Consider the following 56,184-nt stretch of genomic DNA (forward strand, 5'->3'; position numbering starts at 1 on the left):
CGGGTCTTGGCGCTGACGTATGTCTGGCTACGAGTGCTGAAAACGTTCGCAGCCTTCGTGTCTGGCGCCCAACCCGCAGGCATGGGGAGTGCGTGTTTATCAGGTTGACCTGTTTGAAGGCCTATGGTCTGCTCTTTCTAAAACTGAAGGGCAAGGCGATGGCATCACAGGATCCCCAAGTCTCCGACAAGTCTGAATCTTTGCCGGACGACGCTTTGCAAATCCACTTGCAGACTGTTCAGTTGTTTGCTCCTTTTCAATGGTTGCACGCAGGGTGGCGTGATATGCGACGTGCTTGGGGCGTTTCGCTGTTTTACGGTATGTGCTTTTGGGGGATGGCGTTGATGTTGGGCTGGGTATTTCAAGCCAGTCCCAAATACACCATGTCTATGGCCAGCGGTTGTTTGTTGCTAGGCCCGTTTTTGGCGATGGGTTTGTACGATACCAGCCGGCGCCTGGAACAAGGTCTCTCTCCTGATTTGGGCAAGTCCATCAGTTGCTGGGACCGCCAGCTGGGCAGCATGGGCATGCTGGTTTTTATTCTTATCGTGCTGGAGCTGCTGTGGGGGCGAGCTTCGTTGGTCGTGTTTGCTGTTTTCTTCAATACAGGCATGCCTTCCACTACAGGAGCATTTCAAGCGCTATTCCATCCTGAGAATTGGCAATTCTTGCTGGCCTATACCTTGGTTGGAGGTGTTTTTGCAGCGCTTGTATTTGGCGCGATGGTTGTTGCGCTACCTTTGATGCTGGATCGAGAGGTGGATGCCTTGACAGCAGCGATCACCAGTTTTCGCGTGGTATTTAACCAGCCAGGTGTGATGCTGCTGTGGGCTGCGGTGATCGTGGTATTGGTGATCGCGGCATTGTGGGCACCCTGGCAATTGCCCCTTGTGGTGATTGGCCCCTGGCTTGGGTGTGCGACCTGGCATGCATATCGCACATGTGTTCAGTCTGTGGGGCTGATGGATGCAGAATCGGTCGATGGGTGTTAGAGTGGCTGCATCAACGAACAATTACCATTGACATAAAGAAAGCAAACATTGGCCACTCCCAACTACGGATACGAAAAACGTCAACGCGAACTGGCAAAAAAGAACAAAAAGGCAGAGAAGCTGCGTGAAAAGGCTGCACGTAAAGTCAATCCTGAGCCCGCTGCCTCTGAAGATGTGCCAGCTGTACGCCCCGAGTTGCCGACGCCTCCCGTCTCCGAGTCCTGATGCCAAGCATCTAACCAGCCAAAGGCTGGTTTTTTTATGGTGTTAACAAAGTCTGCAGCACTGGCCACACATTCGCGAGCATGATGGGCTGCGCCTGAGCTGTGGGGTGAATGCGGTCGGCTTGAAAAAGTTCGGTTGGATTGGCGGTGTCGGCGACACCCTTCAAAAAAGCAGGCACGAATGCCGTGCTCATCTCCTTGGCAACTTGCACATAAAGCTGTTCAAAGTCCTGCGCATACTTTTTGCCATAGTTAGGAGGCATCTGCATACCTAGCAGCAAAACCTTGGCACCAGCGGCCTGAGAGGTTTTCACCATGCTACGGAGGTTGTCCAACGTGCCATTCAGAGGCAAGCCCCGCAGAGCGTCATTGCCGCCCAGTTCAATCACTACAACGCTGGGTTGATGTTGCTTGAGTAATGCGGGCAGTCGCACACGCCCGCCAGAAGATGTTTCGCCGCTGATACTGGCGTTGATGACCTTGCGCGGCTGATTGGTCGTATGAAGTTTTTGCTCCAGTAACGCCACCCAGCCGGTGCCACGGGTCAGGCCGTACTCAGCACTCAAGGAGTCACCCAGCACCAGAATGTCGCCAAAATCACTGGCTTGAGTGAATTCACTGAAGCCAAGCGCTGCCATGGACAGGATAAAGTGGCGGCGACCAACTTCTATGTGTGCGTTTTGCATGCTTGCTACAAGGCCTTTCATGTCTCAGAATGTTTTACCGTTGCCCGTGATTGAAGTGGAGCATCTCTCCAAAGCTGTGACCGACTCTACCGGCACACTGGAGATTCTGCGCGATATACATTTCAGTCTGCAGGCGAAGCAAACTGCTGCCATAGTGGGAGCATCGGGCTCGGGCAAAAGCACGTTGCTGTCCATGTTGGCGGGGCTGGATACGCCGAGCCAAGGCACCGTGCGCGTGCAAGGCCAGGATATTTTTGCATTGGGCGAAGATGCACGGGCTGCGTTGCGTGGGCAAAAAATTGGCTTTGTTTTCCAGAATTTTCAATTGCTGCCCAATCTCACGGCTTTGGAAAATACCATGCTTGCACTGGAGTTGGCAGGCGTGCGTACGGCCCGCCAACAAGCTACAGAAATACTGCAACGTGTGGGGTTGGGGCAGCGCTTGGGGCATTATCCCAAGCTGCTTTCAGGCGGTGAGCAGCAGCGCGTGGCACTGGCTCGGGCTTTTGTAGTGCAACCAGCCGTGCTGCTTGCCGATGAGCCGACTGGAAGCTTAGATCATGCAACAGGCGCCGCTGTGATGGACTTGATGCTTGAGCTCAATCGAGAGTTGGGAACCACATTGGTTTTGGTCACGCATGACCCCAGCATTGCGGCGCAATGTGAACGTACCTTGACCATTGAAGCGGGCCGTCTGATTGAAGCGGCGGGGCATTGCTAAATGCAGGACAATCGCCGCATTCGTGAATTTGGGGTCTGGCCCCGTTGACTTGGAATATTTATGACTGAAGCTACCGCACGCCCGGAATTGCCGGATCACCTGTCCATTGACCCCAGCAGCAAATTCTTCGTTCGCGAAGTGTTTGAGCACGATATCGGCATTCGCTTTAACGGCAAAGAGCGTGGTGACGTGGAAGAGTACTGTGTGAGCGAGGGATGGGTGAAGGTGCCTGCAGGCAAGACGCTGGATCGCAAAGGCCGCCCCCTGCTGATCAAGCTCAAAGGTACTGTTGAAGCGTACTACCGCTAAGCTCTGGAATTTGAAAAAGCAGCCCGAAGGCTGCTTTTTATTTGCAATTTGAAACACTGCGGCGGTTGCTTCTTGCTAAGAATTCCCCTTTTGCACAAATAAAGGATTCGAAATGAGGAGATGGTGTAAGTTGACGGCAGCTTTGACATTTGTGGCCGCAGGTGGTGTTCATGCGCAACTGGATGCGGAGAGTTCTTTGAAGCTTGTGGCAATGTCCGCGGGCATGAATGAGATGGCTGCTGCGTGCGGTCATATCACGCCTGCCGAACTGCAAAAAGCACAAGTCAATCAGCGGGAAGCAACCCTGCAAGGCGGAATCACTGCGGCGCAATATGAAGCAAGCTACACCAAAGCCAAGGAAGATTTTTTGAAACGTTGGGGCACACTCTCCAAAGCGCAGCAGTCAGAGAAATGCAACCAGGTCAAGGCATTGAGTGAGCAGGCTGCCAAGCAAGCAAAGCAGTTGGAACAGTTCAAAAAATAAGCAGTTTTTTCTGCTGAGATCAGTAAAAAGGCTCCTTCACGGAGCCTTTTTAGCGCGTAGGAATGTCAAGGCAGAGGGGTTAGACCTTGCGCTCCTCCTCCGCGATACACACTGCCGCTGTGAAAATCACGTCGGTTGAAGAGTTCAAGGCTGTTTCCGCAGAGTCTTGCAACACACTGATGATGTAGCCCACGGCGACAACTTGCATGGCAATGTCGTTGGGGATGGTAAATAGCGAGCAGGCGAGCGGAATCAACAGCAGTGAGCCGCCTGGTACGCCCGAAGCACCACAGGCGCAAACCGATGCCACCACACACAGCAAGATGGCAGTAGGGATGTCCACGGCAATACCCAATGTGTAGGCTGCAGACAGCGACAGCACACTGATGGTGATGGCTGCGCCTGCCATGTTGATAGTTGCCCCCAGGGGGATGGCTATGCTGTACGTATCTTCATCCAGGTTCAGGCGTTTGGCGATGGCCATATTGACTGGAATATTGGCAGCCGAGCTACGGGTGAAGAACGCTGTTACGCCACTTTCGCGCAAGCACATGAGCACCAGCGGGAAGGGGTTGCGGCGAATCTTCCACCACACAATGAGAGGGTTGACCACAAATGCAACGACCAGCATGGAGCCTATCAGGACAAACAGCACATGAGCATAGCCTGCGAGCGCTTTGGTGCCGGTGGACGCAACGGTAGCTGCCACCAGACCGAAAATGCCAACTGGTGCGAGGCGGATAACGCCCTGAATGATCAAGATGATGCCGCTGGACAGGTCGGCGATGGTCTGTCGCGTGTTCTCAGAGCCACGGCGCAGGGCAATGCCGATGCCTACAGCCCAGACCAAAATACCAATGTAATTGGCATGCAAAAGGGCATTGACTGGGTTGTCCACTGCATTTTTCAGCACCTGCATCAATACTTCACCAATACCGCTGGGTACCGCCATACCGGTGGCAGCATCCTTGAAGATCAGTGTGGATGGGAACAACATGCTGGCCATCACGCCCACAATGGCAGCACTGAGTGTGCCCACCACATAGAGCCACAATATGGGTTTGAGATGGCTGCTTTGTCCTGGACGCTGATTGCTGATTGCTGCAATCACCAAGACAAACACCAAAACTGGGGCAACTGCTTTCAAGGCAGAAATGAACAAGGTGCCCAGAAACTCAATCTTCATGGCCGCATCTGGCCAAATCAATGCCAATGCAATACCTAGAACGAGTCCAATGACAATTTGCGTCACAACGCTGGTACGTTGAGACCAGTTCAGCAGTGGTCGGAAAATCATGTGAAAGCTTGCGTCACGACGTTGAAAGATCGCGAGTGTATGTGTTTAGTAGTGTTTCTTCATACTGAGGCACACATAACTGTGTGGCATGAAGTGGTGCTGGCATAGGATTCATTAATCTAAGTCAATGCAAGGTATCTGCGCGCCTTGCGTTGCAGATGGCCTCTTGGCTGGATAATCCACACCCTATGTCGTCCCCTAAAGTTCTTTTCGGCTTTCATGCCGTCGGCGTGCGTTTGAAGACTGCGCCCAAGTCCATCATTGAGATTTATTACGAATCTACGCGTCGCGATGCGCGTATGCGCCAGTTCCTGGAGAAAGCCAGGGAGGCAGGAGCTCGTCTCATTGAGGCGGATGCCATGCGCATTGCCAAGCTGGCAGGCAGTCATGGCCACCAGGGTGTGGCCGCTCGCGTGGAGGAAGTCAAAGACACACGCACGCTGGACGAACTGCTTGATGATCTGGAAGAGTCTGGAGTCAAGAGTCCCTTGCTGCTGGTACTGGATGGTGTAACCGATCCGCATAATCTGGGCGCTTGTCTGCGCGTGGCTGATGGCGCAGGCGTGCATGCGGTGATTGCGCCCAAGGACCATGCTTCAGGTATCAATGCCACTGTGGCCAAGGTGGCCAGCGGGGCTGCTGAAACCGTGCCTTATTTCATGGTGACCAATCTGGCTCGTACGCTCAAAGAGCTGCAGGCACGCAATATCTGGGTGATTGGCACCAGCGGTGATGCTGATAAAAGCCTCTATCAGGTGGACCTGAAGGGACCGGTTGCGCTGGTGCTGGGTGCTGAAGGTGACGGCATGCGCCAACTGACGCGCAAGACCTGTGATGAGCTGATCAGCATCCCCATGCAAGGTGCTGTGGAGAGCCTGAATGTGTCGGTGGCCAGTGGTGTGTGCTTGTACGAAGCGCTGCGACAACGGCAGGCCACACCTTCCAACTGATAAGCATTGTTCGCCATGTCTGCCCTTACCCCAGATCGTTCCGGTATCCTTGACAGGGTGCGGCAGTGGGTGCAGGCGGCGCAGCAGGTGGTGGTGTTCAGTGGCGCTGGGGTGAGTGCAGAGTCTGGGGTACCCACATTCCGAGACACGCATACCGGCTACTGGGCACAGTTTGATCCACAGGAAATGGCGTCTGAGCAGGGCTTTCGCGCACATCCTCAAAGGGTGTGGCAATGGTATGCCTATCGCCGGGTACTGGTGGCCCAGGTGCAACCCAATGCGGCGCACCATGCATTGGTGACGTATGCACAGGCAAACCCCGGCAAGCTGAGTCTGATAACCCAGAATGTTGATGGCCTGCACCAGCGCGCAGGCAGCCTGGATGCGATTGGCTTGCATGGTGATTTGATGCGTAACCAGTGGCTGAATGCATGCTGTCCACATTGTGATACTGACGCTGCGTTGGCTGCAGGCGGTGAGCCGCCACAATGTGTGGCTTGCAACAACATGCTTCGGCCGGGTGTGGTGTGGTTTGGCGAGCATCTGCCTGAGCAGGCTCTGGAGCAGGCCGAAGCCGCAGCGAATGCCTGTGATGTGATGCTGGTAGTGGGTACATCCGGTGTGGTGTATCCGGCTGCAGGGCTGGTGTTTCAGGCCCATCAGTCAGGCGCGAAAATTGTTGTCATCAACCCTGAAGCTACGGAGTTGGACATGTTGGCGGATGCATTGTTGCGAGGGCCTGCTGCGCAGCTAGTGCCTGCCGTGCTTGCTGCCGCATAGCGGTTGGGGCTTTAAACCCAGCCCAAAACACCGAAGATGGCTCCTGCAGCAAGCATCCATAACAGGTGAATTCTGGTTTTCCAGACCAAAACCGCAGCCACAGCAGTCATCAGCCAAAGAGGCCAGGCATGGGTGGCGCCCGTGTCACGTGCTGCCAGGATCCAGCCTGTTGCCAGAACCATGCCTACAACCAAGGGCATCATTCCCCAGCGAAATGCGCGTACGCTGCGCAGAGCATGGTTACGGCGCATCCAGCGAGTGCTGCTCCATGTGAGCAGCGAGCTGGGCAGCAGCATGCCTCCCATGCAGGCAACACAGCATGCCAAAGCTGCCAGCCAGGCTGCAAAACCCGTATAAGGAGCCATGGCGTTCAAACCAATGTTCCAGCCCAGCAGGGCTACGTACATGATGTTGGGACCAGGTGCAGCCTGTGCGATGGCAATCGAATCCGAGAACTGGTGGGCAGACAGCCATCCTTGTTGTTCCACGCTGTGGCGATACATCTCCGGTGCCGTGGCCATCGCTCCGCCCACAGATAACAGGGAAAGCGACAGAAAATAGGACACCAGATGCAGCCAGCCAGCAGCATCCAGCGTTAGCGGTGTGAGTGCGGTGACCATCAGACCAGGCGCCTCCACGTCAGAAAGCACCCGATGCCACCGATCAGTGGAAGAACCCACCACAGTGGCCACTGCAAAAAGACAACCAAAGCAAAAGCTGTCATGCTCAACAGCCAGCCCAGCCACAATGGAAGGGGATGCTGGTGCAGTGATGCAGAAAGCTTCAGGCCCGTTCCGATGACCAGGCCAGCAGCTACAGCACCCATGCCACGCAGCGCACCTCCTACCGCAAGATGGTCTGCATACTGCAAATACAGGCTACCGACTGCAAGCACCAGCAGGGTAGGGGCGATCAGTATCCCGGCACTCGCTGCAACGGCACCGCGCCAGCCAAAGTGGCGTTCGCCAAACATGATGGACAGGTTGACCACGTTGGGTCCTGGGAGAATTTGAGCCACAGCCCAATCCTGAGCAAACTGCTCTTGGCTCAACCAGCCCCTGCGGTCAACCAGTTCACGTTGAACCACAGCCATAACGCCACCAAAGCCCTGGAGAGCCAGCCAAGCGAATGCCCAAAACAAAACGCTGGGGGATGAAGGTGGTGGCTGGGGGGTGTCGTTGTGCATGGCGCTGAGGAAGTGGCGGGTCAATCCTAGAGCAGGCAGCCGTCGTTTTGGACGATGGTGCACAACTCGCGCCAAATGAAATGTTGATTGCCTGTCGCTGCGTTATGTGGCGGTTCGCTCTGCCAGCCATTGTTTGAAGGCTTCATGCAAATGCGCAGGAATTGCCACCAGCTCATGCTCCAAGACGCGCGCCATTTCCTGTAAGGTGGACAGGCGAGGGTCGAGTCCATTGCTTTCGAGTCGCTGTACGGTCATGCGCGACAAGCCAGCTTGCGTTGCCAGATCAGCCTGGGTCATTTGCTTTGATTTGCGCACGGCAGTCAGTGCCGTTACCAATGGATAAGTAGGCTTTTCATTTGCCGTAGCAATGGATGGCGTGGTGTTCATGCCAGCAATGTAATCCGATTTAGGCACAATGCGTGATTCGGGTGCCAGAGCTTGATAACAAGCGTGTCTGTCTAGTCGCTCCAGAACTTGAGCCAGTCGATGCGACCTTGACCTCCTTCATTGATGCGAGCAACGAGCGGCGCGCTTTGTGCTTCGCTGATGCTCCACTGCATTTGTACGCTGGCTTGGTGCTGTACCTGGAGCAAAGCAGCGCCAGCAAGCTCCAACTCGCGACGCAACCACCCTTCCATGGCGTAGGGAAGACGGCACTGCAGTGTTGCCATGCGCTGCAACGTGATCTTCTCAGCCTTGAGCAAGGCTTGTGCTACGCAGTCGGTGTAAGCGCGAACCAGTCCTCCTGCGCCCAGTTTGACTCCGCCAAAGTAGCGCACCACAGTTGCAAGCACGCCTTCAAGCTCTTGATGGCGCAGCACCTCCAGCATGGGGCGGCCAGCGGTGCCACTGGGCTCCCCGTCGTCCACAGCGGCGGATTGACCTCCAGCCAAAAGCGCCCAGCAGACATGGGCTGCACCGGGATGTTCTTGCCACAAGGTGTCCACTACAGCTTGTGCGCTTGCACGGTCTTGCATTGGCTGAACGCAGCACAGGAATCGACTTTTTTTGATGACAAGTTCGTGATGGACAGGGCTGGCAATTGTTTGTGACATAGCCATGCAAGCTTAAAGCATGTCAGTGCTTCTTTGTGCCAAGGGGGGGCAGAGCCTTCGCGGGAGAGCCCCACAGAGACAGCCCGATGAAAAAACGTCCTACGCGGTGCAGGCAAGACCTTTTATACAGTAGCTGCAAGGAGAGCACCGCCATGTCAACATCGCCTGCATTCGATAACCAGTTTGAGCCCCACACGTTTGGTCGCTATCACAGCCGTCCGCCACCGCTGCCAACCAACATTCAGTTGGGGCAAGTGGTAGACGCTGGACAGATGGGGGAAGCCACAGCCAAAAATGTACAGATGCATGCGGGAGGTTTGCCGCACGACTTTGATCAGTTGGTGCGTAGCGTGGGGGAGTGGTAGTTTGTGGTTGTCAGCTGAATTGCAGCGTTACAGAGCTAGCTAATATTGATTAATAAAAAAGCCGCTGACAAGCGGCTTTTTTATTAAGTTCAGTAATTTCTGAACTTCTTACTGATTGTCAGTATTGCGTGTGCTGAAAATATCCCAGCATGCAATAAACAATGCAGCTATGGTGGGGCCAATCACAAAACCTGTAAGGCCAAAAATGGACATCCCGCCAAGGGTGGAAATCAAAACAATATAGTCCGGCAACTTGGTGTCTTTGCCAACCAGAATAGGCCGCAGCAAGTTGTCAACCAAGCCAATAACCAGAATGCCGTAGGCTGCCAGAATCAAACCCTGGGTGACATTTCCTGTGGCAATGAAGTAGATGGAGACTGGGCCCCAGATGAGGCTTGCACCGACCGCTGGCAACAGGGACAGAAAAGCCATCAGCACTCCCCAGAGCACAGCACCCTGTATGTCGAGAATGCCGAAGATCAGGCCGCCCAATGCGCCTTGCGCAAGCGCGACAACCAGATTGCCCTTGACTGTGGCGCGAATGACCGTAGCGAACTTCTCTTCCAGGCTTTGCTTGTGCGCCTTTTCCAATGGAATGGCATCACGCACAAAGGTGGCCAGGCGTGTGCCATCACGGAGCAGGAAAAACAACAGATAGAGCATGACGCCGAAACTGACCACAAACCCGAGGGTGTTTTGTCCCACCTCCACAGCTTTGGTGGCGATCAACTTGCCTGCATCAGCAGCTGCCGTGGAAAGTTTGCTTTGGATTTCCTGGGCTGAAGCCAGATTGACGCGCTCCAGGAAACTTCTGAGCCCTTCCGGCATGCCATCATTGATACGTTGAAAGTAGGTGCCAAAGTCCAATTGGCCGGTGGACATGCGGTTGTAGATCACCACTGCTTCATTCACTACGGAGGTTCCGATCAGTATCAGCGGCAAAATCACGCCTAACAAACACAGCACCAAAGTGATAAGAGCTGTCAGGTTGGGCTTGTTGGGCATGCGTTTGAGCAGTCGCTTGTTCAGCGGGTGAAACAAAATGGCCAGAGCCACACCCCAGAAGACGGCACCGATGAAGGGCCAAAGAATCCAGCCGAAGCCGATGCTCACAGCAATCAGCAGGAGCAAAAAAGTCTTATTTGTTGTTTGTTGTTCTGAGCGCATGGCTGAAGAAAAGATGCGTAAGTCGTCGTGAAGTGTAGTGATGTAGTGAATGTACGCGAGTTAATTGAATCCGCTTTAAAGAACTGGTGACAATGACTTGGAGACTTTACAGAGACTTTGCTCAGATTTAATAGAGGAAGTCATACCGCCTGCATTGTTGCAGTGCACGATTGAATTTCACAGTCTTACATAAGACCTTCTCTGCTGAATGCTGCATTCAATGGCACAATAGCAACAGCAACAACAGGCCCTTCCACAGCCACAGTCGCGTCCGCCAATCGGTACAGCCGTGTCGCGGGAGGTTTACCAACCAGCTAATGCTTTCCACAGGAAAGCTGAGGTCAGCGGAATATGAGCGATCAGCCCACTGTCTACCAAGCCTACCAAGGCAACACTTATCTCTTCGGCGGCAACGCTCCTTACGTCGAAGAAATGTATGAAAACTACCTGGCCAACCCCGGTAGCGTTCCAGATTCCTGGCGTGAATACTTTGACGCCCTGCAGCATGTTCCTGCTGTCGACGGTTCCGACGCCAAAGACGTCCCTCACTTGCCTGTGATCAATGCTTTTGCCGAACGTGCAAAGCAAGGTGGCACCAAGGTGGTGCAAGCTTCGGGTGCTGACTCTGAACTGGGTCGCAAGCGTACGGCTGTTCAGCAACTGATTGCTGCATATCGCAATGTGGGCCAGCGCTGGGCGGATCTGGATCCTCTGAAGCGCACTGAGCGCCCCGAAATTCCTGAACTCGATCCTGCTTTCTACGGCTTCACCGATGCCGACCAGGAAACCGTGTTCAATGTGGGCAATACCTTCTTTGGCAAGGAAACCATGCCCCTGCGCGAGTTGCTGAATGCGCTGCGCGAAACTTACTGCGGCACCATCGGTGTCGAGTACATGTATGCCACGGACCAAGTGCAAAAGCGCTGGTGGCAGCAACGCCTTGAGGCTATTCGCTCCAAGCCCGTGCTCAATGCGGACCAAAAGAAGCGCATTCTGGATCGCCTGACTGCTGCTGAAGGCCTGGAGCGTTACCTGCACACCAAGTACGTCGGTCAAAAGCGATTCTCGCTGGAAGGTGGTGAGTCCTTCATCGTTGCGATGGATGAACTGATCAACGCTGGCGGCAAGAAGGGCGTGCAGGAAGTTGTGATCGGTATGGCTCACCGTGGCCGTCTGAATGTGCTCGTGAACACTCTGGGCAAGATGCCCAAGGACTTGTTTGCCGAGTTCGACCACACTGCCCCTGAAGATCTGCCTGCTGGTGACGTGAAGTATCACCAAGGCTTCAGTTCGGATGTTTCCACCACTGGTGGCCCTGTGCACCTGTCGCTGGCGTTCAACCCCTCGCACCTGGAAATCGTCAACCCAGTGGTTGAAGGCTCGGTGCGTTCGCGCATGGACCGCCGCAACGACCCGGAAGGCAAGCAGGTACTTCCCGTGCTGGTGCACGGCGACGCTGCTTTTGCCGGTCAAGGGGTGAACCAGGAAACTCTGGCGCTGATGCAAACCCGTGGTTATTCCACTGGTGGTACGGTGCACATCATCATCAACAACCAGATTGGTTTCACCACATCTGACCCACGCGACAAGGGTTCGACCACATACTGCACCGACATTGTGAAGATGGTCGAGTCGCCTGTGCTGCACGTTAACGGCGATGATCCTGAAGCTGTCGCACTGTGCATGCAGCTGGCGCTGGACTACCGCATGGAGTTCCAGCAGGACGTGGTGGTGGACATTGTCTGCTTCCGCAAGCTGGGCCACAACGAGCAAGACACCCCTGCGCTGACTCAGCCCCTGATGTACAAGAAGATTGCGGCCCACCCTGGCACACGCAAGCTGTATGCAGACAAGCTGGCTGCCCAAGGTCTGGGCGATACATTGGGCGACGATATGGTCAAGGCCTACCGCGCTGCGATGGACGAGGGTCGTCACACCCAGGAAGTGGTGCTGACCAACTTCAAGAGTCAGTATGCTGTCGACTGGAGCCCCTTCCTGGGGAAGAAGTGGACCGATGCTGGAGACACTGCCATTCCTCTGGCCGAATGGAAGCGTCTGGCTGAAAAGATCACCACATTGCCTGAATCCGTCAATCCTCACTCGCTGGTGAAGAAGGTGGTGGACGACCGTGCAGCCATGGGCCGCGGCGAAATCAATGTGGACTGGGGCATGGGTGAACACATGGCTTTCGCATCGCTGGTGGCTTCTGGCTACCCCGTGCGTCTGTCCGGTGAAGACTGCGGCCGCGGTACCTTTACCCACCGTCATGCAGTGATCCACGATCAAAAGCGTGAGAAGTGGAACGAAGGCACTTACATTCCGCTGCAGAACGTGGCCGACAACCAAGCTCCGTTCGTCGTCATCGACTCCATCCTGTCCGAAGAGGCGGTGTTGGGCTTCGAATACGGTTATGCCTCGAACGATCCGAACACATTGGTGATCTGGGAAGCGCAGTTCGGCGACTTCGCCAACGGTGCCCAGGTGGTGATCGACCAGTTCATTGCCTCAGGCGAAGTGAAGTGGGGCCGTGTGAATGGCCTGACCATGATGCTGCCGCACGGCTACGAAGGCCAAGGCCCAGAGCACAGCTCTGCACGACTGGAGCGCTTCCTGCAATTGGCGGCTGACACCAATATGCAGATCGTTCAACCCACAACGGCCAGCCAGATCTTCCACGTGCTGCGTCGTCAGATGGTGCGCAATCTGCGCAAGCCGCTGGTGATCATGACGCCCAAGTCGCTGCTGCGTAACAAGGACGCCACCTCGCCACTGTCCGAATTCACCAAGGGTGCATTCCAGACCGTGATCGGTGAGCGCAACGAAGCCATCGTTGCCAAGGCGGACAAGGTCAAGCGCATCATTGCCTGCTCGGGCAAGGTCTACTACGATCTGGTCAAGAAGCGTACCGAGAAGGAAGCAGACGACGTGGCCATCATCCGTGTGGAACAGCTGTATCCCTTCCCACACAAGGCTTTCGAAGCCGAAGTGAAGAAGTACTCCAATGCCAAGGAACTGGTGTGGTGCCAGGACGAACCACAAAACCAAGGTGCGTGGTTCTTCATTCAGCACAACATCTACGAAAACATGCAAGAAGGTCAGAAGCTCGGTTATGCCGGTCGCGCAGCCTCGGCATCGCCAGCAGTGGGTTATGCCCACTTGCACGCTGAGCAGCAAAAGAACCTGGTGGAAGCCGCGTTCGCCAAGCTCAAAGGTTTTGTCCTGACCAAGTAAACCAGGCATATCCCCTGCCTTGGCAGGGGAGCCCCACACTTTTTGGAAAGAATTCAAATGGCAATCGTAGAAGTTAAAGTTCCCCAGCTGTCCGAGTCCATCGCTGAAGCGACCATGATGACTTGGAAGAAGAAGGCCGGCGAAGCCGTGGCCGCTGATGAAATCTTGATCGAAATCGAAACCGACAAGGTTGTGCTGGAAGTGCCTGCTCCTGCAGCCGGTGTGCTGGCTGAGATCGTGCAAGGTGACGGTGCAACGGTGACTACCGAGCAACTGATCGCGAAGATCGACACCGACGCAGTGGCTGGCGCTGCCGCCGCACCTGCTACCGCTGCTGCACCAGCCGCAGCTGCTCCTGCTGCAGCTCCCGCCGCTACTGCCAACAAGGGCGATGTGGCCATGCCTGCTGCAGCAAAGTTGCTGGCGGAAAACAACCTGTCCGCTTCCAGCGTGGCTGGTACAGGTAAAGATGGTCGCGTGACCAAGGGTGACGCGCTGTCGGCCATCAAGGCCGGCGCAACCATCCCCACGGGCGCTCCCAAGGCTGCATTGCCTCAAGTGGCTGCACCTGCTGCCAAGGAAGACCTGTCTGGCCGTCCAGAGCAACGCGTCCCTATGACCCGTCTGCGTGCTCGTGTTGCTGAGCGTCTGCTGCAATCGCAATCGACCAATGCCATTCTGACCACGTTCAACGAAGTGAACATGGCGCCTGTCATGGCATTGCGCAAGAAGTTCCAGGATGACTTCGTCAAGGAACACGGTGTGAAGCTGGGCTTCATGTCCTTCTTTGTGAAGGCTGCCGTGCATGCCCTGAAGAAGTATCCCGTGCTGAACGCATCGGTGGACGGCAACGACATCGTCTATCACGGTTACTTCGACATCGGTATTGCTGTGGGCTCGCCTCGCGGTCTGGTGGTGCCAATCCTGCGCAACGCTGACCAGATGAGCTTTGCCGACATCGAAAAGAAGATTGCTGAATTCGGCAAGAAGGCTGCAGACGGTAAGCTGGGCATTGAAGAGATGACCGGCGGTACTTTCTCCATCTCCAATGGCGGGACTTTCGGCTCGATGATGTCTACTCCCATCATCAACCCCCCACAGTCTGCAATTTTGGGCGTTCACGCCACCAAGGACCGTGCAGTGGTTGAGAACGGCCAGGTCGTGGTTCGCCCCATGAACTACTTCGCCATGTCGTATGACCACCGCATCATCGACGGTCGCGAAGCCGTCCTGGGTCTGGTGGCCATGAAGGAAGCGCTGGAAGATCCTTCCCGCCTGCTGTTCGACCTGTAATTCACCTCGGGTTCGAACCTCGACGAAAACCCACCCTCGGCCACGCCAGCGGTGGGTTTTTTCAAGCACCTATTGAAGAGATTATTGAGACATGAGCAAGCAATTTGACGTTATCGTGATCGGCGCAGGCCCTGGTGGTTACATCGCTGCTATCCGCGCTGCACAACTGGGTAAGAACGTGGCCTGTATCGATGCGTGGTCCACCAAGGCCGGTACTCCCGCACCCGGCGGCACCTGCACCAATGTGGGCTGCATTCCTTCCAAGGCGCTACTGCAATCGTCCGAACACTTTGAGCACGCCAAGCTGCACTTTGCCGACCATGGCATCAGCACCGGCGAAGTGGCCATCGATGTGCCCAAGATGATCGCCCGCAAGGACGCCATCGTGAAGCAGAACAACGACGGCATCCTGTACCTGTTCAAGAAGAACAAGGTCACTTTCTTCCACGGCACAGCGTCGTTCTCCAAGGCTGTCGAAGGTGGCTACGAGATCAAGGTGACAGGCAAGGCTGAAGAGACACTGGTTGCACCCCAAGTCGTGGTGGCAACAGGCTCCAACGCACGTCCTTTGCCTGGTCTGGACTTTGACGAAGTCAAGGTCTTGTCCAACGATGGCGCTTTGGACATCAACGCCGCTCCCAAGAAGCTGGCGCTGATTGGTGCAGGCGTGATCGGTCTGGAAATGGGTTCGGTATGGCGCCGTCTGGGCACGGAAGTGACCGTGCTGGAAGGCATGGACAAGTTCCTGCCCGCAGTGGACGAACAAATTGCCAAGGAAGCCAAGAAGGCGTTCGACAAGCAAGGCCTGAAGATTGAGCTGGGTGTGAAGATTGGCAATGTTGACATCAGCGGTGAGGGCGTGAAGGTGGAATACACCAACGCCAAGGGCGAAGCCCAAACGCTGGAAGTGGACAAGCTGATCGTTTCGATTGGCCGCACTGCCAACACCAAGGGCCTCAATCCTGAAGCCGTTGGACTGGCCCTGGACGAGCGTGGCTGCATTGTGGTGGACGACGACTGCAAAACCAACCTGCCTGGCGTGTGGGCGGTGGGCGACGTGGTGCGCGGCCCCATGCTGGCGCACAAGGCAGAAGAAGAGGCTGTGGCTGTGGCAGAACGTATCGCTGGTCAACATGGTCACGTGAACTTTGCGACACTGCCTTCCGTGATCTACACCAGCCCTGAAGTGGCATGGGTGGGCCGCACCGAGCAGCAGCTGAAGGCTGACGGCGTGAAGTACAAGGCGGGCTCGTTCCCCTTCCTGGCCAATGGCCGTGCCCGTGCATTGGGCGACACCACAGGTATGGTCAAGTTCATTGCCGATGCCGAAACCGACGAAATCCTGGGTGTTCACATGGTGGGGCCCATGGTTTCCGAGCTGATCTCCGAGGCCGTTGTGGCCATGGAGTTCAAGGCTTCGAGCGAAGATATCGCACGTATCTGCCACGCTCATCCTTCGCTGTCTGAGTCGACCAAGGAAGCTGCTTTGGCCGTTGATAAGCGCACGCTGAACTTCTAATTCAATTTAGAAGCGAAATAGCTGCCAAGCCCAGGTTTTACCTGCGCTTGGCGCTATTGTTTTAAAGAGCGCTGTTTTGCTGCGTGAAATCGCATCAATTGCAGAGCAAGAAAGCTGGATGAGCATGAGTCAGTCTGTCCGTGCGGCCTACGAGGCCGAACTCGCCGCTAAAGGTTTTACTGCCGATCCTGCACAACTGCGTGCCGTGGATGCGCTGCAGCGCTGTGCCGATGATTGGGCGGCGTACAAATCCAAACGATCCAACGCGATCAAGAAGATTTTTCAAAAACCCGATATCCCGCGTGGCGTCTATATGTACGGTGGCGTAGGGCGCGGCAAGAGTTTTTTGATGGACTGTTTTTTCAATGCAGTGCCCATCAAGCGCAAGGTGCGCCTGCATTTTCATGAATTCATGCGTGAGGTGCACCGTGAACTGCACCTGATGCAAGGAACCCAAAATCCGCTGGATGCCCTGGGTGCAAAAATAGCCAAGCGCTACAAGTTGATTTGTTTTGATGAATTCCACGTGGCAGACATTACGGATGCCATGATCTTGCACCGACTGCTGGTGTCGCTGTTTGATAACGGAGTGGGTTTTGTCACCACGTCCAACTTCACCCCAGATGGCTTGTACCCCGATGGGCTGCACCGCGACCGCATCTTGCCCGCCATCGACTTGCTCAATGCACGCATGGACGTGGTGAACGTGGACAATGGTACGGACTATCGCCGTCGCACTCTGGAGTTGGTCAAGCTCTATCACTGCCCTTTGGGTGCAGAAGCTGATGCGTCCATGCAGGCTGCGTTTGAGCAGTTAGCGGATGTAGCTGAAGAAAAACCAGTATTCAAGATTGAGTCTCGGGAGATTGCAGCCATTGGCCGTGCGGGCGGTGTGATCTGGTTTGATTTCCGGGAACTTTGTGGTGGCCCGCGCTCACAAAACGATTATTTGGAAATAGCTTCGCAGTTCCATACCGTATTGCTGTCCAATGTGCCTTATATGCCTGTGAATATGGCGTCGCCTGCACGGCGTTTTACCTGGCTGATTGATGTCATGTATGACCGTCGTGTCAAACTGGTCATGTCGGCAGCCGTGCCGCCCGAGCAACTCTATACCGAAGGCCCGTTGGCCCATGAGTTTCCTCGCACGGTGTCGCGTTTGAATGAAATGCAATCCCAGGAATTCCTTTCGCTTGAACGGCGGGTAGTGGATACCGGATTGACCTGAGGTCATCGCTATGAAAGTCTCTAGCTTGTTGGCACGTTCGTGCAGCGTTTTTGTATCTGGTCTGCTGTTGACGGGGGTGGCGCATGCGCAATCCGTCAATCCTGATGACAAAAACCATGCAGCACAACTCAAGGAGCGTGCAGCAGCGCGCGAGCAGGCACGTGCTGAAATCCGCAAAATTCGTGCAGAGATTGAGTCACGCAAAACTGGGGCAGAAAAAGACTGCTGGCAGAAATTCGCAGTAGAGAACTGTCTGGCTAAAGTGCGAAAAGCTGCACGTGAAGAAGACAATGTGCTACGCGAGCGTGAGTTGCGTATCAACAGTGAAGAGCGGCACGATAAGGCTGACGAGCGACTGCGCGCCATTGAGCAAAAGAAGCGAGAAAAGCAAGTGCCTTCTCCGGTTACGGTGACACCGCGTGACGGCTCTGGCGTGCTAAGCACGGAGTCGCGTGCCACTGAAGCACAAAAACGTGCCGCTGAGCAAGCTCGACGTGTTCGGGAGCACGAGGCGTCTGTGGCAGCCAAACAAGTGCGCCAGGCTAAGGAACGTGCTGAGGCGGTGCAAGCACAGAAAGAGAAAATAGAGGCTGCAGAGGCTCGGCGTGCCAGTAAAGCGGCAGAGTCCGAGCACCGAAAAGCTGCTCCGCTGCCCATTCCAGACATACTTCGGAAGCCCTAACCAACTGCGCTGCTAGCATGTCATAGGGCTATTGCTGCCATGTGCGGCCCCAAGCAGACGCGGCCATGGTGGCATACCCTGTGGCTTTTGCACGGTGCACAACCCCACCATTAGGCTATGAATTTGCATGATCAGGTTGCTGCAGCTTTCACTGAAGACGGCTGGCTTTCGCGTGCAGAACCGCATTTTCGGCCGCGCACTGGACAAACAGCCATGGCTATGGCGGTCGTTCAGGCCATTGAAGATGGCGGAGTGCTGGTTGTTGAAGCAGGAACGGGTGTCGGTAAAACATTTTCTTATTTGGTTCCTGCGCTCCTCAGTGGCGAGCGTGTCGTTATTTCCACGGCAACCAAGGCCTTGCAGGATCAGCTTTATCTGCGTGACTTGCCGCGCCTGATACAGGCTTCGGGCATCCCGCTGCGAGTGGCTCGTCTCAAAGGTCGTTCCAGCTATTTATGTCTGCATCGGCTGGCACAGGTCTATCAGAGCAAGCAGCCGCTGGATCCTCAGGTATTGCGAGCCGTGTCTCGTGTGCAGGACTGGTCGCATGGAACACGCAGCGGTGATTTGGGTGAGCTGCCAGGGCTGGCAGAAAACTCTGTAGTGGCCGCGCTCGTGACGTCGACCAAAGAAAACTGTTTGGGGAGTAGCTGCGCGCATTGGGAGCAGTGCCATGTCAACACGGCCAGAGCGCAAGCCTTGGAGGCCGACATCTGCGTGGTAAATCACCACCTGTTCTTTGCCGATATGGAAGTACGCGACTCAGGAGTTGCACAGCTGCTGCCTTCGGCGGGATTGGTGGTGATTGATGAGGCGCACCAACTCAACGAAACAGGTATTCAATTTGCGGGCTGGATTCTGGGCACAAGACAGCTTCAGGGCTTTATCAAAGATGTGTTGGCTGATGTCACACTGCATGCACGCGGCTTGGCTGATTGGTTGCAGTTATTGGGACAGCTAGAGCAAGCCATCAATGAATGGCGTGCTCAGGCAGGAAACTGTCCACCAGGAGTGCGCTTGCGCTGGTTGGGTAATGCGCCAGAAGGTATTGCCGAAACTGCGTGGCGACGTGGTTTGCACAATGTGGGACAGTCACTGCGTGCGCTGCTGCTCGCACTTGCCAAGGTGTCGGAAACTGCCAGTGCCTTGACGCCGGTGTACGAACGAGGCGCGAGACTGCTGTCCCAACTGGCTAGCTTCGCCCAGCCAGTGCCCGATGATGCGGTGCGCTGGCTGGAAGTATCACGTCAGCACTTGCGTTTGATGGAATCGCCACTGAGTATCGCGCGGCTCATGCGTGCGCACATGGGGGAGCAAGACGGCTCGGATGTAGAGACTTTACCTCGCAAAGCCTGGATTTTTACCTCAGCCACATTGGGTGACGATGATGATCTGCGATGGTTTACAGAAACTTGTGGCTTGCGCCAGGCGCAAGTTCTCAAGGTCGAGAGCCCATTTGACTACAAGCACCAAGCTGTGCTCTACGTTCCAGAGGAGTTTCCAGAGCCTTCACAGCAAGTGGCACACAGCACAGCGGTTGCCAAGCTGGCTGGAGATGGTGCAGCCGTTTTGGGTGGACGCACATTGGTGCTGACTACAACGCTCAAAGCACTGGAAGCTATTGGAACGCAACTGCAGCAGCGTTTTGGCATGTTTGAGCCAATTGATGTGCTGGTTCAGGGCCAAGGCCCCAAGCATGTGCTGATGGAGCGTTTTCGTGCAGACAAACTCAACGGCAGGGGATGTGTATTGGTGGCATCGTCCACCTTCTGGGAAGGGGTGGATATCCCTGGAGATGCGCTTCAACTCGTAGTGATTGACAAATTGCCATTTCCTCCACCTGATGATCCGTTGGTGGAGGCTCGGTCTCGGCAGCTGGAATCAGTAGGGCGCAGTCCTTTTTTTGACTATATGCTGCCCGAAGCTGCCATGGCCCTCAAACAAGGTGCAGGACGTCTCATTCGCAGGGAAACCGACAAAGGAATCCTTGTGGTGGCCGATACCCGGTTGCGCACCAAAGGATATGGAAAACGGCTGGTGCAGGCATTGCCTCCAATGCACAGAGTGGGTTTGGAGGCAGCGTGGCAAGCTGCTTTGTTGGCGCTGGCCGAAGGTGCGCTGCCTGTGAGTGCCACTGAGCCGGATGACTTAATTCATCCTGAGAAAACTTAGGTAACGTCAGGAAAACTTGGCTTTCCAATATTTTGTCCGTGCATGCGATGCTTTGGGGACTCAACGGCTGACGATACGAAGCAACCTCTTTTTCAAAAGTCGCTTCGTCAGTCCACTGCGGCTGCCATGAGCCATTTCAGATGCGATCAGGCATGTAAAACCAGTAGCTTTTTCTGGCCATCCACAGGGTTTCCTGTACAAACAATGTGACGATCTATCCTGTGTTCTTCACCAGACCTTTGCAGCAGACCTTGGCAAATCTAACTGTGTTTGATGACCGCAAACGGATGCTCCGCCCTGGCTCGGATGCGTGTGTTGTTCGTCTGTATCTCATAGGAAAGATGCACATTGAATTGTGGACTGTCTAAGGTTTTGCTGCGATTGGCTGGACGGACGTCTACGTACCAGCGCACATCTATTTGTGCATAGGACCGTTTATCTGTGCACTGTTACCCCGAGTCACCGTAGACATCGGCATCCAGACTATGCAGCAGGGCATTGGATTAAGTTACATCATGTACATTTGCCACGTCGTGATGAACGAATTTGCCAAGCCCTTGAAGCTCAGCGAATCGTTGGCCATACTCAGCATCCCGGACTCCTTATGGATCTTTTCTGGAATTAGCATGGACTTGGGGTTGAGCCACTGCGCAGGATGGAGCACTCGTCGGGCAGGTGGTTCAGCACACCTTTGAGCTTGACGAACTCGCGATACACGGAAAGGCTCTCTCATGGCTGAATCAGTCAGCCCAAACCATTGCTGAAGCTATTGAATGCATAGCATCATCTCGATGGCCAATCTAGGATGCCAAGTCTTGGCTTAGGTGTTGCACGGCGCACGATTTGCACGAGTGCAATTCATGAAGCCTCCCTGTCTATCTCTTCAAGAAATACACTTTTGTGCTCTTTGTGAGATGGCAGGCTCATACCCATGTCGATTTACTTTATGTGTGTTGTTTGCAGAGTCGTGCTGCAGGTAGTCGCATTCAGCAGGGGGCAAACCATCTCTAGGCAATGCTCTTTTTGATCTGCTCTATTTGCTATAGATCGAATGGCAACTGCCACACACTATGGGCAGATGACTGCAATTGCATAAGTGTCACTTTAAAGGGTTGAGTCTGAGGTTTTTTCCTAAAGTTGAGGAGAGCTTAAACGTATCAGTGTCAATTTGATTTAAGTCTTTATTTAAATAAATAAAATAAATCTGTTGGAACGTGGCAACGGCTTTGTGGAAATTTGTAATGTAGAGGATAGGATGGAAACTCTTACACCTTTCCAACATTGCTTATATCAAAATGAAAAATAAATCATTCTCACAGAGGAATAAAAAAGTAACTTTTAAAAAAGTTCTTTTCCATTTGTTGGGTTCTGCATATGTTTTTTGCTCGACGGCAAGCGCTGCGTATGAAGTCGAGATACCCATATCATCCGTTAATGTATCAACTTCCATTAATAAAGATTGGGGAAAGCATAATTTGATTGACGGCAATGTGAATACAGCATGGAGTAGTAACTATTTAAAGAATACTGGTGGTGAAGCGTGGGTTTCAGTGAATTTTCGCAGCCCATCTTATATTGATTATGTAAAACTTTACCCTCGCAAAGACACTTATAAAGACACTTATAAAAAAACTGATGGAAACGATGAAAGTGTACAATATAGTGTCTCTAAGGCGTCAGGATTTCCATTGAATTTCGAAATTCAATATTTAAGTGGTAATAATTGGATTACTTCAAAAAAAGTCTTGGATTTTCCAAATCCAGCTCCGAGTGGGTATGTTCATATACCTATCAATAGAATACATACATCTGCAATAAAAATAATTGCAAAAAAAGCTTCAATTGATAGCCTTGGTTTTGAGTTTTTTCAGTTGGCAGATGTAAAGTTGGGATATGATACCGAGTTTGTAGATCAAGCACAAAGAGGTATTTCAATATATGGCGATAGTACAACGTGGGGATTTGCATGGAAACCATTAAATTTTAATGGGCAACTTTATGCTGATCGTATCGACAGCCCGATGGCAAATCAGCTAGGGGCAATTGACTACTCCGTACCAGGAATTTGGGCTATGCATTTAGTTACGCCTCCTAGTCAGTCAATTAAAGTCCAAAAAATATATGATGATATACTCAGTGGATATTATGTAAATTGGAGCGTAAAATCTTTTAGCGAGCTTCTGGCTAAAGACCCATCATATACGGTAATATTACGTTTGGGTCTTAATGACGCCTTGAATTTTCAAACTAGAGCGCAATTTAAAGCGAACATGGCAAAGTTGGTGGATATTGCAGTTGGCTATCGCAAGCGTGTCGTTCTCACTGGGTTAAATAGGATTTTTGTTGTCAATGGAAAAATTACCCAAAAACAAGTCGAGCTAAGAGACGATTTTGATAAGGTTATCCGTGAAGTTGCTACTGAAAAAAATGTCGCCTTTATCGATGTTGGTTCTGTCAGTTTTAATGGTAATGTTGATATTTTTGATGATGCGCATGCGACTCCTGAATACAATCAAAGAATAACTGACTATATAAAAGAGAGAATTTATTCTCTTAATATTAAAAATTAATCATTCGTAAAATATTTGCTTTGCAATACGTGTACAAAGCCTAAGACTTTGTACACGATTATGAACTGAGTTGATGTAAGAAATATAAGATGCGTTAGAAAATTTGGTTTTCAAATTTTTGTGCCGTGCTTGCGTTGGATCGAAGACACTGCGGCTAGTGATACTAAGCAGCCTCTTTTCAAAAATCGCTTCAACAAGCCCTTGTGGCGGATTTTGGCCATTTGCAGATAATCGCGTACTTTTGTAAATCCAGTGCCTCTTTTGGGCCAGCCATAAGTATGCTGGCGCAACTACGTGATTCTCTGCGTTGTGCCTTACTTCCAGCACGTCTTCGGAGTTTAAACTGCTGACATAGTCGAAACGGCTGCTTCTCCTTAGGCTGATGCATCTCAGGTGTCTTGCCACTGCGTTCTTCATTCTTCATTGAAACCGGTGTGTTGAGCGGTGAGGCATTGACAGCTGTTCCTGTATTGAGCAAATGGACCTGGTAGTCTACTGATACTTGGCCGAGCGCAGCATGTCTGGCCCCAGATGGTCCTTCTGCAGCAAATGGCTTAGATTTGGTGTTTTGCCACAGCACATGATGGTAATCACGTCAGACAGACGAGACAGCACAACATAGAGCTCGAAGAATGTGCGATTTACGGGCACATCGTTCAAAGACTCTTCCATGGCTGAATCACTCAGTCCAATTACTGCTGCAGATAGTGAGTGCGTAGCATCGTCTCAATGCCAGTCGTAGGATTAAAGACTCGGCTTTTGTGTAGAACGGGCAACGATTTGTAAAGCATATCCCCTGGAACCCCCCTGTCGATATTTCGAGGAGTTCACGTTTGTGGTCTTCTGGGTGACAAAATCAAACCTAGTCTGATTTGCTTCATGTGGGATGATTGAAGTGTCCTGCTGCTGGCATCCACTTTCAGAAGGGGAGTAGTAAAAAACTTTTGGAAAGAGTATTTTAGAATTATGTATGCTTGCTTTCTTGGGAGATAATTCAAATTAATTCTTTTGAATTTTAAAAAATTTTATTTCTATTTGTATCTTTATAACTAATTTGCGTTATTAGAATGTATGATTCCGTTCAAAAGTAGATTTTAATCCTTTTATTTTCAATTGTTGAAGTGGTGATTTTTTATTAAATCTTTGTTTTTTTCTTGCAAGTGGAGAGTTTGTTGTATATAAATGCTGTTGTTTACCCCGAATTTTTTAATTGTTCTTCTTTAAGGGGGATCAGTGCGAAGAATATTTGCTTTTTTGACAAGATTGGAAAACGCTGCTGCGTGTAGCACACGTGAGCAAGCTTTTGAATTGGTGAAATCCCTTTGGATTGATGCCAATTTGATTTTTGAAACTCCCAATCACGACATGCGATCTTTTACAGAATTGGCATTGCATGAAAGCCATGGATGGCGTGACCTGGAATGTGATCCTTGCTATTTGCCCAATATTGCAGGTACAGATGTCTGGCTATATCTGCACCATGATGGGACGATCGTGATTCAGCGAATGGAAAGCCATTCCCAGCCAATCTTGCTGCATAAATTGGGACAGGGCGTGCTTGCCCGCTCAGATAGTGCTGTGTCAGATATCCATGCCAGTAGTGAGGAGTCCCCTGCAACGAATGCATCCGTTCAAGCTGGCACATTCTCGTTCGGGCAGCTTAAACGTAGAGCCTATAAATACTGGGAAGATGCTAAGCGCAAGCGCATATAAAAAAATAGGTCGTTCCGGTCATGCCGTTTGCGAGTCAGCCTGTTGCTTGCTTGAGCAAGTATGGCTCTCATGGGGAAAAACCTCTATGGTGAAATGTCTGCCAAAGTCGCAAAGGCAGAGGGCGCAGACTACAGAGTACATGCGCGTCGGTTCCTGAAAGCGGTGCTGATAGACGCATTGCAGGCATTGTAAAAACGGTTGCTGTAAGCAATTGATAAGCATTAATGGCTGTGAGGGACTACAAAAGCTGCATCATTGGTGGCAATAGATTAGGGAGACAAATTGTGGTGGATCAGGTTCAAAGTGTAGTGATTGGCGCTGGCGTTGTCGGGTTGGCGGTGGGGCGTGCGCTTGCTCAGTCAGGACGCGAGGTGATTGTGCTTGAGGCTGCAGATGCGATTGGTACAGGCACAAGTTCACGCAACAGCGAAGTCATTCATGCCGGTATCTATTACCCCGCAGGCTCTTTGAAAGCTCGCTTGTGCGTACAAGGCAAGGAGTTGCTTTATGCCTATTGCCAACAAAAAGGTGTTGAGCACCGACGTTGTGGCAAATTGATTGTGGCGACCAGTGCTGAACAAGTCGACCAGCTGGAGCAAATACAGCGCAAGGCGCAGTCCAACGGGGTATGCGATATGCAATGGCTCAGCCGTGAGCAGGCTAAAGCGCTCGAGCCCGCGCTGGAGTGTCATGCGGCGTTGCTTTCTCCGAGCACTGGAATTGTGGATAGCCACGGATTGATGCTGGCTTTGCAAGGTGACATGGAGAACGCTGGTGGTGCACTGGCATTGTTGTCTGCAGTAGCCTCGTCCCAAGTGCAAGAAGATGGCATCTTGATTCGCACCGAAGATGGCACTGAACTGTTGGTACAAGAAGTGGTCAATGCTGCAGGCTTGTTTGCTCCGCAGCTTGCATCACGCATGAAAGGGTTGCCTGCACAGCATGTGCCGCAAGCATATTTTGCGAAAGGCAACTACTTCACATTGAGCGGGCGAGCCCCGTTCAGTCACCTGATTTATCCCGTGCCTGAAGCTGCTGGCCTTGGGGTTCATTTGACACTGGATCTAGGTGGACAGGCGAAGTTTGGCCCTGATGTTGAGTGGGTGGATAGTCCTGAGCAGTTGCAGGTTGATCCGCAGCGCGGCGAAGGTTTTTACGCGGAGGTGCACAAGTACTGGCCCGATCTGAAGATAGGGAGTTTGGCTCCGGGCTATGCGGGTATTCGCCCCAAAATTTCCGGTCCCAAAGATGCGGCTGCTGACTTTGTGATTCAGGGTGCATCCATCCATGGGGTGCGAGGGCTGGTGAACTTGTTTGGTATCGAATCGCCGGGGTTGACAAGTTGCCTAGCCATTGCTGATGAGGTTTTGCTGCAATTGCAAGCCCAATCTTGATTTGTGCGGCATAGACTGACTTGTAGGCTGGCCGGCATTCGCTAAGATGACGCCAAACACAGCGATCATGCCTGTTGGCGATGACGCACGATTTTTCTATTGACCTCAAAGAAAGGCTTTCATCATGGCATTTTCTGACACCGTATCCACTGCACAAGCCGATCTGGAAAAGCTGGTGACCGACGTACGCGGCTTGCTGGCTAGCAAGGATCTGGATTCCATTCCTCAAATCAGTGTGCTGCGTCAAAAGCTGGACGACGGCGTCTACCAAGCCCGAGAGACCGCACTGAATGCCGCGCATGAAGCCGCACGTCAAGCCAAGGAAGCAGCTTATGTGGCGGATCGCTATGCGCATGATGAGCCATGGAGAGTGGCTGGTGCCGCGTTGGCCGTAGGTGCGTTGCTGGGCTTTTTGCTGGCTCGCCGCTAAGCAACTGGTTTTGTCTTCACCTTCAGCAACTCACCGTCACAAAGGAAAACTGCCGTGAATTGGATGTCTGCGTTTGGATTGGACAACTTGACTGCTCGCATGCGGGCCAATCTCAATGAAGGCGCGATCGCGGCAGAAGACCGCATGGAGTTGGCGCGCCTGGAGTGGAGTGCGCAGAAAAAACGTCTCCAAGCCATCTTGGTGCTGGGTATTGTGATGGGCGGCCTGACGATTGTGGCGTTGGTGCTGCTGTCTTTGGCAGTTCTGGTGCAGTTCTGGGACAGTCCACAGCGTCATGTCGTGGCCTGGGTGATTGCTGGAGTGTGGTTTTTGGCTTGGCTGGGAGCCTTGGGGGTACTGCTGTCTGCATTGCGCAAATCCAGCAACCCGTTTGCACTCACACGTGCGGAGCTGGCCCGCGATTGGGCGTTGATCAAGGAGAAGCTGTGAATACTTCCGCGACAAGCACTGGGGAGCAGTCGCATGCCGAGACGCCTTTGGTGATGACTGCCATGGCTGCCCTGGAAAAGGATGCGCGCTGGCTGGGCGCCAGTGATGAAGAGCGAGCCGTACTCAAGCGCATCGCTCAGCAACGTGATCGGCTGACGGCGGCCAAGCAGGCACAGCTGCAGGCCAAGGCGTTGCGTGCGCAGCCAGCGGCAGTGTCTGCAGATGCGCCTTTTGCTGAGCGACTGGCTACTTTTGTCAAACTGCATCCCGTAGCTTCGGCTGCTGTTGCAGGACTTGCTTTGATGATTGGACCTCGCAAACTGATGCGTTACGGTGGTTTGGCATTGCCTTTGCTGCAAAAAATGAGGCGTTAAGCACTCAGCCTCTATAAAAAAAGTCCGGCATGCCGGACTTTTTTGTTGGCGCAGATTCAATAGTGCACGGCTTCGCCAGAGCAGTTCCGCAGAAACATTAGCACAGTGCTTGAATGGCTTTGGCCGCATCCGTGACCAGTTCAGGGCCTGCATAGATCAAGCCACTGTAAATCTGCACCACATCTGCACCCGCCTTGATTTTGGCAACTGCATCTGCTGCACACATGATGCCGCCTACACCGATAATCGGGTATCCGTTGCCAAGGGCAGCGCGCAACTGGCGAATCACGCGGTTGCTGGCTTCAAAGGCGGGAGCGCCACTCAGGCCACCAGTTTCTTCAGCATGGGGCATACCCTGGACAGCATCTCGGCTGAGCGTGGTGTTGGTAGCAATAACACCATCCATTCCATGGCGCTGTAGGGTCGCTGCAATCACGTGGACCTGAGCTTCATCCAAATCGGGCGCAATTTTCACGAAGATTGGAACGCGGCGGTTTTGCTGCGCAGCCAGTTGTTCACGCTTATGGGCAATCGCTCCAAGCAACCCGTCCAAAGCTTCGTCACTTTGCAGAGCACGCAAATTCTTGGTGTTGGGGGAGCTGATGTTGACCGTCACATAGTCTGCGTGAGGGTACACGCCCTCCAGACAGATCAGATAGTCATTGGTGGCTTCTTCAATCGGGGTGACCGCATTTTTACCGATGTTCAAACCCAGCAACATCGGTTTGCCTTGCGCACGTACGGCGGATTTCTTGACGTTGGCTATGAAGGCGTCAAGTCCATCATTGTTAAAGCCCAGACGATTGATCAGGCCCCTGGCTTCAGGGATACGGAACATGCGTGGCTTAGGATTGCCTGGCTGACCCTTGGGGGTCACAGTGCCGACCTCCACAAAGCCAAAGCCCATGGCTGCCAGTGCATCGATACAGCGGGCATTCTTGTCCAGCCCCGCAGCCATGCCGACACGGTTGGGAAACTGCAACCCTGCCAGCGTGATGGGGTCTTTGACCAGCGGCGCAGACCAGGCCCATTGCAAGGGAGTGCCCTGGCCCTTGGCCAGAGTGTTCATGGTGAAGTCATGGGCCGCTTCAGGGGCCATACCAAACAAGAAGGGGCGAATGAGTGCGTAAGGGATAAGCGACATGGTGAATAATTCTAGGGATTAACCGGATTTTCCCCCATGACGACACCTCAAGCTTCCCTCACACAAGATGAATTGAAAACTTTGGTCGGTAAAGCCGCACTGCAATATGTGGTGCCTGGCGAAATCGTAGGGGTTGGAACGGGGTCCACCGTCAATAAATTCATTGATGCTCTGGCTTCCATGAAGGACCAGATCAAGGGGGCAGTGTCCAGTTCCTTGGCCAGTACGGAGCGCTTGAAGGCACTGGGCATCACTGTTTTCGATGCCAACGAAGTGAGCAGCCTGTCGGTGTATATCGACGGAGCCGATGAAATCGACGGCGAAGGTTTTATGGTCAAAGGCGGCGGTGCGGCCCTGACGCGCGAAAAGATTGTGGCTGCTTTGGCCAAGCAGTTTGTCTGCATTGCGGATGAGAGCAAGCTGGTTTCTACGCTAGGTGCCTTCCCTCTGCCCGTCGAAGTGATTCCTATGGCAGCTGGGCAGATCGCACGCAAGTTTGAAGCAATGGGTGGTACGGCCACCATTCGCTTGAAGGACGGCCAGCCATTGCTGACGGACAACGGCCAGCACATTCTGGATGTGCGTGGTTTGCAGATTGCCGACCCATTGGCATTTGAGTGTGAAGTAAATCAGTGGCCCGGTGTGGTCACCGTGGGTGTGTTTGCCCACCAGAAAGCTAATGTCTGCTTGCTGGGCTGCGCCGATGGCGTGCGCACCATAACATACTAATTTTTGACGGCGAGCACGCACATGCTCAACAAGCTCTGGTTGGGCTTTTTCCTGGTGGCGGCTGTCGCGGCACTGGCGCAATGGCTGGTGGGTGGGCAGCCACAGGTGTTTGCATCAATGGTGCAGGCATTGTTTGCCATGGCCAAACTCTCTGTGGAGGTCATGGTGCTGCTGTTTGGCACTCTGACGTTATGGCTGGGTTTTTTGCGTATTGCCGAAGAAGCAGGGGTGGTGCAATGGCTGGCCAAGGTGCTGGGTCCGCTGTTTGGCAAGCTGATGCCGGAGGTGCCGCGTGGCCATCCAGCGCTGGGTCTCATTACCCTGAACTTTGCTGCGAATGGGCTGGGGCTGGATAATGCTGCTACGCCCATGGGTCTCAAGGCCATGCGTGCCTTGCAGGAGCTGAATCCCAGGCCGGATACAGCCACCAATGCACAGATTCTGTTTCTGGTGCTCAATGCCTCATCGTTGACGCTGTTACCGGTCACCATTTTCATGTATCGCATGCAGCAGGGTGCGGCAGACCCCACGCTGGTGTTTCTGCCCATTTTGCTGGCCACGTCGGCATCCACCCTTGTAGGGGTGCTGTCGGTGGCTTTGGTGCAGCGCCTGCCCATCTTCAGCCCTGTGGTGCTGGCTTATTTGCTGCCCGTAGGTTTGGGCCTGGCAGCGTTCATGTCTTTGCTCACTACGCTCAGTGCTGCAGCGCTGGCTTCTCTGTCTTCCTTGCTGGGCAACTTCACCCTGTTTGCCTTGATCGTGCTGTTCGTGAGCCTGGGGGCCTACAAAAAAGTCCCGGTTTACGACAGCTTTGTCGCCGGTGCCAAAGAAGGTTTTGATGTGGCCAAGGGGTTGCTGCCGTATCTGGTGGCCATGCTTTGTGCCGTGGGAGTGTTTCGCGCTTCGGGTGCCCTGGACTATGTGCTGGATGCCATTCGCTGGTGTGTCAGCGTTCTGGGGATGGATGGTCGTTTTGTCGATGCATTGCCGACAGCGCTGGTCAAGCCCTTTTCGGGTAGCGCTGCGCGCGCCATGTTGATTGAAACCATGCAAAGCCAAGGTGTGGACAGTTTTGCGGCTTTGGCTGCGGCCACCATTCAAGGCAGCACTGAAACCACCTTTTATGTGCTGGCTGTCTATTTTGGCGCAGTAGGCATACAGAAAGCGCGGCATGCTGTTCCATGTGCTTTGGTTGCAGAGCTTGCCGGTGTGGTGGCTGCGATTGCAGTGACTTATTGGTTCTTTGGTTAGCAAGAGGACACATCAATTCGAGGCCAATGTCACCTGCCTGTCACGCTTTATTTACAAAATGTTGCGGACATGAGCAAGCTTTTACCGTGACATGGTCACATCGTTTTTCCCAGCGTTGATACAGAGGTGGTCATATCTACGGAGACTGTTGTGCAGCGGTAAACAAACACTCTTAGCGCAGTTGCTAGGAATCGGGATAGGGCTCACGTTGCTTGGAGCTGGATGGGGGCTGGCAGACATGCGTGTGGTGATTCCTTTGCCGTCTGCAGAGGCCTTGAGACATTTGCAGCCACCCACATGGGCAGATCTTGGTGCAAATAGTTGGTTCGTACAGCCCTCGACTGGAAGCGTGGACACAGCTGCCATGTTTCATACCGCCCTGTATTGCGCACGATTTGCCCATGCATCTGTAATTCCCAGACCAGCGTTCAGGGCCAATGCGACGCGAACCTTGCATACGTTGCAAAACCGCTACGTACAACGGGTATCGCTGCCTTTGGTGTTACTTGCTGGAATGGTGTTGCTGCTAGCCGGGTTGGTGTATCACGCCAGACAGCAATATCAGTGTTTGCGCCGTGCGTTAATCAAAAACCAGGATGACAAGCTCAAGCTGATTAGGCAATTGGAGCAGGAAAAGCAGAAAGCAATGAATCTGAGGGGCAGGGACCCTCTGACAGGCCTGTACAGTCGCAGCATGTTTTATGAGCTTGTGAACCACCGTTTGTCACAGGCACAACATGCCAGCAAGCATTACGCTTTGTTGTATCTGAATCTGGACCGCTTTAAAAGCGTGAATGACACTTTGGGATATATGGTCGCTGACGCATTGCTCCAGGCAGTGGCTCAGCGCTTGACGGGCATGCTCCGCCAGAGTGACACCATTGCGAGACTGGGGGCGGATGAGTACGCAGTGCTGCTGCACACCATGGAAAGCACAGCTTGTACGGATGGATGGGTGTCCAGATTGATGGATGGGCTGTCGGCACCTTACGAGGTGCATTGGCATTGCAGCACCACCGCTGCATATTTCAGCCAGCGTGGGCGTGGCGCTTTTTCCTAGCGATGGACATGATGCGAATACGCTGTGCAATCTTGCGCAAGATGCCATGGCTGCTGCCAAAAAGGCAGGGCGCAATCGTTGCATGTATTACGAACGCTTGTCCTTTCTGAATGGAAAAATGGAAGGCTGCCTGGCTCGGGAGCTTCCCACTGCGATTGCTCAGGAACAGCTGTTGTTGCACTTTCAACCGAAGATATGTCTGCAGGATCGCACCATTGTGGGGCTGGAGGCGTTGGTACGGTGGCAGCACCCACAGCAGGGGCTGATCTATCCAGGAGACTTTATCGCGCAGGCAGAAGCGCTTGGTCATATCCAAGTGCTGGGTGACTGGGTGGTGCAGGCATGCTGTCGGCAGATAGCCGCCTGGCGTTTGCAGGGCATTCGAATTGTGCCTATTGCCTTCAACGTATCGCCATTGCAATTGCGTGATGTGGATTTCCCTCGTCGTATCAGCACCTGGTTGCAGCATTACGGCATACAAGCGCAAGAGATTGAAGTGGAAATTACTGAAAGCTGTCTGGTCGATTCCTCAGGCGCTGCGCAGCAAGTGTTACGCCAACTACAAGAAATGGGGATACGTATTGCAATGGATGATTTTGGTACGGGCTACTCCAGCTTGAGTCAAATACGCGCGCTACCGATTCAAACCATCAAACTGGACAAATCGTTTGCCAAGGAACTGTGTAGCAACCAGAAGGCAGGAGTATTGGTCACATCCATCATCACGCTGGCGCACAACCTGAAGCTACAGGTTGTGGCAGAAGGGGTGGAGAAGATGGATCAATTCGTCTTTTTGAAAACGGCGGGCTGCGACGTAGTACAGGGTTATTTTTTGAGTCGCCCCTTACCTGCTCAGTGTGCAAGAGAGTCGCTGCTAAAGCGCACATTGGAGCCTGCTGGGTAAGGGGCTTTGGTTCTTAAGGCTGGGTGACGAGACGTAGCAACTGGCCATTTTTTTCATCGGTGAGCACGTAGAGCCAGCCATCTGGACTTTGGCGCACATCGCGCACCCGCTGGCCGAGCTTGGGTAGCAAGGGTTCAACAAGCTGCACCTTCTGGCCGTTCAGCGTGATGCGCTCCAGGCGCTTGGCTTTCAGAGCCCCCACCACCATCTGGCCTTGCCAGCCGGGATAGCGTCCGGAGGTGATGAATGCCATGCCCGAGACGCCAATTGACGGTGTCCAATGGTGCCAAGGCTGTTCCATGCCCTGTTTGTGCGTTAGACCTTCGCCAATTTTTCCACCGCCATAGTTTTCACCATATGTAATGACTGGCCAGCCGTAGTTCTTGCCAGGCTCAGGGCGGTTGATTTCATCACCGCCTTGAGGCCCGTGTTCATTCATCCAGAACGTGCCATCAGGAGCAAGTGCAGCACCTTGAGGGTTGCGGTGCCCCCAGCTCCAGATTTCAGGCCGCGCATCATGGTGGCCTACAAAGGGGTTATCTGCTGGCACACTGCCGTCTTTTTGAATGCGCACAATCTTTCCCAGGTGGCTGCGCAGGTTTTGTGCTTCTTCCTTGAAATGCGAGCGCTCTCCCAAGGTCAGCAACAGGCTGCCGTCAGCGCGCTCCACAATGCGGCAACCAAAATGCAACTGACTGGCTTTCTTGGGCTGCTGGCTGAAGATGATCTGCAGGTTTTCAAGCTTTGTCTGATCGCCAGACAGCTGAGCTTTGGCCAAAGCAGTGCCATTGCTGCCACTGAGAGCAGGCTCTGCATAGCAAAAATAGAGGGTACGGTTTTTTGCAAATTGACTGTCCAGTACCACATCCAGCAATCCACCCTGGCCGCCCACTGCAATATCCGGCAACCCCTGTACAGGTGGGCTTAACTTGCCATCGGCGCTCACCACACGCATGCGGCCTGGGCGCTCTGTCACCAAATACTTTCCATCTGGTAAAAAAGCCACAGCCCAGGGGTGCTGCAAGCCTTCGGCAACCATCTGGGGTTTGACTTCCAGCGCGTGGGCTTGCGCAAAGAGCAGGCTGGCAGCGAGCATGGAGTAGGCATTGATGTGTCTTTGCATGGCTGGGGCTCCTTGGTTAAGGTTTGCGGAAAAACAATCGGGCTGCAGATGGAAGAAAAAGTTGGCAATGATGGCTCTGTGGCCTATACAGCAGGTGTATAAAAACAACCTGATTTATTCTATGCCGCACATGTATGCGGCTTTTTTGTTCTTTTTGAAGAAAGGCCCCTTATGGGAGCGCAATGGAAAGCCAAGGGCAAAGCTCTGGTTGCGGACGCCAAAGGCAAGCTGTTTGGCAAGTTGGTCAAGGAAATTACTGTAGCGGCCCGACTGGGCGGTGGTGACCCTTCTAGCAATGCACGCCTGCGCATGGCGATCGAAGCAGCCCGCAAAGCTTCCATGTCCAAGGAAACACTGGACCGAGCTGTCAAAAAAGGCTCCGGTGTAGGGGCAGATGCCGTGAACTACACCAGCGTGATTTTTGAAGGCTATGCGCCACACCGCGTGCCGGTGATGGTCGAGTGCTTGACAGACAATCCCAATCGCACCGCTCCCAATATGCGCGTTTGCTTTCGCAAAGGCCAGATGAGCGCAGTAGCTTGGGATTTTGACCATGTGGGCATGATTGAAGGTGAAGCCGAAAACGGTGCCGACCCCGAGCTGGCAGCCATTGAAGCAGGTGCCCAGGATTTTGAAGCGGGTGACGAAGACGGCGTGACCCTGTTCATCACTGATCCTACGGATCTGGACACAGTGTCCAAAGCTTTGCCCGCACAGGGCATCAAGGTGCTGTCGGTGAAGTTGGGTTACAAGGCCAAGAATCCCGTAAGCATGTCCAGCCTGTCGACCGAGCAGCAGGAAGAAGTGCAGGACTTTCTGGCTGGCCTGGAAAACGATGATGACGTGCAGCATGTGTTTGCCGGTCTGGTGGACTGATTTTGGCAGCGCTTGCTCAGAAAAGGACTGCTTGAAGCAGTCCTTTTTTCATGTTCACTGTGCACAAGGTGGTCATGTGCACGTATGTGGCACCCTCGCTGAGGGGCTCTTTGGCAGATCCGCACCTCGCAATCTACGCGTGGCTAATGTGTGGTCAATCAGGCCTTGCGCGAACATTCGCAGTGCCTGCATAAACCTTTGTCTTTCTTGCTCAGCGTGCCACGTATGCCAATGGCATTCAGAGCGCACCGGTGGGTGCAATCAGCGGTTGCCTCAGCGCTGCAGCAAGGTGTATGGGATAGCCATGGTTTGCTCTATACATGACACTGTTGGTAACAGTTTGGGAGGATTTTGAGGCCAGTGCATGAGCGGTGTCTCATGACTTTGCATCTATGCTTTCGCGCTGTTTTGCGTGTGATGCAACTGGAGAATTTTTTGTACCGTGTACTTTCTTTGACATGTCTTTCTGCGGCGCTGCTGGGGTTTGGGAGTGGGGTGGCAGGGGCGGCTAATGAACAGCCTGGTGCGGCCACAGTCATCACGCAGTCTGTCCCTGACCAGGGTGCTCCGTCGCCATTCATGCGCCAGCGCAATGCAGTGGTTCAGGCAGCTCAAAACAGGCAATGGGAGCGCGCGATTGCGCATGCCAAGCAGTTGCTGGAGATGACCTTGCCAGATGGCAATCCGTATGAGCAGCTCGATGCCTCTGAGCTACTGAATATGCTGCAGCACCAGCAAGGTCTCTATGCGGAGAATGTGCAATTGGCAGACCGCATGTTGGCGGCAGCTATGCGCTTGGAATGGGGTCCCATTTCCGGCCAGGTGCAATCACTTGCACAGAGGGGGCTGATGGCGGCCATGATGCTTCAGGACAGCGCTGCGGTTGCGCGCTATCAGCAAATGCTGCTGAAAGAGGCTCCGCTCTTTCCCGCCCAATGGCAATGGGACGGCGCAGCCCAGCGATTGACATTCCATACAGCCCAATTGTCAGTGCCTACGGTACTGGGGCGTTGGGTGCTGATGGAAGTGGAAGCTGCCCAAGACCGCAACGACATCAGCCAGTTGCGCTATATGTACGCCAAGCCCAATGGTCAGCGTATGTTTGTCACCATGCGACTCAATTATGAAGACGCCTTCAGCGAGCTGCCGTTGGCGCAGCGTGAACAAAAGCTGGCCGAGCATTTGGATATTTACAGTGGTGGTGAAGAGAGCCAGAGTTCCAAGCTGAGTCAGCCAGAACTGGCTATTGCTGGCGCACAGCAGCAGCGCAAGGTGGTGCGTGTGAGTTCGGCCTCCAGGCCCGACACATTGCAAATGCACTGGGTGGCGCTGCGTGGAAACTGGTCATGGCACATGGAAATGGAGATGTTGCAGGCAGACCATGCGTCGGGCTCGCAAGCCATTGAGACCTTGTGGCAAAGCATGCAATGGCCGCAAGCGCCGGATTTACCCAATATTGATGGCCAGCCTGTATTGCCATGGCGAGAAAGTGAAATAACCGCTGCATGGCGTAGTAGCAAGGACTGGTCAAAGTCGGGACAACTGGCGCGTGCGGCCATGCCTGATGCACGCTTTCCATCTGAGGTGGCGCGACTGAACACCGTGGCCGGTATTGCCGCCTTCAAGGCAGGTCAGCATGCAGACGCAGAAAAGTATCTGCAAGCTGCCTTGCAAGCGTGGCCGTATGCCAAGGTGTTTGACAGCACATTGATCGACAACGCTCAACAATACGGCGCAGCCATGGCATTGCGCCGTGGTGATACGGCGGCAGCTGCGGCACTGCTGCGTCAATATCTGCGCAATGCAGGCGGGCTGGAAAATGTGTTGGCTTTGTCAGAAGACAAGCAGCAGGCCTGGATAGACAACCGACGTACTGGCATGGGGCTGCCTATGCAGGCAGCGGGCCTTTATATGCAAGAACCTGATGGTTGGCAGCGTATCCAATACCGGGATCTGCGCAGCGAGTACACGCTAGGGCTGACCAGTGGCATGCGTATTCCTGCAGATGATGACGAACAAGAGGCCTTGTTGCGTAAAGCTTTGGAGCAGCAGTTCAAGTTAAAGGCAGGCACATTGCGCAAACATCGCTTTGTGGCAAAACTGGCAAAGGCTGGTCAGCCACCACGACAAGGGCAGTACTGGGTGTTTGATGTCACTGCGCTGGAGCGAGCGGAAAACGGTGCACCCAAGAATGAAGGCGCTCCGGCGCGTCAGGCCTTGTTCTGGCTGGTAGACCAAGGCGAACAGCGCGCCATTTTGCGCGCCTCGGTAGCGAATAACCAGCAGGTGCAACAGGCATGGCAGCTGGCAGAAGCGCTGCGTTGGTAAAGCCAACCGTGCCTGAGCATCACAGCATCAAGAAAAAAGGCTTCCCGTGGGAAGCCTTTTTTGCAGCAGCGTTGCGCGTAATAGTCTTACTTGGTGCCGAAAATACGGTCACCCGCATCGCCCAGACCGGGCAGGATGTAGCCATGGCTGTCCAGCTCGCGGTCAATGGCGGCGGTGTAGATATCCACATCAGGGTGGGCGGCTTGCATCGTCTTGATGCCTTCGGGAGCAGCCAGCAAGCACATGAACTTGATGGATTTGGGGGAGCACTTGTCCTTGAGTTGTTGCACGGCAGCGGCAGCGGAGTTGCCGGTTGCCAGCATGGGGTCGACCACGATCACGTCACGCTCACCCATGTTTTCCGGCATCTTGAAGTAGTACTCCACGGGCTGCAGGGTTTCGGGGTCACGGTACAGGCCAATGTGCCCAATGCGTGCACCGGGAACCACGTTCAACATGCCGTCCAGAAAGCCATTGCCAGCACGCAGGATGGAGACCAATGCCAGCTTTTTGCCGTCAATGACCTTGCCCACCATCTTTTCCATGGGGGTTTCGATTTCCAGATCTTGCAGCGGGAAGTCGCGGGTGATTTCGTAGGCCATCAAAGTCGACAGCTCACCCAGCATGCGTCGAAAGCTGTTGGTGCTGGCTTCCTTGCGGCGCATCAAGGTTAGTTTGTGCTGGACCAGGGGATGGTCGATGAGGTGGACTGTGCTCATAGTCAGTGTCGGTAAGGGGTAAAAGTGCGCGCAGCACCGTGGGCTTGAGGAATATGGCTGTATTTTCTGCCTCAAACGCATGGTATGTCACAGCACATTGCAATGGTCTGCATTGTGCTTATTTCTCAGGCGGACCGTGGAAAGTCCTTCTCTTGTCTGTGCGCGCAAGGGTGTTTTCTTTGACCCTGCGCACATTCACACAGCTTTTAGCGCTAGCAATTGTCAGTCAGTGCCCATTTGCCCAAATCCCCGCTGTGGCAGCAAAGGGCTGAATGCACCAGCACGCTTTTGCTGCGTGGCCTGCACGGCTTCCATCACATGGCTGTTACTCCAGATGCCGGCTTGCAACCAGCCCATCTGGCGCAGGCTATCTTGCACGCTGTGATCACGGGCATAGTCCAGCGCCTGCTTGCTGCCCCAGATGGCAACAGGGGGTTTGGCGGCAATTTCCTGGGCGCATTGCATGGCCGCTGCCAGCATAGCCGGCTGGTTGTCGAACACAGCGTTGACAAAGCCGTGTGCCTGCGCAGCCTGAGCGCTCCAACGCCGCCCTGTATAGGCCAACTCTTTTACCAGCCCCATGGGTAGCAACTTGGGCAGGCGCTGCAAGCTGCCCAGGTCAGCCACCATGCCAATATTGATCTCCTGCACGCAGAAAAATGCATCCTCTGTGGCGTAGCGAATGCAGGCACAGCAAACCATGTCCAACGCGCCGCCCACACAGCCGCCCTGAATGGCTGCAATCACCGGAGTGCGCAGTTGTTCCATGCGTGTAAAGACTTGCTGCATGTCCCATAGAAATTCAGTCAAGGCAGCTCGGCCTTCAGGGCTATGGTCCTTGGGAGCGAAGTCAGGCTTGGCAAAAGTGTCCAGCGCCATGCCCGCGCTGAAGTGCATGCCTGTGCTGCTGATCACCAGCGCGCGTACATCGCCTGAGGTCTGAATGTGAGTCAGCGCTGCATCCAAATCACGCCAAAAGCCTGGGTGCATGGTGTTCAGGCTTTCCGGCTTGTTCAGTTGCAGGTGCGCAATGCGATCCTGCAGTTGCAAGTGCATGACCGATAGAGTGGGAAGAGGAGTGCTGGATGGCATATGGCCTGGCACTGTAAAGAGTGCACAGGCACATGCAAAGTCACGCATTCCCTGAGGAGAATGCGTGATTCAGCGTTTTTTGCTGCCGGTCAAACTCCCAAGCACGCCTCGGAGCAACTGGCGTCCCAGCTGGTTCGTCATGTTGCGGGCGGTGGACTTGACCAGACTTTGCACCAGTCCGTCTTTTTTTCCACCCCGTGGGCCGGTTGTGCCAAAAAGGAAGTCATTCAAGCCATCCATCAAACCTCCTTCAGTGGTGGCGCTGTTGGCTGAGCCGCCATGGGCGCCACCGGTGGCAGTGGGGGCCTGCGCGGCGCGAGCTTGAAGAACTTCGTAAGCAGAGTCACGATCCACGGCTTTGTCATACAAGCCAGCCACGATGGAATTGGCCAGGAGGCTGCGGCGCTGGGTGTCTTCAATTGGCCCGATCTGGCTGCCAGGCGGAATCACGTATACACGCTGGGTAATACCAGGGCGGCCTTTCTCATCGAGGAAGCTGATCAACGCCTCCCCCACCGCCAGCTCGGTGATTGCCGCTTCAATATCCACCTCAGGGTTGGGACGCATGGTTTGAGCGGTGGCTTTGACAGCCTTTTGGTCCTTGGGTGTGAATGCGCGCAGCGCATGCTGGACGCGGTTGCCAAGTTGCGCAAGCACGCTGTCAGGAATATCCATGGGATTCTGGGTGACGAAATACACGCCTACGCCCTTGGAGCGCACCAGTCGCACCACCAGTTCAATGCGCTCCACCAGTACCTTGGGTGCATCGTTGAACAGCAAGTGCGCTTCGTCAAAAAAGAAAGCCAGTTTCGGTTTTTCGGGGTCACCAATTTCCGGCAATTGCTCAAACAGCTCTGAAAGCATCCACAACAAGAAGGTGGAGTACAGGCGCGGTGACTGCATCAGTTTGTCGGCGGCCAAAATATTGACGACACCTCGACCCTGAGCATCGGTCTGCATCAGATCGTCAATGTTGAGCATGGGCTCGCCAAAGAACTGATCACCACCTTCGCTTTCAATCTGTAGCAAACCACGCTGTATGGCTCCCACACTGGCCGCAGAGATGTTGCCGTATTCGGTGGTGAACTGCTTGGCATTCTCACCGACATGCTGCAGCATGGAGCGCAGGTCTTTGAGATCCAGCAACAGCATGCCGTTGTCATCGGCAATCTTGAAGACGATGTTGAGCACACCCATTTGTGTGTCGTTCAAACCCAACATACGGCCAATCAGCATAGGCCCCATGTCCGAAATGGTGGCGCGAACGGGGTGGCCCTGCTGGCCAAAAACATCCCACAGCGTACTCGGGCATAAGGTGGATGATGGCAGGTCAATGCCACGCTCTTGCAGTGAGGCTGCCAGCTTGCCTCCAATGCTGCCTGCCTGGCTGATGCCAGTCAGGTCGCCTTTGATGTCGGCTAAAAACACCGGAACACCGGCTAAAGAGAAGCTTTCTGCAATTTTTTGCAGGGTAACGGTCTTGCCGGTGCCTGTGGCTCCGGTGATCAAACCGTGTCGATTTGCCATGCCTGGCAAGATGGAACATTCAATCTCGCCACGTTGGGCAATGGGCAATGCTGGGGCCATGTTCGGGTTTCCTCTGTCAAGGTGCTCGGTCAAACGTAGAATCCGAGCCTAGTAGATTAAATCAAGACCAAAGGATTTCCTGTGGCAGGACATAGCAAATGGGCCAACATCCAGCACCGCAAGGGTCGCCAGGATGAAAAGCGTGGCCGTATCTGGACCCGAATCATTCGTGAAATTATGGTGGCAGCCCGTCAAGGTGGCGGTGATCTGAATGCCAATCCTCGTCTGCGTTTGGCTGTAGATAAGGCCAAGGCGGCCAATATGCCTGCTGACAACATCAAGCGCAATATCGACAAGGCCACCGGTAATCTCGAAGGCGTGACCTACGAAGAAATTCGCTACGAAGGTTATGGCATCGGAGGCGCCGCCATCATTGTTGACACCATGACGGACAACAAGGTGCGCACCGTGGCTGAAGTGCGCCATGCTTTCAACAAGCATGGTGGCAACATGGGCACTGAAGGCTCTGTGGCTTTCCAGTTCAAGCACTGTGGCCAAATCATCTTTGCTCCAGGCGTGTCTGAAGATCAGGTGATGGAAATCGGGCTGGAAGCAGGTGCCGAAGATGTGATCACGGACGATGAAGGGGCGATTGAAGTGCTGACTGCTCCTGGCGACTTTGAAGCCGTGAAGAACGCATTGGAGGCTGCTGGTCTGAAGCCTGAAGTGGCTGAAGTCACCATGCGTGCTGAAAATACCATTGAGTTGCAAGGCGAAGACGCTGAGCGTATGCAAAAGCTGTTGGACGTCCTTGAAGATCTGGACGATGTTCAAGACGTTTATCACAACGCGGACTTATGAAAATTCTTGTAATTGGCGGCGGTGGCCGTGAGCACGCCCTGGCGTGGAAGTTGGCACAGTCGCCCAAGGCGACCAAGGTGTTTGTGGCACCCGGTAACGGAGGCACTGCGCTGGCAGGCGGCAAGTTGCAGAACCTGCCCATTACCGATGTGGTGAAGCTGCGCGAATGGGCGCAAGCCGAAGGCGTGGCGCTGGCTGTGGTGGGGCCAGAAGCTCCATTGGCGGCAGGAGTGGTCGATGAATTTCGTGCCCATGGCCTGAAAGTGTTTGGCCCTACCAAGGCGGCTGCTCAGCTGGAATCCTCCAAGGCTTTCTCCAAGGCCTTCATGCGTCGCCATGGTATTCCCACGGCAGATTACGACACCTTCACCGATCCTGTTGCGGCGCACGCTTTCGTGGATCGTCTGGGTGCCCCAATCGTCATCAAGGCCGATGGTCTGGCCGCAGGCAAGGGCGTGGTCGTAGCCATGACCTTGCAAGAAGCGCACGATGCTGTGGACTTCATGCTGGTGGACAACAAATACGGCGTGCAGCACAACGAAGGCGGTGCGCGGGTTGTGATCGAAGAGTTCCTCTCCGGCGAAGAAGCTTCGTTCATCGTGCTGTGCGATGGTAAAAATGTGGTGGCCATGGCTACCAGCCAGGATCACAAGCGTCTCAAAGACAACGACGAAGGCCCCAACACTGGCGGCATGGGCGCATATTCTCCCGCCCCAGTGGTCACGGCTGACGTCCATGCCCGTGCCATGCGCGAAATCATCCTGCCGACCATCCGTGGTATGGAAAAGGACGGCGTGCCTTTCACCGGATTCCTGTATGCCGGCTTGATGATTGACGGCAATGGCCACCCCAAGACGCTGGAGTTCAACACGCGCATGGGTGATCCGGAAACGCAGCCCATCATGATGCGCCTGAAGAGTGATCTGGTGGATGTCATGCTGGCAGCCGTGGATGGCAAGCTTGACCAAGTGGAGCTGGAGTGGGATCGCCGTACCGCGCTGGGCGTGGTCATGGCTGCGTATGGTTACCCAGAATCTCCCCGCAAGGGCGATGTCATCACAGGCTTGCCTGCTGAAGCAGACGATGCCGTGGTATTCCATGCTGGCACGCAATTGAATGAAACCGGCGTACCTGTGACTGCCGGCGGCCGTGTGCTGTGTGTGACTGTGCTTGCGGACAATGTGCGTCAGGCGCAGCAACGCGTGTATGACGTGACGCGTGGCATCCACTTTGATGGCATGCAATACCGCCGCGATATCGGTTTCCGCGCGATCAAGAGCTGAGGAACTTTAGGTGCAAGAGCAAAAAGCCACAGTGGACAATGTGCGTGCCTATTTGTTGGGCTTGCAGGCCAGTATCACCCAGGCACTGGAATCAGTGGAAGCTGTTGCGGGTGCTGGTGCGGCCAGGTTTGTGGCCGATCCCTGGAAAAAAGGAGCAGATGAGCGCCTGCAGGGTGATGGCATCACCAAAATCCTGGAAAACGGCGTGGTGTTCGAACGTGCAGGCTGTGGCTTTTCGCATGTCAAAGGCGCGCAACTGCCGCCGTCTGCCACGCAGCATCGTCCTGAGCTGGCTGGCGCTCCATTTGAAGCCATGGGCGTCTCACTGGTGTTTCACCCGCGCAACCCTTATGTGCCTACGGTGCACATGAATGTGCGCATGATCGCTGCCGGCCATGATGCTCAGGAAAAAACGTGCTGGTTTGGTGGTGGCATGGATCTGACGCCGGTGTATGGCTTTGAAGAAGATGCCGTGCATTTCCACCAGACCTGCAAAGATGCGGTGGAGCCGTTTGGTGCGGACCTTTACCCTCGCTTCAAAAAATGGTGCGATGAGTACTTCTATCTGAAGCACCGTAATGAGCAGCGTGGTATCGGTGGCATCTTCTATGATGACTTCAGCGAGTTGGGGCAGGATCAGGGCTTTGCCATGATGCGCTCGGTGGGAGATGCTTTCCTGAAGGCTTATCTGCCTATCGTTGAAAAGCGAAAATCTGCCCACTATGGACCCGATCAGGTGGATTTTCAACGCTATCGCCGTGGGCGTTATGTGGAGTTCAATCTGGTCTGGGACAGAGGAACGCATTTTGGCTTGCAGTCGGGTGGACGCACTGAATCGATTCTGTTGTCCATGCCCCTGCATGCAGACTGGAGCTACCAGCGCAAGGACGCACCAGGCACTCCAGAAGCAGATTTGCTGAGCCAATACTTGGTGCGTCGCGACTGGCTTTGAGCCAAGGAAAACGCATTGGGAGCAGGAAAACTATAATTTCCATAGCTGCCGGCCTCAGGTCGCCTGTGGTCGGCATAATTTTTTTAGAAACACAATAAAAGCCCTGTCAGCGTGGGGCAGCATATGAAAGGGCTTTCAAGCCTTGCCAACCACCGCGCTATATTGACTGGAACTTTCAACCAAACATCGCCTGATGAGCACTTCCACAAAATCGGATTCCGCAGCCAAAAAAGACGTGACCAAACTTCAGCGTGCCATCGTCGATGGCTTGGAAGACGTCAAGGCACAAGATATTCAGGTTTTCAATACCGAGCATTTGTCGCCGCTGTTTGAGCGCGTGATCGTTGCTTCCGGTACTTCCAACCGCCAAACCAAGGCCCTGGCTTCCAGCGTGCGTGACGCTGTGAAGAAGGCAGGCTTTGCCGTGCCTCGCCATGAAGGTGAAGAAAACGGTGAATGGATCATCGTTGACTGCGGCCAGTGCGTGGTGCACATCATGCAGCCTAACATTCGCCAGTACTACCGCCTGGAAGAAATCTGGGGCGACAAGCCCGTACGTCTGAAACTTGGCGGTGCCAAGCCTTCCAAGATCTTTGCCTCCGAAGATGCCGAGGCAAAGCCTGTCAAAAAGCCCGCAGCCAAGAAAGCAGTGGCTGCTGTGGATGGCAAGACCGTGGTGAAGAAGGCTGCTGCCAAAAAATCGGCAGCCGTGAAGACTGCTGCTGAAAAGCCATCGGCTAAAAAACCTGCGGTGAAAAAGCCTGCCACCAAGAAACCTTCCGCAGTGAAGACCGTTGTGGTCAAGCCTACAGCGCCACGCGGCGGTGCGAAAAAGGCTGCTGCCAAGAAGGCATGAAACTGCTGATTGTGGCGGTAGGCCAGCATGTGCCAGATTGGGCACAGACGGCCTATGATGATTACGCCAAGCGCTTTCCGCCAGAACTCAAAGTTGAGCTCAAAGCTGTCAAAACAGAGCCTCGTGGCTCCAAGACAGTAGAGACTTTGTACGCTGCAGAGCGCAAACGTATCGAGGCGGCCATTCCACGGGGTACACGGATTGTGGTGCTGGATGAACGTGGAACCAACCTCACGACCAAAGCCCTGGCAGCACGCCTGCAAAACTGGCAGCTAGAAGGCGATGATGTGGCTCTGATCATTGGCGGGCCGGATGGACTTGATCCGGCCTTCAAACAATTGGCCCATGAAAAGATTCGCCTCTCGGACATGACGCTGCCGCACGCCATGGTGCGTGTGCTGTTGATTGAGCAGCTCTACCGTGCATGGTCAGTCAATGCGGGCCATCCGTATCACCGTGAATAAGCCGTCAGCTTGCTGAACGCCTAAGCCCTGCGCCTTGTGCGACAGGGCTTTGCTTTTTGCAAACCCCTCCAGGATTGCTAGTGTGGCAGCTGCATGGTACTATTTTTTTAGTAGCTTTTGGCGCTTGTTTTATAAGCGATAAAGCCATTTTTCAATTAGAAAAGACATGTCTGCATTTGTTTATCTTGCATCCCAAAGTCCCCGTCGCAGCCAATTGCTGCAGCAAATGAATGTGCGCCATGAGTTGCTGCTACCAAATGCTGACGGTGATATAGCCGAGGATGCGGAGGCGATCGAAGTGGTATCGCCGGGTGAATCACCGCGCGATTATGTGCAGCGTGTGACTGGCTTGAAGCTTGATGCCGCGGTTGATCGCCTTAGGCGCAGAGGCTTGGTTGCAGCCCCGACCCTGACCTCTGATACAACGGTTGCCTTAGGTGCAGAAATTTTGGGTAAGCCTGCGGATGCGGCAGAGGCAGAGGCCATGTTGCGCAAACTTTCGGGCCAGATGCATGAAGTGTTGACAGCAGTGGCTTTGCAAAATGGCAGCCAACGTCTGCAGGCTTTGTCTGTCTCAAAAGTGCGTTTCATGGCGATGAGCGATGCGCAGATCGACGCTTATGTTGCTTCTGGCGAGCCGTTTGGCAAAGCCGGGGCTTATGGTGTGCAGGGGCTGGCAGCTACCATGATTGAATATATCGAAGGCAGCTATTCCGGCATCATGGGGTTGCCTGTCTTTGAGACAGCACAGTTGCTGCGCCAAATTGGCTGGAAGGTGTAGCACCACGAGCAAGGGCGTTTTGCCCGTTCCCTCTTGGTAGAAATGACTCACAAAAAAACAGAAAACATGCAGCAAGATATTTTGATCAACTGGTCACCCCAAGAAACGCGTGTGGCGGTGGTAGAGCAGGGTGCGGTGCAAGAGCTGCATATCGAGCGCACGCTGGAACGTGGTCTGGTGGGCAACATCTACCTGGGCAAGGTTTCGCGCGTGTTGCCGGGTATGCAATCGGCTTTTATCGATATTGGTCTGGAGCGTGCTGCGTTCTTGCACGTGGCAGATGTGTGGCAGCGCCATGAAAGCGGTGATGCGCCGATGATTGCGCGCAAGAATGAGCCGCCAAAACCTATTGAGCACCAGGTGTTTGAAGGTCAGTCGATTGTGGTGCAGGTGATCAAGGATCCCATTGGCACCAAAGGTGCACGCCTGTCCACGCAGATCAGTATTGCAGGGCGCTTGCTGGTGCATCTGCCGCAGGACGAGCACATTGGCGTGTCGCAGAAAATCTCGCCCGAAGAGCGTGATGCACTGCGAACACGTCTGCAAAAGCTGGTAGGTCTGAAAGCCGATGGCGGAGGTGGTGGCTTTATTTTGCGCACCAACGGCGAAGATGCCAGCGATGAGGAGCTGGCTGAAGACATCAGCTATTTGCGCAAGACCTGGGCACGTGTTAAGAGTGCAGCTGTCACTTTGCCACCCATGTCGGTGTTGCACCAAGATCTGAATCTGCTGCAGCGCGTGTTGCGCGATCTGGTGGGAGAAAACACGCAGAGCATTCGCATTGATTCCCAGGAACAATTTGCCAAGCTGATGGCTTTTGGCAAAGAGTTCATGCCCAGTGCTGCACCCAAACTGCAGCTGTACAAAGGTGAGCGCCCTATATTTGATCTGTATTCGATCGATGAAGAGATTGCCAGGGCACTAGGAAAGCGTGTGGATCTCAAGTCTGGTGGCTACCTTGTCATTGATCAGACTGAGGCGTTGACTACGGTCGACGTCAATACTGGTGGTTACGTCGGAGCGCGCAATTTCGATGACACCATTTTCAAAACCAACCTGGAAGCGGCGCAAGCCATTGCACGGCAGCTGCGTTTGCGCAATCTGGGTGGCATCATCATTGCCGACTTTATCGATATGGCGCACGAAGAGCACCGTGAGCAAGTGCTGGAAGAGCTGAACAAGCAACTCAAGCGCGACCGTGTGAAGACGATGGCAGGCAGCTTTTCGCAGTTAGGTCTGGTCGAGATGACACGCAAGCGTACCCGTGAATCGCTGGCGCATATGCTGTGTGAGCCATGCCCTGTTTGCCAGGGCAAGGGCAGTGTGAAAACAGTGCGAAGCGTTGCCTATGAAATCTTGCGCGAGATCTTGCGTGAGGCACGCCAGTTCAATCCCAAAGAGTTTCGTGTTGTAGCCAATCCAGACGTGATTGATTTGCTGCTGGACGAAGAAAATCAGCACCTGGCCGGGCTGAGTGACTTTATCTGCAAGCCCATTTCTCTGCAGGCTGAAGGCACGTTGGCTCAAGAACAATACGATATTGTTTTGCTGTAGCCTGAAGTCGTATCGCATCTTGCACTGGAATAAAAAAGGGAGCATTGATTGCTCCCTTTTTTATTGATTGATGGATGTATGGGTCGACTGTTTCAGTGGTGCAGAAGACTGCCCATGGCTAGCACGGCGGCCACATTACGTGCGGCAGAGCGGACATTGAATTCAGCTTCAGCCATGGCCTCCTGGATGCTGCAAGCTCGGTTGAGCACGCTGAAAATGGCACCAATGCCGTGCCCATGCACCACATGGGCGTTGTTGCCCAAGCTGCCTGCAATGCCGATCACAGGTACTCCATGCTTGCGTGCAACTGTTGCCACTCCGAAAGGGGTCTTTCCAAAAATGGTTTGCTGGTCGATACGTCCTTCACCTGTGATGACCAGGTCCGCACCTTGTACGGCAGCATCCAGTCCAACTGCCTTGGCAATAATCTCGCAGCCTGGGCGCAACCGCCCCTTCAAGACAGCCAGCATCGCGGCGCCCATGCCACCAGCTGCGCCAGCTCCAGCGATTTGGTCCACATCAATACCTAAGTCACGCTCAATGACTTGAGCGAAGTGTTTCAAGTTGGCATCAAGTGTCTGCACCATCGCAGGCGTAGCCCCTTTTTGTGGCCCGAAAATGGCAGAGGCGCCACGTTCACCAGTGAGTGGGTTGTCCACGTCACAGGCGACTTCCACGGTGCATTCAAACAATCGGGCATCCAGGTCGCTGACGTCAATGCGCGCAAGCTGTGCCAGTGGAGCGCCGCCAGGGCCAATGTTTTTGTCGGCGGTATTCAACAGCTTCACTCCGAGTGCCTGCAGCATGCCTGCGCCGCCGTCGTTGGTAGCACTGCCTCCAATGCCCAAAATCAAGTGGCGAGCACCTGCGTCTAGTGCTGCTTTGATCAGTTCACCGGTGCCGTAGCTGGTAGTGACTTCCGGGTTGCGCTGGGCAGGAGGAACCAGGGCCAGACCACTGGCCGCAGCCATTTCGATCATGGCAGTGCGGCCGTCGCCAGTGAGAGCATAGAAGCTGCTGATGGGCTCACCTAGGGGGCCTGTGACATTGACTGCCACACGGCGACCTTGCGTGGCCTCGATCATGGCCTGCACTGTTCCTTCGCCGCCATCGGCCATGGGGATTTTGACGTAGTCGGCGTCTGGGAAGATCTCCTTGAAGCCCAGCTCGATCTGCGTGGCAACTTCCAGTGCAGAAAGACTTTCCTTGTAAGAGTCCGGGGCGATGACAATTTTCATTGGAGCCTGCTTGTTCAGCATGGATTTAAAGCATGAATGCACTGGCAGCCCAGATGCAGGCAAAAGTCACCAATCCCATTACGAGGGTGGAGGTGGTGAATACGCGCAGCGACTGTTGCATCTCGATGTTGGAGAACTTGGTTACCACCCAGAAATACGAGTCGTTGGCGTGAGAGGCAACAATGGAGCCAGCCCCAATGGCCAACACGGCAAACAGGCGGCCGGTTTCAGAATCCAGGCCAAAACTTGCCAGGCTGGGGTTGATGATGGCTGCAGTGGTCAAAGCTGCAACGGTGGAGGAGCCTTGCGCAGTCTTAAGCAAAGCTGCAATGATGAAAGGCACCAGCAGGCCCACGGAGGCGTTACCCAGAGCTTCGCCCAGAACGGAGCCAACGCCGGTTTCCTTGATCACCGCGCCGAACATGCCGCCAGCAGCAGTGATGATCAAAATGGGCCCAGCTTTGACGATGGCTTCTTCCAGCACGCGAGTGAATTCACCTTTTTGGCCGCCGTTCTTGCTCAACAACCACAGACCGCACAACATGCCTACCAGCAGAGCGATCACGGGGTTGCCCAGGAAGTGGAAATAGGTCGCGATGCCGTCCTTCATGCCCAAGGTAGTCAAGAGGGTAGAGATCGAGATCAGTACCAGCGGCAGAACCACGGGCAGCAAGGCATGAGAGAAGGCTGGAAGAGGGCGCTCGCTTTGCAGCACGTCAGTCTCTACTGCAGCAGGTTCATAGTTTTGGCCTTTGCTCATGAAGTTGGCCCAGTAGTAAGCTGCCAGCAAGCCAGGAATTGCAAACACCACGCCAGCCAAGATGAACAGGCCCAGGTTGGCTCCAACCGTATTGGCTGCAGCCAAAGCACCGGGGTGGGTGGGTACCAGACAGTGCACCGAGTACAGCGATGTGCCCAAAATGGCAGCCATTAAAGGCATGGGTGTCTTGGATTTCGCGCTGATGCTACGGGCGATACCGCTCAGGATGATGTAGCCGGTGTCGCAAAAAATGGTCAGGCCAGGGATGAAACCAGTCCATGCCAATGCAGGCTTGGCATTGCGCTCTCCCGCTTTTTTCAGGATGTGGGTGGCAATGCTCAAGGCACCGCCACTTTTTTCCATGCACACCGCAATGGCAGCACCAAAAATGATGATGAAGGAAATACCACCCAAGGTGTTGCCAAAGCTGGTCTTGAGCAGGTCAACCACTTTGGGCAAGGGCACGCTGGTGGTCAGCGCCAGCACGATGGACACGGCAAACAGCGAGCCGAATACGCTGAATTTGACCTTGGCCGTCAAATAGACAATGGCCACAATGCTGAGGGCCACCAGAATGGAAGAAATAGCAATACTGCTCATAGCTAGGTACCTGATTTTGGGGAAATCGTGCGCTGTAAGTGGCTAGCGTCTTTACATCAGGATGTGTGCAATAGTGCCCAAAGGCAAGGAGAACACCCCGGTCGGCGATGCCGCAATCTTTGCGTGCATGGCGAGCCATCGTGGGCGATTATAGGTGGCTGCGTGCACCAAGATGGGCGTATGCAGTACGAGCAATTACCTAAGTAAGTCTCATAGAAAGGGGTATGGACGGCACCTGCATTTCAGCAGGTCAGCGGCTGTGGCGCTGCTAAGAGGGGTTTAGGGAACATAAAAAAAGAGCCTGTGAAAGTCTCCTTTTTTGGATGGGTACGCAAGTCTTCAAAGCTTGCGCAGACGCGCAAGCGCAGCCAGCAGGGTTTCATCCCTTTTTGCAAAGCAAAAGCGCACGACTTTCTGGTCAAACCCGTCGCCGTAGAAGGCAGATAAGGGAATTGCGGCTACGCCGAGCTCTTGCACCAGCCATTGGCAAAAGTCGGATTCATTCAGATCGGTAACGGCCGAAATGTCTACGCATTGAAAGTAGGTGCCAGCGGTTGGCAGCAGCTTCAAACGGGTTTCGCGCAGCCCCTGGGCAAACAAATCCCGTTTGCGTTGGTAGAAGGCTGGCAGTTCAAGGTAGGGCTTGGGATCAGCCATATAACTGGCCAAGCCTACCTGCATGGGCGTGTTGACAGTGAAAACGTTGAACTGGTGCACCTTGCGAAACTCTGCCGTCAGCGCAGCAGGTGCAGCCACGGTGCCAACTTTCCAGCCAGTGACGTGATAGGTCTTGCCAAAGCTGGACACAATAAATGCGCGTGCTGCCAAACCAGGAAAACGTGCAGCACTTTCATGCGCTGCACCGTCAAACACCATGTGCTCGTACACCTCGTCGCTGATGAGCAGCACATTCGTCGGCGCCAGTAAATCTTCCAGCTGCTGCATTTCGCTGGCAGTCCATATTGTGGCGCTGGGATTGTGTGGAGTGTTGATGATCAGCAGCCGTGTCTTAGGGGTGATCGCGGCAGCAATCTTGGCAAAGTCTGGCCGGAAGGTGCCTGGCGTGAGTGGCACGCGCACGATGACGCCACCGGCAAGCTCAATATTGGGAGCATAACTGTCATAGCAGGGGTCAAGCACGATGACTTCATCGCCCGCGTGCACGGTGGCGAGGATGGCGGTCAGAATGGCCTGAGTGGCACCTGCGGTGATCGTAATTTCCGTATTGGCATCGTAATGTTTGCCGTGCAGATCCTGGATCTTGGTGGCAACGGCTTCACGCAACTGAGCCACACCGGGCATGGGTGGGTATTGGTTATGACCAGCTTGCATGGCTGCGGAGACTGCATCGAGCAGTCTGGGATCGCAGCCAAAGTCAGGGAAGCCTTGGCCCAGATTGACAGCTTGGTGCTGGTTGGCCAGCGCTGACATGACTGAAAAAATAGTCGTGCCGACATGCGGCAGCTTGCTGGGGAATACGGGGGTTACGGGCGTTGTCATGGAAAAAATGGGATGCCTGAGGGCTTTCCGGATCTTTGCGAGCAAATCAGAGTTCGTAGTCGTTCACATGGCCGTTCATGGCACGCAGAATCAGGTCGCGTGAAAGGCGATCACTGAGCGTCTCTGCAAATTTGTAAACGAAATTTCGCAAATAGGCTCCACGTTTGAAGGCGACGCGCGCGACGCTTTGACCAAACAAATGACCCATGGGACGTGAGATTAGGTCTTGTCCATGGTCATCACGCATGGCCATTTCTGCAACAATGCCAATGCCCAGGCCAAGGCGAACGTATGTCTTGATCACGTCGGAGTCGATGGCCTCCAACACGATGCGAGGTTCAATCTTGCGCGTGGCAAATGCTGCATCCACCTTGCCACGCCCTGTGAATGAAGGGTGGTAGGTGATAAGGGGTTCATTGATCAAATCATCCAGACCAATGCGTTCTTTGGTCGCCAAGGGGTGGCCTGTGGGCACCACTAAAACGTGCTGCCACTCGTAGCATGGCAAAGTTACCAAGTCTGGGTAGTCGGCTAACGACTCTGTAGCCATGCCGATTTCAGCAACTTCGTCCAGTACCATGCGCGCCACTTCATGGGGCGTAGCCTGATGCAGGCTGATGTTGACTTTAGGGTAGCTGCTGCGCAATTTTGCGACTGCATGTGGAAGCACGTAGCGCGCCTGCGTGTGCGTGGTGGCAATGCTCAGTGTGCCGCTGTCTTGGGCACTGAATTGCTCTCCAATACGTTTGAGGTTGCCCACTTCTCGCATGATGAGTTCAATGCTTTTGAGAACGTGCTGGCCTGGCTCTGTTATGCGCTTGAGCCGTTTGCCGTGGCGCGCAAAAATATCGACGCCCAGCTCCTCTTCCAATTCGATGATGGCCTTGGAAACACCGGGTTGCGAGGTGTGCAGAGCTTTGGCCGCTTCAGTCAGATTGAGATTGCGGCGTGCAGCTTCTTGGACAAAACGAAATTGATGAAGATTCATAAGAGGATGTCGGCAACGATGTTTTCATCATTATGAATGAAATATCTAAAGATGTGTTTTTTTATGCAATGTGCTGCAGTGCTATCTGTGCCAGCAGTTCGGTAACTCGGGGGTCTTCGCCAACGGCAGTGGCTATGGAAAAGCGTATCTGCGGATGTTCATTGCGCAGAAGGTCCACGAGGGCTGGCAAGTCATTGCGTGCGTGTCGACCCGTACCCAGAAACATGGGCAGAACGGTGATGTCGGTACAAGCTTGCTTGATAAGGCTCTGGCTGGCGGTAGAGAGATCGGGCTGTGTCAGCTCCAGATAGGCACAAACACAGTGTGCTTCTGGATGCAAGGCTTTTAGCATGCGTGCCACCGCTTCAATGGGTTCTCGCCATAGAGGATCACGGGAGCCATGGGCAAAAAAAATGATGCCGCGCTTGGGCGGCATCTGGTTCAGCGGCGTATCACCAACCATGCAAACGCACCGAGAGAAAGTAATGAGTAGATCAGGCCAGGTGCAGCTGCGGTCAGCATTGGCGACCACTGCTGCAAATTGCCTGCAAAGCCAAACACATTGTTAAGCAAGAAGAAGCTGATGCCTGCCATCACGCCTCCAAACACATAGCCTGCAATGCCGCCAGAGCGGAAATGCAGATAGGCAAATGGCAGTGCCAATACAACCATCACCAAACAGCTCAAGGGGTAGAACACCTTACGCCAGAACTCAATCTCATACTTCTGTGCAGATTGGTCGTTGGCCTTCAAGTGCTGTATGAACTGAAACAGCTCAATGGTAGGCATGCGGTCGGGCTTGTGGATGGATGCAATCAGCATCTCACTGCTGATGCTGGATGGCCATTGCAGATCTTTGGTTTCGCGCTGGAGGTTGGCAGATACCGGAGTGGTGCTGTCGTCATACTGAAACCGCGCAACACGGGCTTGGCTGAGTGACCACGTAGGAGCATCTTCCTCAATTTGCGCTGTATCGGCATGGATTTGCAGCACCATACGGCCTTGTGGATCAAACTCGAAAATGCGAACCCCTGTCAGGGCGCCATCAGCGCGCACCGTGCGTACGTTCACTGCAAGGGTGTTGCCTTGCTTGTTCTTCTCTTTGAGCCATGCGCCGGTAGACCCTTGGGTGGATGTTTTGCCGAGGTATTTGGCTTGCGCTGCCATGCCGAAACGTTCTGCTGCTGGTGCAATATAGTCACCCACCAAAATGGTCAGCACCACAAAACCTGCGCCCAATGTGAGCATGGTACGCAAAGCCAGCCAAGGGCCCAGGCCACTGGTTCGCATGATGGTGAATTCAGAGCTCTGCGCAAATCGTGCCATCACGAAGATGCTGCCGATAAGGACTGCAATCGGCAGCAATTCATATAGATGCTTGGGCAATGACAGGGTTACTGTGAGCAGTGCATGCCAGACGGTATAAGTCGCACTGCCAACTTCCTTGCCTACATCTCCCATTTCATCGAGCAGATCGAAAAAAAAGAACATGGCCAGAAAAGCCAGCACCACGAAACCAATGGCAGAGATGGTGTCGCGATAAATCAGTTTGCGCAGGGTTTTCATGCGTTCACCCCACGGCGTTGCCATAGGTCTTTCAGATGCCAGCGATTGTGGCGAACGGCCAGTCCCAAAATGGCGATTGCCAAGATGCTGCCATGAATGCCTAGCAGGTAGGTGGCCAAAGAGATACGGCCGGAGGCCACCCAGCTCTGTCCCATGCTCATCAGGTTGTAGTAAACCACGAAGGCCAGCAACGCGACGACGAGACTTGTGCTCTGACCAGCGCGAGGGTTGACGATGGTGATAGCCAAGGCGAGTACCAGTAGATTCAGTGCTGCCAGGGGGAGGCCAGCACGCCAGCCAGCTTCTGCCATGTATACAGGAGAGCTGTTCTTGAGCAGCTCGGGGGTGGAAATTGCGCGGGCCGTCAGTCGTGCCTGGGTACCGCTATTTTCTTCCAGGCGCAGTGTGTAAGTGTCGAAGTGCGTGAGCTTGATCTGCCCGCTGGCATGGTTGGTTTCCACACGTTGGCCTTCAGTGAGTACCGCATTGCGAGCACCATTCACGACCTGAATTTGGGCGCTCTTCGAAGAAGTAACAATTTCGCGATCCTTGCGTTGCTCGACCAGAAAGATATTGCTGGCCGATTCTTCGGAGATGCTGTCTTTGTCAATGAAAATGACTCGGCTGCCATCGGATGATTCCTGAAACTCGCCAGGTGCAATTCGGTCAATATCGCTGCGCTGCTCAAACTGTGCGCGCAATTCTTGCACCTGTTGATTGCTCCAAGGCCACACCAGCAAGCCCAATACTGCAATCACTGCCACAATGGGCCATGCAAATCGCAAGATGGGTTTGAGTTGGCTGGCCAGACCTTGACCACTGGCAAACCAGATAGCCATTTCGCTATCACGGTACATGCGCGAGAGCGTGCCTACCACGGCAACAAACAGGCTCAAGGTCAAGATGGTCGACATTTGCCCCAGCACGGTAAACCCCATGACCAGCATGACGTCCGATGGGCTGACCGAGCCTTTGGTGGCTTGGCCCAGTGTACGGATCAGCATCATGGTCATGACCACGGTGATGAGTACCACCAAGGTGGCACCGAAGCTGCGGCTCAGCTCCTTACGTATGGATGAATCGAATAACATTGGCAAAAAAGGAAAACGCCGATTATGAACTTTGAACTGAAGGCTTTGAATCTGTCCAGCGCTGCTGCTGCAAAGTGCGATCTTCTTTTATTGTTGGTGCCAGAGTCATTCAAGCCACAACAAGACCCTTTGTCGGCGCTTGTGCGTAGTGCCTTGAAACACGGTGACTGGTCACAAGCGTCCGGGAAACAGTTGCATTTGTACCAGCCCCAGGGGGTTCAGGCACGCCGTGTGTTGCTGGTGGGTGTAGGTGAGGGCCAGGTGCGTGATGTCCGTGCAGCGCTGACAGGCGCGGGAGCCTTGTTGAAGGCAGAGGGTGTGAAGCACGCCATGATTTGTCTGAGTGCGATGGCCGGTGCTCAAGAGCAGGAGGCAGTGCGGGCAGTGGTGCAATGCGTATCGGATGTTTCTTACGTCTATACCCTGACCAAGCCTCAGGCCAAGGCCTGCGCACTGAGCAAAGTGACTGTCGGCGTTGAGGATAAGCGCGCGCATGCTCAGGTATTTGAACAAACAGTAGCAGTCGCTTTGGGTCAAGCTCTGGCCAAGGAGTGGGGTAACCGCCCTGCCAACCATGCCACTCCAAGTCTGCTGTCCAAAGCTGCTAAAGAGTTGGCACAGCATGCGCAGATTGAGTGCAAAGTGCACGGTCCCAAAGAAGTTGCCAAGCTAGGTATGGGGGCGTTCCTTGCGGTAGCGCAAGGCTCCAAAGAGCCTTTGCAGTTCATTGAGTTGAGCTACAACGGCGCAGCCAAGTCTCAAGCGCCTGTGGTGCTGGTGGGCAAAGGCATTACGTTCGATACCGGAGGTATCTCGCTCAAGCCTGCAGCTGCCATGGATGAGATGAAGTTCGATATGTGCGGTGCAGCCAGTGTGCTGGGTGTCTTCCGTGCACTGGCCGAACTCAAGCCGGCTATCAATGTGGTGGGCTTGATCCCTGCTTGTGAAAACATGCCTGATGGTGCAGCCGTCAAGCCTGGAGATGTCGTTACAAGCATGAGTGGTCAGACCATTGAGATCCTCAATACCGATGCGGAAGGCCGTTTGGTGCTGTGTGATACCTTGACCTATGCAACACGTTTCAAGCCCTCGGCTGTGATTGACATTGCGACTTTGACCGGTGCATGTGTAATTGCCTTGGGAGGAGTGCGCTCTGGCATGTATGCGAATCAGGATTCATTGGGTCTCGCGTTGCAGCAAGCTGGCGAAAAGAGTCACGATTTGTGCTGGCGCATGCCACTGGATGATGATTACGCTGAAGGTCTGAAGAGCAATTTTGCCGATGTGGGTAATGTGGCTGGCCGGGCTGGTGGTTCAATCACCGCAGCGAAGTTTTTGCAGCGCTTCGTAGCAGACATGGCTTGGGCGCACCTGGATATTGCTGGCACTGCCTGGAAAGAAGGTGCAGCCAAGGGGGCAACGGGTCGACCAGTGCCTTTGCTAGTGCAGTATTTGCTGGATGTTGCACAGCAGCCAGCCGCCAAAGTGCCCAAGGCGTCGACCGCCGTCAAACGTATGCGTAAACCAGCGGCCAAGACCGAAGGTTTGCAGGTCAAAGCTCCTGTGAAAGCGCCGCAAGTTTGATGACCGCATCGTCCAAGCCACAGGTGGCATTTCATTTCAATGCGCCGGACAAGCTCGATTATGCCTGTCGCTTTATTCGTA

At 54.1% G+C, this 56,184-nt stretch carries 55 protein-coding genes (1 of these 55 only partly in view); 35 read left to right on the plus strand and 20 right to left on the minus strand.

The window, feature by feature from the left end:
- Positions 1–158: 158 nt before the first annotated feature.
- Positions 159–992, plus strand: a complete 834-nt coding sequence (locus QEP11_RS04590) for a DUF2189 domain-containing protein (protein ID WP_284335548.1) — start codon at positions 159–161, stop codon at positions 990–992.
- A gap of 48 nt (positions 993–1,040) precedes the next feature.
- Positions 1,041–1,217: a hypothetical protein gene (locus QEP11_RS04595; RefSeq protein WP_284335462.1), complete on the plus strand. Its 177-nt coding sequence runs from the start codon at positions 1,041–1,043 to the stop codon at positions 1,215–1,217.
- 34 nt (positions 1,218–1,251) lie between these two features.
- Here the strand turns inward: QEP11_RS04595 and QEP11_RS04600 are convergent, their stop codons facing one another.
- Positions 1,252–1,923, minus strand: a complete 672-nt coding sequence (locus tag QEP11_RS04600; protein ID WP_413788675.1) for an arylesterase — start codon at positions 1,921–1,923, stop codon at positions 1,252–1,254.
- Here QEP11_RS04600 and QEP11_RS04605 point away from each other — a divergent pair.
- The 3 genes from QEP11_RS04605 (at position 1,922) to QEP11_RS04615 (ending at position 3,416) form a co-directional block, all read left to right on the plus strand.
- Entirely contained in the window at positions 1,922–2,623 is a 702-nt protein-coding gene (locus QEP11_RS04605; protein WP_284335463.1) for an ABC transporter ATP-binding protein, read from the plus strand. The two genes, QEP11_RS04600 and QEP11_RS04605, sit on opposite strands and share 2 nt — an antisense overlap.
- 60 nt (positions 2,624–2,683) lie before the next feature.
- Positions 2,684–2,932: a DUF3297 family protein gene (locus tag QEP11_RS04610; RefSeq protein WP_284335464.1), complete on the plus strand. Its 249-nt coding sequence runs from the start codon at positions 2,684–2,686 to the stop codon at positions 2,930–2,932.
- A gap of 112 nt (positions 2,933–3,044) precedes the next feature.
- On the plus strand, positions 3,045–3,416 hold the full coding sequence (locus QEP11_RS04615; protein WP_284335465.1) for a hypothetical protein: 372 nt from the start codon (positions 3,045–3,047) through the stop codon (positions 3,414–3,416).
- A gap of 79 nt (positions 3,417–3,495) precedes the next feature.
- On the opposite strand, the gene sstT is transcribed toward QEP11_RS04615, so the two are convergent.
- Positions 3,496–4,713, minus strand: coding sequence for a serine/threonine transporter SstT (sstT, locus tag QEP11_RS04620; protein WP_284335466.1), 1,218 nt, complete (start codon positions 4,711–4,713; stop codon positions 3,496–3,498).
- 188 nt (positions 4,714–4,901) lie between these two features.
- Here sstT and rlmB point away from each other — a divergent pair, with 188 nt between their 5' ends.
- Together rlmB and QEP11_RS04630 are read left to right on the plus strand one after the other, a co-directional pair.
- A complete protein-coding gene (gene rlmB, locus QEP11_RS04625; RefSeq protein ID WP_284335467.1) occupies positions 4,902–5,663 on the plus strand; it encodes a 23S rRNA (guanosine(2251)-2'-O)-methyltransferase RlmB in 762 nt (253 codons plus the stop codon).
- Positions 5,664–5,678: 15 nt separating this feature from the next.
- On the plus strand, positions 5,679–6,443 hold the full coding sequence (locus QEP11_RS04630; RefSeq protein ID WP_284335468.1) for an SIR2 family NAD-dependent protein deacylase: 765 nt from the start codon (positions 5,679–5,681) through the stop codon (positions 6,441–6,443).
- Positions 6,444–6,454: 11 nt separating this feature from the next.
- Here QEP11_RS04630 and QEP11_RS04635 read toward each other — a convergent pair whose 3' ends face one another.
- From QEP11_RS04635 to QEP11_RS04650, 4 genes are all read right to left on the minus strand, one after another.
- Positions 6,455–7,063: a chromate transporter gene (locus tag QEP11_RS04635; RefSeq protein WP_284335469.1), complete on the minus strand. Its 609-nt coding sequence runs from the start codon at positions 7,061–7,063 to the stop codon at positions 6,455–6,457.
- Positions 7,063–7,629 (minus strand): chromate transporter, encoded by a 567-nt coding sequence (locus tag QEP11_RS04640; RefSeq protein WP_284335470.1) that lies wholly within the window; start codon positions 7,627–7,629, stop codon positions 7,063–7,065. Before QEP11_RS04640 ends, QEP11_RS04635 begins: the two co-directional genes overlap by 1 nt.
- A 102-nt stretch (positions 7,630–7,731) precedes the next feature.
- A complete protein-coding gene (locus QEP11_RS04645; RefSeq protein WP_284335471.1) occupies positions 7,732–8,016 on the minus strand; it encodes a helix-turn-helix domain-containing protein in 285 nt (94 codons plus the stop codon).
- A gap of 71 nt (positions 8,017–8,087) precedes the next feature.
- Positions 8,088–8,684 carry an IMPACT family protein gene (locus QEP11_RS04650; protein ID WP_284335472.1) on the minus strand — a complete coding sequence of 199 codons (597 nt, stop codon included), beginning with the start codon at positions 8,682–8,684 and terminating at the stop codon, positions 8,088–8,090.
- A gap of 152 nt (positions 8,685–8,836) precedes the next feature.
- Between QEP11_RS04650 and QEP11_RS04655 the strand changes: the two genes are divergently transcribed.
- Positions 8,837–9,049 carry a hypothetical protein gene (locus QEP11_RS04655; protein ID WP_284335473.1) on the plus strand — a complete coding sequence of 71 codons (213 nt, stop codon included), beginning with the start codon at positions 8,837–8,839 and terminating at the stop codon, positions 9,047–9,049.
- Between the two features lie 108 nt (positions 9,050–9,157).
- On the opposite strand, the gene QEP11_RS04660 is transcribed toward QEP11_RS04655, so the two are convergent.
- On the minus strand, positions 9,158–10,216 hold the full coding sequence (locus tag QEP11_RS04660; protein WP_284335474.1) for an AI-2E family transporter: 1,059 nt from the start codon (positions 10,214–10,216) through the stop codon (positions 9,158–9,160).
- 351 nt (positions 10,217–10,567) lie between these two features.
- On the opposite strand from QEP11_RS04660, the gene QEP11_RS04665 reads away from it, so the two are divergent.
- The 7 genes from QEP11_RS04665 to QEP11_RS04695 all read left to right on the plus strand — a co-directional run bounded on the left by QEP11_RS04665 (position 10,568) and on the right by QEP11_RS04695 (position 22,911).
- Complete coding sequence (locus QEP11_RS04665; RefSeq protein ID WP_284335475.1) at positions 10,568–13,447, plus strand: 2-oxoglutarate dehydrogenase E1 component; 2,880 nt, start codon at positions 10,568–10,570, stop codon at positions 13,445–13,447.
- 57 nt (positions 13,448–13,504) lie between these two features.
- On the plus strand, positions 13,505–14,740 hold the full coding sequence (gene odhB, locus QEP11_RS04670; RefSeq protein ID WP_284335476.1) for a 2-oxoglutarate dehydrogenase complex dihydrolipoyllysine-residue succinyltransferase: 1,236 nt from the start codon (positions 13,505–13,507) through the stop codon (positions 14,738–14,740).
- A gap of 91 nt (positions 14,741–14,831) precedes the next feature.
- The gene (gene lpdA / locus QEP11_RS04675; RefSeq protein ID WP_284335477.1) at positions 14,832–16,259 is read left to right on the plus strand and encodes a dihydrolipoyl dehydrogenase; all 1,428 of its coding nucleotides are present in this window, start codon (positions 14,832–14,834) and stop codon (positions 16,257–16,259) included.
- A gap of 124 nt (positions 16,260–16,383) precedes the next feature.
- Entirely contained in the window at positions 16,384–17,487 is a 1,104-nt protein-coding gene (zapE, locus tag QEP11_RS04680) for a cell division protein ZapE (RefSeq protein ID WP_284335478.1), read from the plus strand.
- Positions 17,488–17,497: 10 nt separating this feature from the next.
- Positions 17,498–18,169 carry a hypothetical protein gene (locus QEP11_RS04685; protein WP_284335479.1) on the plus strand — a complete coding sequence of 224 codons (672 nt, stop codon included), beginning with the start codon at positions 17,498–17,500 and terminating at the stop codon, positions 18,167–18,169.
- A 117-nt stretch (positions 18,170–18,286) separates the two neighbouring features.
- Positions 18,287–20,341 carry an ATP-dependent DNA helicase gene (locus QEP11_RS04690; RefSeq protein WP_284335480.1) on the plus strand — a complete coding sequence of 685 codons (2,055 nt, stop codon included), beginning with the start codon at positions 18,287–18,289 and terminating at the stop codon, positions 20,339–20,341.
- Between the two features lie 1,295 nt (positions 20,342–21,636).
- Positions 21,637–22,911, plus strand: coding sequence for a discoidin domain-containing protein (locus tag QEP11_RS04695; protein WP_284335481.1), 1,275 nt, complete (start codon positions 21,637–21,639; stop codon positions 22,909–22,911).
- 492 nt (positions 22,912–23,403) lie between these two features.
- Here QEP11_RS04695 and QEP11_RS04700 read toward each other — a convergent pair whose 3' ends face one another.
- Positions 23,404–23,583, minus strand: coding sequence for a hypothetical protein (locus QEP11_RS04700; RefSeq protein ID WP_284335482.1), 180 nt, complete (start codon positions 23,581–23,583; stop codon positions 23,404–23,406).
- A gap of 591 nt (positions 23,584–24,174) precedes the next feature.
- Between QEP11_RS04700 and QEP11_RS04705 the strand changes: the two genes are divergently transcribed.
- The 5 genes from QEP11_RS04705 (at position 24,175) to QEP11_RS04725 (ending at position 27,272) form a co-directional block, all read left to right on the plus strand.
- Positions 24,175–24,624, plus strand: coding sequence for a hypothetical protein (locus QEP11_RS04705; protein WP_284335483.1), 450 nt, complete (start codon positions 24,175–24,177; stop codon positions 24,622–24,624).
- 284 nt (positions 24,625–24,908) lie between these two features.
- Entirely contained in the window at positions 24,909–26,018 is a 1,110-nt protein-coding gene (locus QEP11_RS04710) for an NAD(P)/FAD-dependent oxidoreductase (RefSeq protein ID WP_284335484.1), read from the plus strand.
- A gap of 124 nt (positions 26,019–26,142) precedes the next feature.
- Positions 26,143–26,448, plus strand: coding sequence for a glycine zipper domain-containing protein (locus QEP11_RS04715; protein ID WP_284335485.1), 306 nt, complete (start codon positions 26,143–26,145; stop codon positions 26,446–26,448).
- Between the two features lie 54 nt (positions 26,449–26,502).
- Positions 26,503–26,898: a phage holin family protein gene (locus QEP11_RS04720; protein ID WP_284335486.1), complete on the plus strand. Its 396-nt coding sequence runs from the start codon at positions 26,503–26,505 to the stop codon at positions 26,896–26,898.
- Positions 26,895–27,272, plus strand: a complete 378-nt coding sequence (locus QEP11_RS04725; RefSeq protein ID WP_284335487.1) for a hypothetical protein — start codon at positions 26,895–26,897, stop codon at positions 27,270–27,272. Before QEP11_RS04720 ends, QEP11_RS04725 begins: the two co-directional genes overlap by 4 nt.
- A 97-nt stretch (positions 27,273–27,369) precedes the next feature.
- On the opposite strand, the gene QEP11_RS04730 is transcribed toward QEP11_RS04725, so the two are convergent.
- Positions 27,370–28,416 (minus strand): quinone-dependent dihydroorotate dehydrogenase, encoded by a 1,047-nt coding sequence (locus QEP11_RS04730; protein ID WP_284335488.1) that lies wholly within the window; start codon positions 28,414–28,416, stop codon positions 27,370–27,372.
- A 36-nt stretch (positions 28,417–28,452) separates the two neighbouring features.
- Here QEP11_RS04730 and rpiA point away from each other — a divergent pair, with 36 nt between their 5' ends.
- The 4 genes from rpiA (at position 28,453) to QEP11_RS04750 (ending at position 32,360) form a co-directional block, all read left to right on the plus strand.
- Positions 28,453–29,145, plus strand: coding sequence for a ribose-5-phosphate isomerase RpiA (gene rpiA / locus QEP11_RS04735; RefSeq protein ID WP_284335489.1), 693 nt, complete (start codon positions 28,453–28,455; stop codon positions 29,143–29,145).
- 21 nt (positions 29,146–29,166) lie between these two features.
- Positions 29,167–30,396: a nucleoside recognition domain-containing protein gene (locus tag QEP11_RS04740; RefSeq protein ID WP_284335490.1), complete on the plus strand. Its 1,230-nt coding sequence runs from the start codon at positions 29,167–29,169 to the stop codon at positions 30,394–30,396.
- Positions 30,397–30,760: 364 nt separating this feature from the next.
- Positions 30,761–31,456, plus strand: a complete 696-nt coding sequence (locus QEP11_RS04745) for a GGDEF domain-containing protein (RefSeq protein WP_284335491.1) — start codon at positions 30,761–30,763, stop codon at positions 31,454–31,456.
- Positions 31,440–32,360 (plus strand): putative bifunctional diguanylate cyclase/phosphodiesterase, encoded by a 921-nt coding sequence (locus tag QEP11_RS04750; protein ID WP_284335492.1) that lies wholly within the window; start codon positions 31,440–31,442, stop codon positions 32,358–32,360. Before QEP11_RS04745 ends, QEP11_RS04750 begins: the two co-directional genes overlap by 17 nt.
- A gap of 13 nt (positions 32,361–32,373) precedes the next feature.
- Here QEP11_RS04750 and QEP11_RS04755 read toward each other — a convergent pair whose 3' ends face one another.
- Positions 32,374–33,456 (minus strand): PQQ-dependent sugar dehydrogenase, encoded by a 1,083-nt coding sequence (locus tag QEP11_RS04755; protein ID WP_284335550.1) that lies wholly within the window; start codon positions 33,454–33,456, stop codon positions 32,374–32,376.
- Positions 33,457–33,654: 198 nt separating this feature from the next.
- On the opposite strand from QEP11_RS04755, the gene QEP11_RS04760 reads away from it, so the two are divergent.
- Positions 33,655–34,359 (plus strand): YebC/PmpR family DNA-binding transcriptional regulator, encoded by a 705-nt coding sequence (locus QEP11_RS04760; RefSeq protein WP_284335493.1) that lies wholly within the window; start codon positions 33,655–33,657, stop codon positions 34,357–34,359.
- 378 nt (positions 34,360–34,737) lie between these two features.
- Positions 34,738–36,687, plus strand: coding sequence for a tetratricopeptide repeat protein (locus QEP11_RS04765; RefSeq protein WP_284335494.1), 1,950 nt, complete (start codon positions 34,738–34,740; stop codon positions 36,685–36,687).
- 86 nt (positions 36,688–36,773) lie between these two features.
- Here QEP11_RS04765 and upp read toward each other — a convergent pair whose 3' ends face one another.
- From upp to QEP11_RS04780, 3 genes are all read right to left on the minus strand, one after another.
- A complete protein-coding gene (upp, locus tag QEP11_RS04770; RefSeq protein ID WP_284335495.1) occupies positions 36,774–37,406 on the minus strand; it encodes a uracil phosphoribosyltransferase in 633 nt (210 codons plus the stop codon).
- A 222-nt stretch (positions 37,407–37,628) separates the two neighbouring features.
- Entirely contained in the window at positions 37,629–38,462 is an 834-nt protein-coding gene (locus QEP11_RS04775) for an enoyl-CoA hydratase-related protein (RefSeq protein WP_284335496.1), read from the minus strand.
- A 105-nt stretch (positions 38,463–38,567) separates the two neighbouring features.
- On the minus strand, positions 38,568–40,085 hold the full coding sequence (locus tag QEP11_RS04780; RefSeq protein WP_284335497.1) for a helicase HerA-like C-terminal domain-containing protein: 1,518 nt from the start codon (positions 40,083–40,085) through the stop codon (positions 38,568–38,570).
- Positions 40,086–40,166: 81 nt separating this feature from the next.
- On the opposite strand from QEP11_RS04780, the gene QEP11_RS04785 reads away from it, so the two are divergent.
- From QEP11_RS04785 to rng, 7 genes are all read left to right on the plus strand, one after another.
- The gene (locus tag QEP11_RS04785) at positions 40,167–40,886 is read left to right on the plus strand and encodes a YebC/PmpR family DNA-binding transcriptional regulator (RefSeq protein WP_284335498.1); all 720 of its coding nucleotides are present in this window, start codon (positions 40,167–40,169) and stop codon (positions 40,884–40,886) included.
- Entirely contained in the window at positions 40,883–42,169 is a 1,287-nt protein-coding gene (purD, locus tag QEP11_RS04790) for a phosphoribosylamine--glycine ligase (protein ID WP_284335499.1), read from the plus strand. The genes QEP11_RS04785 and purD overlap by 4 nt, the downstream gene beginning before the upstream one ends.
- Positions 42,170–42,179: 10 nt before the next feature.
- Positions 42,180–43,121, plus strand: a complete 942-nt coding sequence (gene hemF / locus QEP11_RS04795) for an oxygen-dependent coproporphyrinogen oxidase (protein WP_284335500.1) — start codon at positions 42,180–42,182, stop codon at positions 43,119–43,121.
- Positions 43,122–43,314: 193 nt separating this feature from the next.
- Entirely contained in the window at positions 43,315–43,977 is a 663-nt protein-coding gene (gene rsfS, locus QEP11_RS04800) for a ribosome silencing factor (protein WP_284335501.1), read from the plus strand.
- Positions 43,974–44,441, plus strand: a complete 468-nt coding sequence (rlmH, locus tag QEP11_RS04805) for a 23S rRNA (pseudouridine(1915)-N(3))-methyltransferase RlmH (protein ID WP_219161980.1) — start codon at positions 43,974–43,976, stop codon at positions 44,439–44,441. Before rsfS ends, rlmH begins: the two co-directional genes overlap by 4 nt.
- 166 nt (positions 44,442–44,607) lie before the next feature.
- Positions 44,608–45,222, plus strand: a complete 615-nt coding sequence (locus QEP11_RS04810) for a Maf family protein (RefSeq protein ID WP_284335502.1) — start codon at positions 44,608–44,610, stop codon at positions 45,220–45,222.
- Between the two features lie 66 nt (positions 45,223–45,288).
- Positions 45,289–46,776: a ribonuclease G gene (gene rng / locus QEP11_RS04815; protein WP_284335551.1), complete on the plus strand. Its 1,488-nt coding sequence runs from the start codon at positions 45,289–45,291 to the stop codon at positions 46,774–46,776.
- Positions 46,777–46,868: 92 nt separating this feature from the next.
- Here the strand turns inward: rng and QEP11_RS04820 are convergent, their stop codons facing one another.
- The 7 genes from QEP11_RS04820 to lptF all read right to left on the minus strand — a co-directional run bounded on the left by QEP11_RS04820 (position 46,869) and on the right by lptF (position 54,519).
- Complete coding sequence (locus tag QEP11_RS04820; protein ID WP_284335503.1) at positions 46,869–48,014, minus strand: glycerate kinase; 1,146 nt, start codon at positions 48,012–48,014, stop codon at positions 46,869–46,871.
- Positions 48,015–48,039: 25 nt separating this feature from the next.
- Entirely contained in the window at positions 48,040–49,374 is a 1,335-nt protein-coding gene (locus tag QEP11_RS04825; protein WP_284335504.1) for a GntP family permease, read from the minus strand.
- Between the two features lie 339 nt (positions 49,375–49,713).
- Positions 49,714–50,874 (minus strand): pyridoxal phosphate-dependent aminotransferase, encoded by a 1,161-nt coding sequence (locus QEP11_RS04830; protein ID WP_284335505.1) that lies wholly within the window; start codon positions 50,872–50,874, stop codon positions 49,714–49,716.
- Positions 50,875–50,920: 46 nt separating this feature from the next.
- Entirely contained in the window at positions 50,921–51,862 is a 942-nt protein-coding gene (locus QEP11_RS04835; protein WP_284335506.1) for a CysB family HTH-type transcriptional regulator, read from the minus strand.
- A gap of 61 nt (positions 51,863–51,923) precedes the next feature.
- Positions 51,924–52,325 (minus strand): sirohydrochlorin chelatase, encoded by a 402-nt coding sequence (locus tag QEP11_RS04840; protein ID WP_284335507.1) that lies wholly within the window; start codon positions 52,323–52,325, stop codon positions 51,924–51,926.
- Positions 52,304–53,428: an LPS export ABC transporter permease LptG gene (lptG, locus tag QEP11_RS04845; RefSeq protein ID WP_284335552.1), complete on the minus strand. Its 1,125-nt coding sequence runs from the start codon at positions 53,426–53,428 to the stop codon at positions 52,304–52,306. The genes QEP11_RS04840 and lptG overlap by 22 nt, the downstream gene beginning before the upstream one ends.
- Entirely contained in the window at positions 53,425–54,519 is a 1,095-nt protein-coding gene (gene lptF / locus QEP11_RS04850; protein WP_284335508.1) for an LPS export ABC transporter permease LptF, read from the minus strand. Before lptF ends, lptG begins: the two co-directional genes overlap by 4 nt.
- A 24-nt stretch (positions 54,520–54,543) precedes the next feature.
- Between lptF and QEP11_RS04855 the strand changes: the two genes are divergently transcribed.
- Both QEP11_RS04855 and QEP11_RS04860 read left to right on the plus strand, forming a co-directional pair.
- Positions 54,544–56,103 (plus strand): leucyl aminopeptidase, encoded by a 1,560-nt coding sequence (locus QEP11_RS04855; RefSeq protein ID WP_284335509.1) that lies wholly within the window; start codon positions 54,544–54,546, stop codon positions 56,101–56,103.
- Positions 56,103–56,184: the 5' portion of a DNA polymerase III subunit chi gene (locus tag QEP11_RS04860; RefSeq protein ID WP_284335510.1), read on the plus strand. 371 nt of this gene lie beyond the right edge of the window; the window shows 82 of its 453 coding nt (coding positions 1–82); the start codon lies at positions 56,103–56,105; its stop codon lies beyond the right edge, outside the window. Before QEP11_RS04855 ends, QEP11_RS04860 begins: the two co-directional genes overlap by 1 nt.

This window comes from Comamonas halotolerans (assembly GCF_030162935.1).
In the GTDB taxonomy this organism is placed as follows: domain Bacteria; phylum Pseudomonadota; class Gammaproteobacteria; order Burkholderiales; family Burkholderiaceae_C; genus Comamonas; species Comamonas halotolerans.

Excerpts from the sequence above, each read along its gene's own strand:
- QEP11_RS04590 (WP_284335548.1), top strand. The coding sequence starts at position 159 with ATGGCATCACAGGATCCCCAAGTCTCCGACAAGTCTGAATCTTTGCCG.
- QEP11_RS04605 (WP_284335463.1), top strand. The coding sequence starts at position 1,922 with ATGTCTCAGAATGTTTTACCGTTGCCCGTGATTGAAGTGGAGCATCTC.
- QEP11_RS04600 (WP_413788675.1), bottom strand. The coding sequence starts at position 1,923 with ATGAAAGGCCTTGTAGCAAGCATGCAAAACGCACACATAGAAGTTGGT.
- QEP11_RS04610 (WP_284335464.1), top strand. The coding sequence starts at position 2,684 with ATGACTGAAGCTACCGCACGCCCGGAATTGCCGGATCACCTGTCCATT.
- QEP11_RS04615 (WP_284335465.1), top strand. The coding sequence starts at position 3,045 with ATGAGGAGATGGTGTAAGTTGACGGCAGCTTTGACATTTGTGGCCGCA.
- sstT (WP_284335466.1), bottom strand. The coding sequence starts at position 4,713 with ATGATTTTCCGACCACTGCTGAACTGGTCTCAACGTACCAGCGTTGTG.
- rlmB (WP_284335467.1), top strand. The coding sequence starts at position 4,902 with ATGTCGTCCCCTAAAGTTCTTTTCGGCTTTCATGCCGTCGGCGTGCGT.
- QEP11_RS04630 (WP_284335468.1), top strand. The coding sequence starts at position 5,679 with ATGTCTGCCCTTACCCCAGATCGTTCCGGTATCCTTGACAGGGTGCGG.
- QEP11_RS04635 (WP_284335469.1), bottom strand. The coding sequence starts at position 7,063 with ATGGTCACCGCACTCACACCGCTAACGCTGGATGCTGCTGGCTGGCTG.
- QEP11_RS04640 (WP_284335470.1), bottom strand. The coding sequence starts at position 7,629 with ATGCACAACGACACCCCCCAGCCACCACCTTCATCCCCCAGCGTTTTG.
- QEP11_RS04645 (WP_284335471.1), bottom strand. The coding sequence starts at position 8,016 with ATGAACACCACGCCATCCATTGCTACGGCAAATGAAAAGCCTACTTAT.
- QEP11_RS04650 (WP_284335472.1), bottom strand. The coding sequence starts at position 8,684 with ATGTCACAAACAATTGCCAGCCCTGTCCATCACGAACTTGTCATCAAA.
- QEP11_RS04655 (WP_284335473.1), top strand. The coding sequence starts at position 8,837 with ATGTCAACATCGCCTGCATTCGATAACCAGTTTGAGCCCCACACGTTT.
- QEP11_RS04660 (WP_284335474.1), bottom strand. The coding sequence starts at position 10,216 with ATGCGCTCAGAACAACAAACAACAAATAAGACTTTTTTGCTCCTGCTG.
- QEP11_RS04665 (WP_284335475.1), top strand. The coding sequence starts at position 10,568 with ATGAGCGATCAGCCCACTGTCTACCAAGCCTACCAAGGCAACACTTAT.
- odhB (WP_284335476.1), top strand. The coding sequence starts at position 13,505 with ATGGCAATCGTAGAAGTTAAAGTTCCCCAGCTGTCCGAGTCCATCGCT.
- lpdA (WP_284335477.1), top strand. The coding sequence starts at position 14,832 with ATGAGCAAGCAATTTGACGTTATCGTGATCGGCGCAGGCCCTGGTGGT.
- zapE (WP_284335478.1), top strand. The coding sequence starts at position 16,384 with ATGAGTCAGTCTGTCCGTGCGGCCTACGAGGCCGAACTCGCCGCTAAA.
- QEP11_RS04685 (WP_284335479.1), top strand. The coding sequence starts at position 17,498 with ATGAAAGTCTCTAGCTTGTTGGCACGTTCGTGCAGCGTTTTTGTATCT.
- QEP11_RS04690 (WP_284335480.1), top strand. The coding sequence starts at position 18,287 with ATGAATTTGCATGATCAGGTTGCTGCAGCTTTCACTGAAGACGGCTGG.
- QEP11_RS04695 (WP_284335481.1), top strand. The coding sequence starts at position 21,637 with ATGAAAAATAAATCATTCTCACAGAGGAATAAAAAAGTAACTTTTAAA.
- QEP11_RS04700 (WP_284335482.1), bottom strand. The coding sequence starts at position 23,583 with ATGGAAGAGTCTTTGAACGATGTGCCCGTAAATCGCACATTCTTCGAG.
- QEP11_RS04715 (WP_284335485.1), top strand. The coding sequence starts at position 26,143 with ATGGCATTTTCTGACACCGTATCCACTGCACAAGCCGATCTGGAAAAG.
- QEP11_RS04730 (WP_284335488.1), bottom strand. The coding sequence starts at position 28,416 with ATGTCGCTTATCCCTTACGCACTCATTCGCCCCTTCTTGTTTGGTATG.
- rpiA (WP_284335489.1), top strand. The coding sequence starts at position 28,453 with ATGACGACACCTCAAGCTTCCCTCACACAAGATGAATTGAAAACTTTG.
- QEP11_RS04740 (WP_284335490.1), top strand. The coding sequence starts at position 29,167 with ATGCTCAACAAGCTCTGGTTGGGCTTTTTCCTGGTGGCGGCTGTCGCG.
- QEP11_RS04745 (WP_284335491.1), top strand. The coding sequence starts at position 30,761 with ATGTTTCATACCGCCCTGTATTGCGCACGATTTGCCCATGCATCTGTA.
- QEP11_RS04755 (WP_284335550.1), bottom strand. The coding sequence starts at position 33,456 with ATGCTCGCTGCCAGCCTGCTCTTTGCGCAAGCCCACGCGCTGGAAGTC.
- QEP11_RS04760 (WP_284335493.1), top strand. The coding sequence starts at position 33,655 with ATGGGAGCGCAATGGAAAGCCAAGGGCAAAGCTCTGGTTGCGGACGCC.
- QEP11_RS04765 (WP_284335494.1), top strand. The coding sequence starts at position 34,738 with ATGACTTTGCATCTATGCTTTCGCGCTGTTTTGCGTGTGATGCAACTG.
- upp (WP_284335495.1), bottom strand. The coding sequence starts at position 37,406 with ATGAGCACAGTCCACCTCATCGACCATCCCCTGGTCCAGCACAAACTA.
- QEP11_RS04775 (WP_284335496.1), bottom strand. The coding sequence starts at position 38,462 with ATGCACTTGCAACTGCAGGATCGCATTGCGCACCTGCAACTGAACAAG.
- QEP11_RS04780 (WP_284335497.1), bottom strand. The coding sequence starts at position 40,085 with ATGGCCCCAGCATTGCCCATTGCCCAACGTGGCGAGATTGAATGTTCC.
- purD (WP_284335499.1), top strand. The coding sequence starts at position 40,883 with ATGAAAATTCTTGTAATTGGCGGCGGTGGCCGTGAGCACGCCCTGGCG.
- rsfS (WP_284335501.1), top strand. The coding sequence starts at position 43,315 with ATGAGCACTTCCACAAAATCGGATTCCGCAGCCAAAAAAGACGTGACC.
- rlmH (WP_219161980.1), top strand. The coding sequence starts at position 43,974 with ATGAAACTGCTGATTGTGGCGGTAGGCCAGCATGTGCCAGATTGGGCA.
- QEP11_RS04810 (WP_284335502.1), top strand. The coding sequence starts at position 44,608 with ATGTCTGCATTTGTTTATCTTGCATCCCAAAGTCCCCGTCGCAGCCAA.
- rng (WP_284335551.1), top strand. The coding sequence starts at position 45,289 with ATGCAGCAAGATATTTTGATCAACTGGTCACCCCAAGAAACGCGTGTG.
- QEP11_RS04820 (WP_284335503.1), bottom strand. The coding sequence starts at position 48,014 with ATGAAAATTGTCATCGCCCCGGACTCTTACAAGGAAAGTCTTTCTGCA.
- QEP11_RS04825 (WP_284335504.1), bottom strand. The coding sequence starts at position 49,374 with ATGAGCAGTATTGCTATTTCTTCCATTCTGGTGGCCCTCAGCATTGTG.
- QEP11_RS04830 (WP_284335505.1), bottom strand. The coding sequence starts at position 50,874 with ATGACAACGCCCGTAACCCCCGTATTCCCCAGCAAGCTGCCGCATGTC.
- QEP11_RS04835 (WP_284335506.1), bottom strand. The coding sequence starts at position 51,862 with ATGAATCTTCATCAATTTCGTTTTGTCCAAGAAGCTGCACGCCGCAAT.
- QEP11_RS04840 (WP_284335507.1), bottom strand. The coding sequence starts at position 52,325 with ATGGTTGGTGATACGCCGCTGAACCAGATGCCGCCCAAGCGCGGCATC.
- lptG (WP_284335552.1), bottom strand. The coding sequence starts at position 53,428 with ATGAAAACCCTGCGCAAACTGATTTATCGCGACACCATCTCTGCCATT.
- lptF (WP_284335508.1), bottom strand. The coding sequence starts at position 54,519 with ATGTTATTCGATTCATCCATACGTAAGGAGCTGAGCCGCAGCTTCGGT.
- QEP11_RS04855 (WP_284335509.1), top strand. The coding sequence starts at position 54,544 with ATGAACTTTGAACTGAAGGCTTTGAATCTGTCCAGCGCTGCTGCTGCA.